Raw genomic sequence first — 57,406 nt, 5'->3', positions numbered from 1 at the left:
GCCGAGGCCGGCCTGCGCGCCGACCATGTCTGAAACCCCTGCAATCCAAGGAAATTCCATGTCCAATCCATTGCTTGTACGCAAGGCGGCCGTGCTGGGCGCCGGTGTCATGGGCGCGCAGATCGCCGCGCACCTGACCAACGCCGGCGTCGACACGGTGCTGTTCGACCTGCCCGCCAAGGACGGGCACCCGGACGGCATCGTGCAAAAAGCCATCGCCAACCTGGCCAAGCTCAGCCCCGCGCCGCTGGCGAGCAAGTCGCTGGCCGAGGCGATCACGCCGGCCAACTACGAAACCGGCCTGGAGCACCTGAAGGGCTGCGATCTGATCATCGAGGCCATCGCCGAACGGATGGACTGGAAGCAGGACCTGTACAAGAAGATCGCCCCGTTCGTGGCGCCGCACGCCGTGCTGGCGAGCAACACATCCGGCTTGGGAATCAACAAGTTGGCTGAAGTTCTTCCAGAAGAACTTCGCCATCGTTTTTCCGGCGTGCACTTCTTCAACCCGCCGCGCTACATGCACCTCGCGGAGCTCATTCCGGCCAAGTCCACGGACAAGGCCGTGCTCGAGGGCCTGGAGACCTTCCTGACGACGACGCTCGGCAAGGGCGTGGTGTATGCGAAGGACACGCCCAACTTCATCGGCAACCGCATCGGCGTCTTCTCGATCCTGGCCACCGCCCATCACACGGGCGAGTTCAAGCTGGGCTTCGACGAGGTGGACGCCATCACCGGCCCGCTGATCGGCCGTCCGAAGTCCGCCACCTACCGCACCTCCGATGTCGTCGGCCTGGACACCATGGCCCACGTCATCAAGACCATGGCCGACACCCTGCCGGATGATCCGTGGCACGCCTACTTCAAGTCGCCGAAGTGGCTGGAGGCCCTTATCGCCAAGGGCGCACTGGGCCAGAAGACGGGCGCCGGCATCTTCCGCAAGGTCGGCAAGGACATCGTGGTCCTCGATCTGGAGAAGCAGGACTACCGCGCTTCCGACCGCACTGCGGCACCCGAGGTGGTCGAGATCCTGAAGATCAGGAACCCCGCCGAGAAGTTCGCCAAGCTGCGTGAGAGCCAGCACCCGCAGGCGCAGTTCCTGTGGGCGGTGTTCCGCGATCTGTTCCATTACAGCGCCTACCACCTGGCCGACATCGCCGAGACCGCGCGCGACGTGGACCTGGCGATCCGCTGGGGTTACGGCTGGTCGCTGGGCCCGTTCGAGACCTGGCAGGCCGCCGGCTGGAAGCAGGTGGCGCAGTGGATCGCCGACGATATCGTCGCCGGCAAGGCCATGAGCAGCGCACCGCTGCCGAACTGGGTGTTCGACGGCCGCGAAGGCGTGCACAGCGCCGAGGGCAGCTACAGCCCCGCCCGCAACGCCAAGCTGCCGCGCTCCTCGCTGGATGTCTATGCGCGCCAGCGTTTCCCCGATCCGCTGCTGGGCGAAGCCTTCGCACCGGGCGAAACGGTGTTCGAGAACGATGGCGTCCGCCTGTGGACCGACGGCGACGGCATCGGCGTGATCAGCTTCAAGACCAAGATGCACACGGTGTCCGACGCGGTGCTCGCCGGCGTGCAGGAATCGGTCGCGATCGCCGAACAGCGCTTCAAGGGTCTGGTGATCTGGCAGCCCAAGGAACCCTTCTCCGCCGGTGCCGACCTGGCCGGTGCGCTGGGCGCGCTGCAGGCCGGCAAGATCGCCGAGTTCGAGGCGATGGTGGCCAACTTCCAGGCGACCAGCCAGGCCATCAAATATTCGCTGGTGCCGGTCGTGGCCGCAGTGCGTGGCCTCGCCCTCGGCGGTGGCTGCGAGTTCCAGATGCACAGTGCACGTACCGTCGCGCACCTGGAAAGCTACATCGGTCTCGTCGAAGCGGGCGTCGGCCTGCTGCCGGCCGGCGGCGGCCTGAAGGAGCTCGCGGTGCGCGCGTCGCAGGCCGCAGGCCCGGGGGGCGATGTGTTCGCTGAGCTGAAGAAGACCTTCGAGACGATCGCGATGGCCAAGGTCTCCGCTTCCGCCGTCGAAGCCAAGGAACTCGGCCTGATGCGCGCGGGCGACAAGGTCGCCTTCAACGCCTACGAGCTGCTGCACATCGCCAAGCAGGAAGCCCTGGCGCTGGCCGAGACGGGTTACCGCCCGCCCCTGCCTGCACGTCGCATCCAGGTCGCCGGCGATGTCGGCATCGCCACCTTCAAGATGATGCTGGTGAACATGCTGGAAGGCCGCTTCATCAGCCCGTACGACTACGAGATCGCGGTACGCATCGCCACTGTGCTGTGCGGCGGCGAAGTGGATCGCGGCGCGGTGGTCGACGAGGAATGGCTGCTCAAGCTGGAGCGCAAGCACTTCGTCGAACTGGCCCAGCAGGAAAAGACCCAGGCCCGCATCGCGCACATGCTGAAGACCGGCAAGCCGCTGCGTAACTGACCGACGACGACACAGGACACCGAGACATGAGCAAGCAAGTACAAGAAGCCTATATCGTCGCCGCCACCCGCACGCCGGTCGGCAAGGCGCCCAAGGGCGTGTTCCGTAACACCCGCCCGGACGACATGCTGGCGCACGTGCTGAAGTCGGTCGTGGCCCAGGCCCCGGGCATCGACGTCAACCGCATCGACGACGCCATCATCGGCTGTGCGATGCCGGAAGCCGAGCAAGGCATGAACGTGGCGCGCATCGGCCTGTTGTTGGCCGGCCTGCCGAACACCATCGCCGCGCAGACCATCAATCGCTTCTGCTCGTCTGGCCTGCAGGCCGTGGCGATGGCGGCGGACCAGATCCGGCTCGGCAACGCCGACCTGATGCTGGCCGGCGGCACCGAGAGCATGAGCATGGTGCCGATGATGGGCAACAAGATCGCGATGGCGCCCAGCGTGTTCGACAACGACCATGTGGCCATCGCCTACGGCATGGGTATCACCGCCGAAAAAGTCGCCGAGGAATGGAAGATCTCGCGCGAAGACCAGGACGCGTTCGCCGTCGCTTCGCACCAGAAGGCGTTGGCGGCGCAGGCGGCGGGCGAGTTCCGGGACGAGATCAGCGCGTACGAAGTGATCTCGCGCCAGCCCGACCTCGCCGGCAACACGGTGCGGTTGAAGAAGCTGCTGGTCGAACAGGACGAAGGCCCGCGCGCCGACACGTCGCTGGAAGGCCTGGCCAAGCTGCGCACGGTGTTCCGCAATCCGCAGTTCGGCGGCACCGTCACCGCGGGCACGTCCTCGCAGATGAGCGACGGCGCGGCGGGCGTTCTGCTGGCGTCGGAGCAGGCGATCAAGGATTACGGCCTGACCCCGCTGGCGCGCTTCGTCAGTTTCTCGGTGGCCGGCGTGCGCCCGGAAGTGATGGGCATTGGCCCGATCGCGGCGATTCCGAAGGCCCTGAAGCAGGCTGGCCTGACCAAGGACCAGCTGGACTGGATCGAGCTCAACGAAGCGTTCGCCGCGCAGGCACTCGCCGTGATCCGCGACAGCGAACTGGACGCATCGAAGATCAACCCGCTGGGCGGCGCCATCGCACTGGGCCATCCGCTGGGTGCGACCGGCGCGATCCGCACCGCCACCCTCGTGCACGGCATGCGCCGTCACCAGAAGAAGTACGGCATGGTGACCATGTGCATCGGCACCGGCATGGGTGCGGCGGGTATTTTCGAGTCGCTCTGACGCTCAGGAAGCTGCAAAGGACATGGCGCCGCGAGGCGCCATGTCCGTTTCCGGGAACCGAAACTCAGGCCAGGCGCGCGCCGTTGGGGACGGGCCGCTCCACCGCCGTCACCACGACCCCCGCATCGGTGTGGAAGCCGGTAAGCAGGAACTCCGACAGGAACGGCCCAACCTGCTTGGGCGGGAAATTGATGACGCCCACGACCTGCCGACCTACGAGGTCATCCACGCCGTAGAGCGCATGGATCTGCGCGCTGGTCTTCCTGATGCCATGCGGCCCGAAGTCCACCCAGACCTTCCACGCCGGCTTGCGTGCCTCCGGAAAGGGTTCTACGCGCACGACCGTGCCGGCGCACAAGTGCACCTTCTCGAAATCCGACCAACTGATCTCTCCGCTCTCCACGCTCATCCTCCCCTCGCCTGTTCCCGCCAGTCCTTCCAGGCATCCCTGGATTCCGCCCACCAGTAGCTCAGCTGCGCTCCCAGGAATCCCGCAGGTTTCAGCGCAGATACCAGGCCATAGTCGGCGAACTCCCGCCATCGGCCGTCGCCCTCTGCGATCGCGGCCGCCAGGACTTCACCCGCGAACGTGGTGGGCGCGACCCCATGTCCGCCGAACGCCTGCGCAAGCCACAAGCCGGGCTCGACCTGTCCGATCTGCGGCATCTGGTGGCGTGCGTAGCTCATCAGCCCCGACCATGCGTAGTCGACGCCGATACCCTCCAGTTGCGGAAACACCTTCAACATGTCCCGGTAAAGCAGCCGGCGCACCGCGGCCGGCGACCGGTCGAGCACGGAAATCCGCCCTCCCCAGAGGATGCGGGTATCCGGCAGCGGTCGGTAGTAATCGAAGGCGAAACGCGTGTCGTATATCGCGGCCCCCGTCTGCAGCACCTCGGACATGCGGGAACCCAACGGCGAGGTGACCATCACGTAGGTCGCGATGGGCAGGACGCCCGCATCGACGCGTGCACGCAGGCCTGCGAGATAACCACCGCACGCGAGCACGACCTGCGCAGCCTGGATCTCGCCTTCCGGTGTGCGGACATGCCACACGCCGCCGATGCGTTCCAGCGAAACCGCTGGCGAATCCGCATGCACGGCTACGCCCGCGTCGGCCGCGGCCCGCGCGAGTCCCGTCGCATAGTTCAGGGGATGGAAATGGAATCCCTGCGGTTCGAACAAACCGTCGTGATAACGGGCGGAGTGAACCCGGGTTCGCAGCTCTTCCCGAGACCACCAGGTCCAGTGCGTATCGTAGTGCCGCGCCAGCAGGCTCTGGCGTTCGCGCAGCACGCCGCCGTCCTTGAACCAGTTCGCCCAGATCACGCCCTGTTCGGTGGGTTCGCACTCGATCGCGTACCGCCTGATCCGTTCCCGGATCAACTCGACCGCCTGGACCGTGCCGCCGTACAGCGCGTTGGCACGGTCGGGTCCGAGTTCCCGGAACAACGCGTCTTCGCCGCGCGAGAAACCGCCGAAGACGAATCCTCCGTTGCGCCCGGAGGCCCCGAAACCGGGGGTCTTGGCCTCCAGCAGGACGACGTCGCCCACGCCACGCTCGGCCAGCCCAAGCGCCGTGTTCAACCCCGCGAAGCCCCCGCCGATCACGCAAACGGCTGCTTCACGGCGCCCTTTCAGCGGCGCATGCGCACGGGACGGCGCTGCCGTCGCAAGGTAGTAGCTGGAAACAGGTTCGGTCATGGCGCCGTCGTCGCGAGGATCGGGAAAGCTCCCCGAGCCCGCGACGGTGCCCTGCCCGATGACTTACTGCAAGTCCCGCACGCCCAGTTCGCTCAGTGCGTTCTGCATGGTGTCGCGCGCCGCATCGCTGAGCTTCTCGTGGTCCAGCGCGTAGCGGATCGTCGCCTCGATCAACCCGATATGCGTGCCGCAATCGAAGCGCGTGCCCTGGAACCGATAGGCATGCACGGGCTTTTCACGCAGCAACTGCGCGATGCCGTCGGTCAGCTGGATCTCGCCGCCGGCGCCGGGCGTCGTGTTCTCCAGCAACTCGAAAATGCGGCCATCCAGTACATAACGCCCCACCACGGCGAGCGTGCTGGGCGCGTCTTCCGGCTTCGGTTTCTCGACGATCGCGTCGATCCGGCCTTCGCGCCCATTGAAGGACTCGGTGGCGACGATGCCGTAACTGCCGGTCTGCTCGGGCGCAACGTCCTGCACGGCGATGACACTGGCACCCGATCGTTCGGCGGCATCCGCCATCTGCTTCAGCGCACCAGGCCCCCGGTTCCAGATAAGGTCATCGGGGAGCAGCACGGCGAACGGTTCGTTTCCGACGATGGGCTTGGCGCACAGCACCGCGTGTCCCAAGCCCAGGGCCTCGGCCTGGGTCACGAACACGGCACGTACGTGCGACGGCAGGACATTGCGGACGAGATCGAGCTGTTCCTGCTTGCCCGCCTGCTCGAGCTTCTGCTCCAGCTCGTAGGCCTTGTCGAAATAGTCCGCCACCGCGTGCTTGTAGCGATTGGTGACGAAGATCAGCGTGTCGCAACCCGCCTCGACCGCTTCATCGACGGCGTACTGGATCAGCGGCCGGTCGATGATCGGCAGCATTTCCTTGGGAACGGTCTTGGTCGCGGGCAGGAAGCGGGTGCCGAGTCCCGCGACGGGGAACACGGCCTTGCGAATACGGGGCGAAGTCATCGAGTCCTACGGGCATCTCGGCCAGGGAAGACCACGATATTAGCCGAAGCCTCGTCATGGGCATTTGACAGGGGCGAGAACTCCGGCACGGCGACACGCAGCACTTCACCCAGCTCGGTCGTGTCGTAGCGCGCATGCGCAGCACGCATGCGCTGCAGCGCAAGCTCGATGAACTCGGGCGACACATCGCGCGCGAAAGCCTTCATGATCTTGGAGTGCGAGGTCGGCTGATAGCGCTCGTCGGCATGGAACAGCGTCTCGTGCAGCTTTTCGCCGGGACGCAAGCCGGTGTACACGATGGCGATGTCGCGACCGGGCTGCTTGCCGGCCAGCCGTATCATCTGTTCGGCGAGCAGGCGGATCGGCACCGGGTCGCCCATGTCGAGCGTATAGATCGAAGCGTGCGCCGCGCCGGAAGCCGCCTGGAGGATCAGCTGGCAGGCTTCAGGGATGGTCATGAAATAACGGGTCACGTCCGGGTCGGTCACGGTCACCGGCCCGCCCTTGCGGATCTGCTCGCGGAACAGCGGTACCACGCTGCCGGCCGAGTCCAGCACATTGCCGAAACGCACGGTCACGTAGCGGGTGCTGGAACGGGCATCGTCCAGCGCCTGGCAGGCCATTTCCGCCAGGCGCTTTGTGGCGCCCAGCACATTGACCGGATCCACGGCCTTGTCGGTGGAGATCAAGACGAACGTCGAGACGCCCGCCTCACGGCAGGCACGCGCCACGGTCTCGGTCGCCAGGACATTGTTGCCTACCGCTTCACGCAGGTGGCTTTCCAGCAAAGGCACCTGCTTGTAGGCCGCCGCATGGAACACCGCATCCGGCTCGGCCACGAGCAGTGCATGCGCGATCACGGCGGGATCGCCGCAATTGCCCAGGACCGGCAACACCTCCAGATCCGGGAATGCTCGGCGCAGGTCGCCCTGGATGGTGATGAGGGCGAGTTCGTCGATCTCGACCAGGGCGATCCGCTGCGCGCCATGGCGTGCGCACTGGCGGCACAGCTCCGAACCGATGGATCCGCCAGCCCCGGTGACCATCACGGTGCGCCCGCCCAACCAACCACGGATCAATTTCCAGTCGGGAGTCACCGACTTGCGGCCCAGCAGATCCTCGATCGCGACCTCCTTGAGGTCGCCCGGCATCGACTGGCCTTCCAGCACGTTGACCAGGCGCGGCACCATGCGGAAAGGCAAGCCTGTGCTTTCGCAGATCGCGACGACACGCTGCATCGCCGGCGCATCCAGCGAGGGCATGGCGATGACCAGCATGCGGGCCGCCGTTTCGCGGGCGACGGCGGCGGCATCTTCCAACCCGCCCAGTACGGGCACGCCCTGGAGCTTGGAACCGTGCAGGCGCGCCGCGTCATCCAGAAAGGCGACGGGATGGTAGACCCCGGTCCGGCGCAGTTCGCGGACCAGTGCCTCGCCTGCGCGCCCTGCGCCCATGATCAGGACCCGCGAAGCGCTTTCATGGGTCCGCTGTACCTGGCTGTCTTTCCAGGCGCGGTACGCCAGCCGTGGAAAGCCCAGGAAGCCCACCAGCGCAAACGGATAGAAGCCCAGCACCGCGCGCGGCGTGGAGCCGAACCGGTTATAGAAGAACAGGCCGAGCACGACACCGAGGAACCCCAGCGCACAGGCCTTCACGATGTTCCAAAGATCCGGCAGGCTGGCGAATCGCCACAGGCCCCGATACAGCCCCATCCACCAGAACACGACGCCCTGCGCCACCAGTACGATGGCGATCTCGTTGGACCACAGGGGGAACTCGGGGCCGTGCGCCAGCATCGCGTACCGAAGTCGGTGCAACACCTGCCAACAGACCCAGACCATCGCCAGATCGTGAACGGCCACCAGCACGCGGGGCATCCAGCTACTTACTCGGTCCCGCCAGGAATCCATCAGGTCCATCTCCAGGTGCTAGTCGCGCCGTCCTCTGCGCAATAAAACCCACAACGCGCCGCCTACGCCGTATGTGCCTGCTACGCCCATCGCCGTCGTTTCCGGCGCCGTATTCGACAATGTGAAGGTTAACAATAAGGTAACGCTACCGAACACCGAATAAATCACGGTTACAGCACTGTGTCCCCATCGGCGTGCGGCCTGTTGGTAGAGATGGCTGACATGAGGGGTCCACCAGTGTTCGCGGCGCAGCATGCGCCACGCCAGTGTGAAGCCGGCGTCGACAAGGAAAGCACACAAGGGAAGCAGCACCAACGGCATGCCCTCCCGAGGAGAAGCCGCCATCGAGGTGGCTGCCAGTGCCGCCAGCGCATACCCCAGCGCCCCACTGCCCACGTCGCCAAGGAAGATGCGCGCCCTGGGAAAATTGAACGGCAGGAAGCCCGCGCAGGCGGCGAACAGACTCCAGGCCAACCATGGCAGGCCACCGCCTCCCGGCATGAGGGCCGCATAGGCCAGCGCGGCCAGCAACGCCTGGCTTGCGGCCAACCCGTTGATGCCATCCATGAAGTTCCAGACATTCACCAGCCCCATCGCCAGCAGGAAGGCGACCATCGCGTAGCCCGCCCCCCCGGTGGCCGACCAGATGCCGAGCGCGAGCAGCGCGGCCGCGATCGCATGTACCGCCAGCCGCACCCATGGCGAAAGGGGGCGGTGGTCGTCCCACCAGCCGATCCCCGCCACCATCAGCAACCCGGGGCCGAAACTCCACAGCAGCCAGCGATCGCCGGGGGACTGGAATCCGACAAGGGCGCCGGCCAGCAGCACCATGGCCACGATCGCAATACCACCTCCCCTTGGGGTGGGCACTACGTGGCTGCGTCGCTCGCCTGGCTGGTCCAGGAGATTGCTTTTCAGGGCGTACCGCCTCGCCAGCCAAGTGCCGATGGCCGCACCCGCGAAGTGCAGCAGCAGCCAAACGGGCAATGCCGGCATCAGACCACCGCGTAGTTGAGCAGCGGCTTGATGGTGCCCCACTCCTTGCAGCTTGGGCATTGCCAGTGGTGGGTCCGTGCGCCGAAACCGCAGCGGGTGCAGCGGTAGCTTGGATTGCGCACCAGCAGCTGGTCGGTGATGTGCTTCAGGTCGTTGAGCGTCGCGGAAGGATCGGCGCCCTCCGCCAGGGTCAGGTCGATCAGCGCAGCCTCGCCACGGACCGAAGGCCGGTCCTTGAGCTGCCGCGCAAGGTAGGCGCGCGCGGCTGCCACGCCATCCTGGCGTTCCACCAGCTTGGTCAGCGCAAGGACCGGCGCGATGCCGCGATAGTGCTCGCACATCTCCGAAAGGAATGCCCGCGCGCCCGAGAGATCGCCCGTCTGGTCGTAACTTGCGAGCAGGCTGGGCAGCACTTCCGGCAGGTAGTCCGGATCATGGCGGGCGGCGCGCTCGAAGGCACGGATCGCAGCCTCGGCATTGCCTGCATCCACCTCGATCCGGCCCTCGATGATGCCGGCACGCACGCTGCCCGCATCCGCTTCATAGGCACGTGTGACCGCAGCGCGGGCCGCATCGATGCTGTTCGCCGTGCGCTGGCGTTCCGCCAGTTCGCATTCGAACTGCGCGACCAACTTGCCCATCGGCTCGCCCGTCACCTCTTCGTAACGGCGCGCGTTGTCGATGGCTTTTTCCCAGTCACGCTCGGCCTGGTAGATGCCGATCAGGTGCTTGAGCGCCTGGGGTGCGCGCTGATCGATGCGTGCGAGGTCGCTGAAGACGGTCTCCGCTCGATCGAGCAAGCCGGAACGCATGTAATCTTCGCCGAGCGCGAGCAGGGCCTGCACTTTCTGCTGATCATTGAGGTCGGGGCGCTGCACCAGCCCCTGGTGCAATCGGATGGCACGATCCACCTCGCCCCGTCGGCGGAACAGGTGACCCAGCGCGACCTGCGTCTCGAACGTCTCCTTGTCGAGCTCCGCGATATGGAGGAACAGTTCGATCGCCTTGTCGGGCTGCTCGTTGAGCAGGTAGTTCAGGCCACGGAAGTAGGTACTCGAGAGACGGCTGACCTGGGTGTCGCCGTGTCGCTGCCCGCCGCGCCGGCCGATGATCCAGCCGCTCAACGCTGCCAGCGGCAGGAACAGGAAGAACCAGAACCACTCGGTCAGGAAAGCCATGGCTCAGGTACCCTCGTCCAGCGACGCCGGGGCGACGCTGCCTGGCGCCGCCTGGCGGTTCGCCTTGCGCAGCTTCGCATAGAGGGGCCACGCCACGGTCGCGACCACGATCAGACCGCCGATGACGACGCCCAGGAGAAGCGACAGCATGATCCCGACGCCGGATGACGTCTGGAACTCGGTGAAGACCAGCTTGAGGGTGATCGGCTGCGTATTGAGTACGCCGATGATGAGTCCGTAGGCCAGGAACAGCAGCGCGACGACCAGGCGGAAGGTATTCATCAGGCGACTCCGTGCAGGACGACGCCTAGCTTAACGGAGACGGCGCGGTACGACACGCGCCCGAGGGCGGCTTACTCGCCGGCTTCCTCGATCGGCGTGACGTCGCTGACGCGCTCGCGCAGCTCCTTGCCGGGCTTGAAATGCGGGACATGCTTCGCCGGCAGCGCAACGGACTCGCCGGTCTTGGGATTGCGGCCCATGCGGGGCGGACGATAGTGCAGCGAAAAACTGCCGAAACCCCGGATCTCGATCCGGTCGCCCTGCGACAGTGCGCCCCCCATCATTTCCAGCAGGGACTTCACGGCGAGGTCGACGTCCTCAGCCTTGAGGTGTGGCTGGCGACGGCTCAGGATTTCGATGAGTTCGGACTTGGTCATCGGCTATGCGTCAGAGCGGATGTACCCGCACCGGCCCGGGCGAACCCGGGCCGGTGGGGACGGTACTAACAGGGTCGAACAAACGGCAGCCGATTACTCGGACTTGCCGCCATCCAGCTGTGCACGCAGCAGCGCGCCCAGGCTGGTGGTGCCGGTAGCGGCTTCAGCGGCGGTCTTGTTGTACTCGGCCAGCGCTTCAGCGGTGTCGGCTTCGTCCTTGGCCTTGATCGACAGCTGCAGCGTGCGGCCCTTGCGGTCCATGCCGATGAACTTGGCTTCGACCTTGTCGCCGACCTTCAGATGCTGACTGGCATCGTCCACGCGGTCGTAGCTGATGTCGCGGGCCGAAACGTAGCCCTCGATGCCGTCGGCCAGTTCGATCGTGGCGCCCTTGGCGTCCACTTCCTTGACCGTGCCTTCGACCTTCGTGCCCTTCGGGTGCGACGCCATGTACTGGCCGAACGGATCCTGCTCCAGCTGCTTGACGCCCAGGCTGATGCGCTCGCGCTCCGGGTCGACGGCCAGCACAACGGCATCCAGGTTGTCGCCCTTCTTGAAGTTGCGCACGACGTCTTCGCCGGTGGTGTTCCAGCTGATGTCCGACAGGTGGATCAGGCCATCGATACCGCCGTCCAGGCCGATGAAGATGCCGAAGTCGGTGATCGACTTGATCTGGCCGGACACCTTGTCGCCCTTCTTGTGGGTGGCCGCGAAGGTTTCCCACGGATTGGCGGCGACCTGCTTCATGCCCAGCGAGATGCGGCGACGCTCTTCGTCCACGTCCAGCACCATGACTTCGACTTCATCACCAACCTGGACAACCTTGGACGGGTTGACGTTCTTGTTGGTCCAATCCATCTCGGACACGTGCACCAGGCCTTCGACGCCCGGCTCGATCTCGACGAACGCGCCGTAATCGGTGACGTTGGAGACCTTGCCGAACACGCGGCTGTTGGCCGGGTAACGGCGGGCGATGTTGTCCCACGGATCCTCGCCCAGCTGCTTCAGGCCCAGCGAGACGCGGTTGCGCTCACGGTCGTACTTCAGCACGCGGACGTCCAGCTCCTGGCCGACTTCCACGACTTCGGACGGATGGCGCACGCGCTTCCAGGCCATATCGGTGATGTGCAGCAGGCCGTCGATGCCGCCCAGGTCCACGAACGCGCCGTAGTCGGTGAGGTTCTTGACCACACCCTTCAGCACCACGCCTTCCTGCAGCTTGTCCATCAGCTGCTCGCGCTCTTCCGAATGCTCGCTCTCGACCACCGCACGGCGGGAGACCACCACATTATTGCGCTTGCGATCCAGCTTGATGAGCTTGAACTCAAGCTCCTTGCCTTCCAGGTAGCCCGGGTCGCGCACGGGGCGCACGTCGACCAGCGAGCCCGGCAGGAACGCGCGGACGTCCTTGATGTCGACGGTGAAACCACCCTTGACCTTGCCGCTGATGCGACCGGTGATGGTTTCGTTCTTCTCCAGCGCCTGCTCCAGCTCGTCCCACACCATGGCGCGCTTGGCCTTCTCGCGCGAGAGGACGGTTTCGCCGAAGCCGTTCTCGATCGAGTCGAGGGCCACCTTCACCTCGTCGCCCACGCCCACGTCGATTTCGCCGGCGTCGTTCCGGAACTGTTCGATCGGCACGATGCCTTCGGACTTCAGACCGGCGTTGATCACCACGACGTCGTTGCGGACTTCCACGACGACGCCGGTGACGATCGCGCCCGGCTTCAGCTTGGCCAGTTGGGTCTGGCTCTGTTCAAACAGTTCGGCAAATGATTCGGTCATTGTTGAATACTCAGTTGATGACACAGACCGGCACGCACGGAAAGCGCAACGGTCCACCCGTTGTCGGCCTGCGCGGGATGCGTATGGCCGTGAGTGTTGTGGTTTGAATACCGCGCGGAGGATTCCGCACGGGGCTTTCTGCGGCGCGGGAACTAGCCCGGGCGCACCGGCACCAGGGCCAGCACGCGTTCGACGACGGCGTTGATGCCGAGACCGGTGGTGTCGATGAGGACGGCGTCGTCGGCCGGCCGCAGGGGCGCCACCGTGCGCTGGGCGTCACGGGCGTCACGAGCGAGGATCTCGCGTAGCAGACCGTCGATTGTGACTGAAACCCCTTTGTCTTTCAACTGCTTATACCGCCTTTCAGCCCGCTCCTCAGCGCTGGCGGTCAGGAACACCTTATAGGAGGCGTCCGGGAAGATGACCGTTCCCATGTCCCGACCATCCGCCACCAATCCCGGCGCCTGGCGGAAAGCACGCTGCCGTTCCTTCAGGGCGGCACGAACCTCGGGGATGGCCGCGATGGCCGACGCCAGCGCCCCGGTCGTTTCCAGACGAAGCTCGTCGGTCGCATCCAGATCGTCGACGATCACGCGCAAACCCACGTCCGTATCGCGGAAGCTCACCCGGGTATCGAAGGCGCAGCGGACCAGGGCCGCAGGGTCGGACACGTCCAGATCCGCCCAACTGGCGGCCACGCCCACGGCGCGGTAGAGCGCCCCCGAGTCGAGGTAGTGCCAGCCCAGCCTCATGGCGACGATCCGACTGACGGTCCCCTTGCCGGCGCCCGATGGGCCATCGATGGTCAGGACGGGAACGAAGTCGGACATGCGGGCTTCCAGGGTTCGGATGCGCCATTATGAGGGCTCTCGGGACCGGCGCCGACGGGCACTCGAACGGGGTTCCCGGGCAGCGTCATGCAACCGCTTGATCCGGCTATGGAATTGCCGCTAGAATAGCGGGCTTCGCTTCACCCCATACATTTACGCCGAGGTTTCAACTCATGAAGGTCCTGTCCTCCCTGAAGTCGGCGAAGGCCCGTCACCGCGACTGCAAGGTGGTCCGCCGCCGCGGCAAGGTCTTCGTGATCTGCAAGTCCAACCCCCGCTTCAAGGCGCGTCAGCGCTAAGAACGGTCCGCCTGCCAGGCCGCTTCACGGCGTCCTAGGCAAAGCGCAAAAAGCCGCCTCTGGGCGGTTTTTTGTTTTACGGCTTTTGCTATAAAAGGCGGGTCACCTAGGGGAACCCAACCATGAGCCGTCGCGTCCTTGCCCTGCCCTTGATCGCCCTGCTCGGCCTGTCCGGCCCGGCGTTCGCCGACACCTTGCTGGTCGAGCGTGCGCAGGAAACCCCTGCCGCCGCGCCTGTCCGCGGCCAGACCGCGGCCGACGTGGAAGCCCGCTTCGGCGCCCCGCAGCAGAAGCTGGAACCGCGCGGTGGACAGAAGCGCCAGTGGCCCGTGATCCATCGCTGGGTGTATCCGGGTTTCACCGTATACTTCGAAAAGAGCCGCGTCATCGACGTGGTAATCAACAAGGCGAGTGCCGAAGAAGTCGGCCCCAAGCCCCCCATCCGCTGAGACCCGCGCGGCGCGGCCGCGACATTGATGCCATGACCGATGCCTTTCGCTTCCCCGCGGAGTGGGAACCCCAATCCGCGGTCCTGATCGCGTGGCCGCACGCCGATACCGACTGGGCCGACCGCCTGGCGGACGTGGAAGAGACCTACGTAGCGTTGGTCGCTGCCATCACCCGGTTCCAGCCGGCGGTGATCTGCGTCGCCGACGACGACCTCCAGACCTATGCCGAAGCCCGCCTGCGCTCCGCTCGGGTGGACATGGGCAAGGTGCGCTTCGTGCCGGCGGAGTACGACGACACCTGGCTGCGCGACTCCGGCCCGATCACGCTGCGCGACGGCCAACGCTTCAAGCTGCTGGATTTCCGCTTCACGGGCTGGGGCGGCAAGTACGAAGCCAGCCGCGATGACCGCCTGGTCGGCGAACTTTCCGGCATGCAGTTGTTTCATAACTATTTCGTCCAAAGCATTGATTTTGCTTTGGAAGGTGGGGCCATCGAAACCGATGGCGCCGGCACGCTGCTGACGACCTGGCAGTGCCTGCACGAGCGCCATCCCGACGCCGACCGTGAGGCCCTGACGGGCAAACTCGCGGGCTGGCTGAAACAGGACCGGGTGCTGTGGCTGGACCATGGCTACCTGGAAGGCGACGACACCGACGCCCACATCGACACTCTCGCCCGCTTCGCCCCGGACGACGCCATCGTCTACCAGGCCTGCGATGACGCTTCCGACGCACACCATGCGGAGCTTCAGGCGATGGCGGCGGACATCGCCGCGCTGCGCACGGCTGACGGCCGTCCGTACCGCGCGTTCCCGCTACCGTGGGCGCAGCCGGTGATCGACAACGGACGACGCCTGGCCGCGTCGTATGCGAATTACCTGATCATCAATGGTGCCGTGCTGATGCCGGCCTACGGCGACGCTGCGGACGATGCCGCCGCCGCCGTGCTGGCGCAGGCCTATCCGGACCGCGAGATCGTGCAGGTGCCCTGCCGCGCCCTGATCTGGCAGAACGGCAGCCTGCACTGCATCACCATGCAGTTGCCTGCCGGCCTGCTGGGCTGAGCCACGCTTCGGCGCCACGGCTCATGGCACCGTGACATCAGTTGGGCGCAGATTGAACGTTTCGTTTACACCCCGCGCCCGTTGATCCCCGATAACGACCGTTTCCCCGAAGGAGACGGCCGTGTACACGCGACGCAAGTTCCTGACCACCTCCGCGATCGCGGCCGCCGGCCTCGGCTTGGCCGCCTGCCGCGATGCCGCCCAGGCACAAGCGCCGAAGGCGAGCGCACGCACCGCTGCTTCCGGCCCCTTGAACACGCGCGCCATCCCATCGACCGGCGAAAAGATCCCGGTGATCGGGATGGGCACGTCCGGCAGCTTCCAGGTCGGCCAGAGCCCGGCCGAGTTGGATCCGTTGCGCGAAGTGCTGAAACGGTTCTTCGCTGCGGGCGCCACCTTGATCGATACCGCGCCTACTTACGGCGTGGCCGAAGACGTCATGGGCGTCCTGCTCGCCGAGCAGGGCCTGACCACGAAAGCCTGGTTGGCCACCAAGCTGTCCGGCGTGAACGGACGCGAGGCGGGCATCGCGCAGTTCGAGGACACCTTGCGCCGCCTGAAGACGGACAAGGTCGCGTTGCTGCAGATCCACAACCTGGGCGACCTGAAGGTCCAGATGGCCGTGGCGCGCGAGTTGAAGGCGCAGGGCAAAGTGAAGTACGTGGGCGTCACCCACTACGTCGAGCGCGCGCAGGACGAGCTGGCCGACGTGGTGCAGGCCGAAAAGCCCGATTTTCTGCAGATCAATTATTCGGTGGCGAGCCGCGGCGCCGAGAAGCGCGTGCTGCCACTGGCCCGGGATCTGGGCGTGGCCGTGCTGATCAATCGCGCGTTCGAGGACGGCAAGCTGTTCGCGCAGGTGAAAGACAAACCGGTTCCGACCGCCCTGACCGAGGCCGGGGTGACGTCATGGGCGCAGGCTTTCCTCAAATTCGCGCTCAGCCACCCCGCCGTGACGGCGGTGATCCCCGCTACGGGCAAGCCGGACCGGCAGACCGACAACCTCAGGGCCGGCATCGGTCCGGACCTGACCTCCGCCCAGCGCGATGCGCTGATCGCCGCCCTCGCCTGAGCCTTCCATGCCCTCCACCCCCGATGTCGCCCAGCGCAGCGCACTGACGCGCCTGCTGTCACGGCTGTTCAACGTCGCCCCGCATGAAGCGCCCGCGGTGGGCGCCGGCTTGTTGATGTTCTTCCTGCTGTTCGCCGGTTACTTCATGCTGCGACCGATCCGCGAAACGATGGGCGTCGCCGGTGGCGTCGACAACCTGCAGTGGCTGTTCACCGGCACGTTCGTGGCCACGCTGATCGTATTGCCGGTATTCGGCTGGATCGCGTCGAAGGTGTCGCGCCGGCGCATCCTGCCCTGGGTGTTCGGCGCAGTGGTCGCCAGCCTGCTGGCGTTCGGACTGGCGCTGCTGGCCAAGCCGGACGATGTCTGGCTGGCACGGGGTTTCTACATCTGGGTGTCGGTGATCAATCTGCTGCTGATCTCGCTCGCCTGGAGCGTGCTCGCCGACGTCCTGGCCAGCAGCGAGGCCAAACGCCTCTTTGCCCTGATCGCCAGCGGGGCGAGCCTGGGCGGGCTGGCGGGTCCGTTGCTGACCACCCTGTTGGTCGGCAGCCTCGGGCATGGCGGGCTGATGCTGCTGTCGGCGCTGCTGATGGGTGCGAGCGGCGCGACGGCGTTGTGGCTGCACCAGTGGCGCGACGCGCACCCCTTGCCACAGGGCACCAGTACCGCCGAGCAACGACGTGCACCACTGGGCGGGAACCCGTTCGCCGGCGCCACCGAAGTGTTCAAGTCGCCCTACCTCGCCGGCATCGCGCTGTTCGTGCTGCTGCTGGCGACGGTGACGACCTTCCTTTACTTCGAACAGGCCAAACTGGTGGAGCAGTTGTTCCCGGACAAGGAACAGCAGACGCGGGTCTTCGGCACGATCGATACGGTGGTGCAGGCGCTGGCCATCCTCAGCCAATTGTTCATCACGGGCCGCATCGCCCAGCGCCTGGGCGTGGGCGTGCTGCTGGTGGGGGTGCCGCTGGTGATGGCGGCTGGCTTCCTGTGGTTGGCGCTGGCGCCTGTCTTCGGCGTGTTCGTGGTGGTGATGGTGGTGCGTCGCGCGGGCGAATACGCCTTCGTCCGCCCCGGCCGCGAGATGCTCTACACCGTCGTCCCGCCAGGGCAGAAGTACAAGGCCAAGAACTTCATCGACACCGTGGTGTATCGCGGCGGCGACGCCTTCAGCGGCTGGGTCAAGCGCGCGCTGGACGTGCTCGCCGAGCATCCTTCCGTGGCCATGCTGATCGGCACCATCGTGGCGCTGGCATGGGCCGCGACGGGACTGGCGCTCGGCCGCCAACATCGCCGCCGCGAACGGGCCGCGACGTCCTGAGCGTGGTACGGCGTGTTCACGCCGCGTGCGCCTGCGTGAGGGGTGGACGCGGTACCATGCGTCCCCTTCCCCGCCGCTGCCCGATCGCGCCCCGATGAACCGCACCACCCTGCCCGTCGCCCTGATCCAGGAACGCAACCACGGCGATGCCGACGCCAACCTGTCGGTCATCGAAGCGCGCGTGGCCGAGGCCGCCAGGCGCGGCGCCCGGCTCGTGCTGCTGCAGGAATTGCACAACGGCGCCTACTTCTGCCAGCACGAATCGGTGCAGGAATTCGACCTGGCCGAGCCGATCCCGGGCCCCAGCACGGAGCGCCTGGGCAAGCTCGCCAAGCAACACGGCGTGGTGCTGGTGTCCTCGCTGTTCGAGCGCCGCGCCGCAGGGCTGTACCACAACACCGCCGTCGTCTACGAAAAGGACGGCAGCATCGCGGGCAAGTACCGCAAGATGCACATCCCGGACGATCCGGGGTTCTACGAGAAGTTCTACTTCACCCCCGGCGACATCGGCTTCACGCCGATCGACACCTCCGTCGGCCGCCTGGGCGTGCTGGTGTGCTGGGACCAGTGGTATCCGGAAGCCGCGCGCCTGATGGCGCTGGCCGGCGCGGATCTGCTGCTCTATCCGACCGCGATCGGTTGGGACCCCTCTGACGAACAGGCCGAGAAGAACCGCCAGCGCGATGCGTGGGTGTTGAGCCATCGCGGCCATGCGGTCGCCAATGGCCTGCCGGTGCTGAGCTGCAACCGTGTGGGCCACGAGCCGTCGCCGCTCGGTGCCTCGGGCATCCAGTTCTGGGGCAACAGCCACGTGCTCGGCCCGCAGGGCGAGTTCATCGCCGAAGCCGGTGGCGACGAGACCATCCTGATGGCCGACGTCGACCTGCAGCGCAGCGAGCATGTGCGCCGCATCTGGCCGTTCCTGCGCGACCGTCGCATCGACGCCTACGGCGACCTGCTCAAGCGTTACATCGACTGAGGCCCACCCGTGCCGTTGATCGTCCGTGATGCCACGCCGGCCGATGTGCCGGCGATCTCCGATCTCTACGCCACGGAAGTCCGCGAGCACGTCAACACCTACGAGTACGACGTGCCGGACGAAGCCGAGATGGCGCAGCGCATGCGCACTGTGCTCGATGGCGGCTATCCGTATCTCGTCGCCGAACTGGACGGGCAGTTCGCCGGCTATGCCTATGCCAACAGCTATCGCGCCCGCATCGGCTACCGCAAGACGGTCGAGAATTCCGTCTACGTGGTGCCCGGCCTGAAGGGCCGCGGTATCGGCGGCGCGCTGATGCAGGCGCTGATCGACGCCTGCGAGGCCCGCGGCTACCGGCAGATGATCGCCGTGATCGGCGAGCCTACCAACAGCGCCTCCATCCGCCTGCACGAGAAGTTCGGCTTCACCCTGGTCGGCATCTTCCGCGGCATCGCCTGGAAGCACGGCCGCTGGCTGGATACCGTGCAGATGCAACGCACCCTCGGCGCCGGCACCGACGCGCCTCCGCAAGACGAATGACACGATGACCGACACGAATACCGTTGCCACCGACCCGCTGCAGGGCCAACCCCACGAGATCGTCGAACGCGACGGCGTCCGCTTCACCCTGCTGGGTACGGCGCACGTCTCCCGCGCCAGCGTGGACGCCGTGCGCGCCGCCGTGGCCAGCGGTGACTACGACAGCGTCGCGGTCGAGCTGGATGCCGGCCGCCTGCAGTCGCTGACCGATCCCGACACGCTCGCGCGGCTGGACCTGGTCAAGGTGATCCGAGAAGGCAAGACGCACCTGTTCGCCGCCAACCTGGCACTGGCCGCCTACCAGCGGCGACTGGCCGAACAACTGGGCGTCGAACCCGGCGAAGAACTGAAGGCCGGCGCGCTGGACGCGCAGGCACGTGGGCTGCCGGTGCACCTGATCGATCGCGAAGTCGGCCTGACCTTCAAGCGCGCCCTGCAGTCGCTGGGCTGGTGGCAACGCACCAAGGTGGGGGCCGGCATCCTCGCCAGCATGTTCGCCGACGAGGAAGTGGGCGACGACGAGATCGAGAAGCTCAAGCAGGGCGACATGCTGGAATCGAGCTTCGGCGAGTTCGCGACGGAAAGCCCACAGCTGTACAGCACGATCATCGCCGAACGCGACCAGTACATGGCCTCCGCATTGCGCCAGGTCGCCGCCGGTGCGCCTAACGGGAAGGCGTCGCCTTATCGCGTGCTGGCGGTGGTTGGCGCAGGCCACCTGCCCGGCCTCGTCCGCCATCTCAGGGACGACGCGGAAGACCCCGCGCAGCTCCGTCGCTCGCTGGAAACCGTGAAGCCCAAGTCGCGCATGCCGTGGATGGAGCTGATCATCGGCGCGTTCCTGGTCGGTGGTTTCGCCTGGGGCTTCTGGCAGGGCGGCGTGGACGTAGGCTCCGACCTGCTCGTGCAATGGGTGCTGGCCACGGGCCTGCTGGGCGCCCTGGGGTGCGCGATCGCAGGCGGCCATCCGCTGAGCGTCCTCGCCGCCTTCATCGCATCGCCGCTGACGCCGCTGCATCCCGCGCTGGCCTCCGGCACCGTCAGCGCCTTCGTGGAAGCGACGTTGCGCAAGCCGACCTATGCGGACTTCATGGCGCTTCGCGACGATGTGCAGACCACGCGCGGCTGGTGGAAGAACCGCGTCGCGCGCGTGCTGTTGAATTTCTTCCTGACCAGCCTGGGCACCGCCATCGGTGTATGGACCGGCGGATTGAGGATGCTGGGCAAGCTGGTCGGCTGATCCCGGTTCCAGGAAGCAAAAAAAGAGCCGGGCATTGCCCGGCTCTTTTCATTCCAAGGCCTGCATCACTCGACGTGCAGGGCTGCGACGCTCGCCGCCGCCGGTGCCTCTCCGCGCCCGCCACGGGCCCGCTTGATCGCCCGTGCGGTACCGCTGCGCAGGTCGTCCAGGATCGCGTAGATGGTCGGCAGGAACAGCAGGCTGACCACCGTCGAGAATGCCAGGCCGCCGGCGATGGCACGGGCCATCGGCGCATAAGCCGGACCATCGCCCGCCATCTGCGTGTTGGCCATCGCGATCGGCACCATCGCCAGGATCGCCGTGCCCATCGTCATCAGGATCGGGCGCAGGCGCTCACGACTGCCTTCAACCAGCGCATCCGTCCGCGACATGCCGCGCCGTCGCAGGTTGTTGATGTGCTCGACCATGACGATGCCGTTGTTCACCACCACGCCCATCAGCACCAGGATGCCGATGAAGGACATGATGCCGAACGTCGTGCCGGTCAGCGCGAACAGCCAGAACACGCCGAACACCGAGAACAGCACGCCGCTCATGATCGCCGCCGGGAACAACAGCGACTCGAACACCGCGGCCATGACGATATAGATCATCACCAGGGCGATCAGCAGGTTGAACATCATCTGCCCCATCGCCTCGTCGTCTTCCTGGAAGGCACTGCCGTCGAACGAGTAGCTGTAGCCTGCCGGGAACGACATGCCCCTCAGCGTCTCTTCCATCGCCTTGCGCGCATCCGGCACGGTGACCTTTTCGGCCAGGTTCGCCTGCACGGTCAACGTGGTCTGGCGGTTGGTGCGCTGGATCTGCGTGGCCGACGGCGTGATGCCGACATCCACCAGGCTCAGCAACGGCACCGTGCGGCCATCCGGCGCGCGCACCATGAAGCCGGCCAGGTCTTCGGTGCCGTAATCCTCGGCACCCGCGAAGCGTACCCACACCGGCACTTCGGTCTCGCCACGGCGGAACTCGCGCAACGGGGCACCACGCAGCGCCACGCCAACGAAGCTGGCCACCTGTTGCGAACTGAAGCCGAAGGCCGCCGCACGTTCACGGTCGACACGCACGTTGAGCTCGCTGTTCTGGTCGCCGACATCGACGCGGACGTCGCGCAGCTCCTTGCGCTTGCCGAGGATCGGCACGAGCTCGGCCGCGATCTCACCCAGCGTCTGGGTGGAGTCGCCCACCAGCTGGAACGACACGCTCTGGCCGGGCTGGCCGCCGCCGCCCTGGTTGCCGCCATCGCCACCGATGCCGATGTTGGCACGTGCCGACTTCGGCAACTCCTTGCGCAGTTGTTCGACGATCGGCTTGGTCTCGCTGGACTTCTCCGTGTCGAACTTGATCTGCGTACCGCCCCAGCCCTGTTCGCTGAAGTACGAGTACACCTGGGTGATCCGGTACTTCTTGCGATTGGCATCCAGGAACTGCTCGACCTTGAGGATCTCGGCCGACATCTGCTCCTTGGTATAGGCGCCCTTCCACTGGTAGTACAACTCCGCTTCGCCACCACCATCGTTGCCGAACATGTCGAACTTGGTGAGTTTGATCGGCACGAAGCTGACCACGATGATCAGCAGGATGCCGAGCACGCTCCAGCCCCGGTGTTCCAACGTCCAGCGCAGCAGGCCAGCGTAGCGGTTCTGCATGCGCGGGATGATGCCCTTCTCCGTCTTCACCAGCGGCGGCGTCTTCAGCCGCGCCGAGATCATCGGGATCAGGCTCACCGCGACCAGCCACGAGGCCAACAGCGACACCGAGATGGTGATCGCGATCTGCCCCAGGTAGATGCTGAGGAAGTTGCGCTCGCCGAACAGGTTGGGCACGAACACGATGCAATGGCATAGCGTGCCCGCCGACAGTGCGATGGCGACGTGGCGCGTACCGACGATCGAGGCCCAGATGGGATTGTCCGGGTACTTCTCGCGCTCCTGGTAGATGCTCTCCACGACCACCACGGCGTTGTCCACCAGCATGCCGATGGCCAGCAGCAGGCCCATCATCGACAGGATGTTCAGGGTGACGCCAGCGAAGTACATGAAGCCCAGCGTCATCACGAAGCAGATCGGGATGGCCAGCGTCACCATCGACACCGACGGCCAATGGCGCAGGAAGAACCACAGCACGACGATCGACAGGACCAGGCCGATCACGCCGGCTTCCGCCAGTTCGATCAGCGAGGACGTGACGTTGTCGCCCTGGTTCTCGATGATCTTGACCTGGATATCGCTCATCTCGGGCTCGGCCCGGATGGCCTCGACCTCGGCCAGCGCCTTGCTGGACACGTCCACCAGGTTGGCGTTGCGCTCCTTGAAGATGTCCAGGCCGACGGCTGGCTGACCGTCCAGGCGGCGACCGTAATCCATCCGCGCCGGCTTCAGGCGCACGTCGGCGATGTCGCCCAACCGCACGTTGCCGCTGCCGACCACCAGATCACGCAGCTGTTGCAGGTCGGTCAATTCGCCCACCGGCTGCACGCGCAACCGCTGCGGGCCATCGCTGATCACGCCGGCGGAGATCGAGAAGTTGACCGCCTGGAGCCGCGCGGTCAGGTCGTTGAGGCTGAGGTTGTGCGCGGTCAACCGGTCCTGGTTGATCGCGATCTCGACTTCATTCGGCGGCGCGCCTGACACGTCCACGCGCGCGACGCCCGGGATGCGCTCGATGCGACGCTTGAACTCGCGCTCGATCATGTCGTACGCGCCGGTCAGGTCGGTCTTGCTGGCCAGGCGTACCCGCAACACGGGCTGGTCGGTGGTGGAGAACTTGAAGACGAAGTAGCGCTGCAGGTCGTCAGGCAGGTCGTCGCGGATCGCATCCAGGCGCTCGCGCGCCTCGGAGGCGGCGATCGCTACGTCGCGGTCCCAGTCCGAGAACTGGATGAAGATCTGGGCGCCCTCGGCCTTGGCGTTGGACTCCATGCGCTTGATGCCGGCCATCGTCGAGAGCGCTTCCTCCGCCGGCCGCAGCACCGTGCGCTCCACTTCCTCCGGCGTCGAGCCCGTGTAAGGCAGCGACACGAAGATGAAGGGGGGCGACACCTCGGGGAAGGCTTCCAGCGGCAGGCGGATCGCCGCGATCAGGCCGATCACGAACAGCGAGATGAAGAACATCACCGCCGTGACGGGTCGCTTGATGCTGAACTCCGCGACGCTCATGCGGGCTCACCCTCCCCGTCGGGCTGCAGGGCCTGCAGGCGGCGCGCGCGACGGCCACGCTCCAGGTAGTAGTCGTCCGCACGACGGTCCAGCAGGTCGTAGACCACCGGGATGACCAGCAGCGTCAGCAGGGTCGACACCAGCAGACCGCCAATCACGGTGATCGCCATCGGCGAGCGCACTTCCGCACCCGGGCTGCCGAACAGCGGCGCGATGGCCAGCGGCAGGAAGCCGAACAGCGTGCACAGCGTGGTCATGATGATCGGGCGCAGGCGCGAACGTGCACCTTCCACCAGTGCCTCGCGCTTGGCCACACCGGCCTCGCGCAGCTGGTTGACCTTGTCGATCAGGATGATGGCGTTCTTCGTCACCAGGCCGACCAGCAGGATCAGGCCGATGAACACCACCACCGAAACCGGCGAGTTGGTCAGGAACAGCGCACCGACCGCGCCCACCAGCGCCAGCGGGATGGTGAACAGGATGACGAACGGATGCAGCAGCGATTCGAACTGCGACGCCATCACCAGGTACACCAGGAACACGGCCAGGCCGAACGCGAACAGCAGCGAATTGACGGATTCCTGCAGTTCCTCGCCCTGGCCGCCGATGTGCATGCCCACGCCGGCACCCAGCGGGTTCTCCGCCACGAGCTTCTGCACTTCCTGCACCGCACTGCCGAGGTCGGTGTCGCGCAGGTTGGCCGACACGATGGCCACGCGCACCTGGTCGGCACGGTGGATCTCGCTGGGGCCGCTGGTGGACACCACGTCGGCGACCGCGGACAGCGTTACCGGGCGGGCGCTGCCGGGGTTGACGATCAGGCGGCGGATGCTCTCCACCGACGCGCGATCGTTCTCCTGCGCACGCACCAGCACGTCGATCTTGCGGTCACGGAAGCTGTAGCGCGTGGCGACTTCGCCGCGCACCTTCTTCACCACCACATCGGCGATCTGGCGCGTCGTCAGGCCCAATGCACCGGCGCGTTCCTGGTCGAAGCGGATCTGGATCTCGGGGAAGCCCTGCTCCACCGTCGACTTGACGTCGGCGTAGTGCGGGTTGGCGCGCAGCAGGGCCGCCAGTTTCTGGCCCGCGTGCTCGATGCTCGCCAGATCCTGGCCGCGCAGTTCGACTTCCAGCGGTGCGGAGAAGCTGAAGAGCTCCGGACGGCTGAAGTCGACCTGGGCACCAGGATGGTTCTTCATCGTCGAGCGCAGCGCTTCGGTTTCGCGGGCCTCGATGGTTTCGTTGCCGCCGTTCGCCATCACCACGGTGAGCTTGCCGATGTTCTCGCCGCTCTCGGTGGGGTTGGCGTCCAGGCGCGTGCCGCTACCGCTCACGCCGTACAGCGCATGGATGCCCTCGGCCTTGGCGTGCTTGTTCTGCAACTCGCGCACCAGCGCGTCGGTCTTCGCCAGGGGCGTGCCGGGCGGGAGCTTGACCGTCATTTCGAACCGGTCCTGCGCCAACTGCGGGATCAGGTCCGCACCCAGCAACGGCATCATCGCCAGCGAAGCCACGAACGCGGCAGCCGCGAAACCCAGCACCAGCCACGGGCGATGCAGCGACGCCGGCAGCAGGCGCATGTAGCCGGACTCGGCGCGGTGGTACGGCGCCATCGTCAGGTCGGAGGCCTTGCGCATCACCGGCCCGACCACGGCCACCACGCCGCGCCAGACGCGCACGACCAGCCAGGCGACGCCGAAGAACGCGTAACGGAAGGTCGCACCGATGCCATGACCGCTCGCGGCGATCGGCTTCTGCCAGCGCGAGGCGGGCTTCCATTGCGGATGCGGGGCTTCGTCGGGAAATGCGAGCGGCGGACGACCCTTCAGCGAGCTCAGCATCGGGATCAGCGTCATCGACACGATCAGCGAGATGCCGATGGCGATGGCCACCGTCAACGCCTGGTCGCGGAACAATTGGCCCGCGATGCCCTGCACGAACACCAGCGGCAGGAACACGGCGATGGTCGTCAACGTCGACGCCACCACGGCCATGCTCACTTCGCGCGTGCCGACCATGGCCGCCTCGAGGATGCCCAGCCCGCGTTCGCGCGCCTTGGCGATGCTCTCCAGCACCACGATGGAGTCGTCCACCACCAGGCCCGTCGCCAACGCCAGGCCGCCCAGCGACATGACGTTGAGGCTCAGGCCCAGTTCGCCCATGAAGAAGAACGTGGTGACGATCGACACCGGCAGCGACAGGCTGATGACGAAGGTGCTCCAGCCATCGCGCAGGAACAGGAAGATGATCAGGATGGCCAGCGCGCCACCGATCACCGCGTCCTTCTTGACGTCGCTGATGGCGTGCTCGATGAACAGCGACTGGTCATCGATGATGGTCAGTTCGACGTCCGGCGGCACCTGCTGCTTGAGCTGCTCCAGCTTGGCCTTCAGCGCTTCGGCAGTGGAGACGGTATTCGCGTCGCCTTCCTTGTAGATGGCGAGCTCGACCGCTTCCTTGCCCGCCAGGCGGATGATCGCCTCGCGTTCCTTGAAGCCCTGCTTCACGTCAGCGACATCCTTCAGGCGCACCGGCATGCCGCCGGCGACGACGCTGCCACTCCCGCCGGATGCGCTCTGCACCGACGCGGCCGCCGCCATCGCCTCGGCCGAGCCGGTCGAGGCCGCAATCGCCGCCATCTGGGCCGCCGCGGACGCCGCGGCGTTGTCGCCGCCGCTCTGCGTGGTCACCAGCATTTCGCGGATCTCGTTGACCGTCGCGAACTGGTTGACCGTACGCACCAGGTAACGCTGCGAGCCTTCTTCCAGACGGCCGCCGGAGATGTTGATGTTCTCCTGCTGCAGGCGCTGGATGACGGTATCGATCGGCAGGTTCAGCTGCGCCAGCTTCTGCTGGTCGATATCGACCTGGATCTCGTCTTCCAGGCCACCGCCGACCTTGACCGCGGCCACGCCGGTGACCGGCTCCAGCTTCTTCTTCAGGTCGTCATCGGCGTAACGGCGCAATTCGGTCAGCAGGCGGATCGAATCGGCGTCGTTCTTCGGGTCCTGCTTGTTCGACAGCACCAGGCGCAGGATCGGCTCGGTGGACGGATTGAAGCGCAGCAGCACCGGCGCCTTCGCCTCGAGCGGCAGCGACAGCACTTCCATCTTGTCGCGGACTTCCAGGCTGGCCTGGTCCATGTCCGTGCCCCAGGCGAACTCGAGCACGACGTCGCTCTGGCCGGTGCGCGAGACCGACTTCAGCTTGCGCAGGTTCTTCACGACGCCGACGGCTTCTTCCACCGGCTCGCTGATGAGGGTTTCGATTTCCGAAGGTGCCGCGCCGGTGTACTCGGTGCGCACCGTGAGCGTGGGGTAGCTCAGGTCGGGGAGCAGATTGACCTTCAGCGAGCCCAGCGCGATCACGCCGAACAGGAACATCGTGATCCAGAACATCGCGATGGTGACGCGACGGCGGGTGGAGAACTCGACGAGTCCCCCGCCCAGCGTGCCACCACTCCCTGCGTGGGGATCCTGGTCCCCGGGTGCGTGGCCGGGCGCGCTCATTGCTTGGTTCCGGCGGTCTTGTCGGCGTCGGCCTTGGCAGCCACCTTGGCCGGTTCGGCACCGATCACCTGCACCGTGCTGCCTTCACGCAGCGCGACCTTGCCGGCGGTCACGACCTGGTCGCCGGCCTTCAGGCCTTCGCGCACCTCGATCCACTCACCGTCCACATAACCCAGCTTGACCGGCAGGCGCGTCGCCTTGCCGTTGCGCACGGCGTAGACCGCCGGGTCGCCATCGTCGAGCAGCGCGACGCGCGGCACCACGAGGGCGTCGGCGCGCTGGTCGTAATCGATCTTGATGCGGCCGAACATGCCCGGCTGCAGCACGCCGTCGCTGGCGAACGAGCACACCACGCGGAACGTGCCGCTGCCCGCGTCCACGACCGGCGCAATGCGGTCCACGGTGCCCTGGAACACCTTGCCGCGCAGCGCATCGACCGCCAGCGCCACCGGCTGGCCGGCCTTCAGCGTGGACAGCTCGCGCTCCGGTACGTTGAGCGTGGCTTCGAGGCGCGACTGGTCGACGACACGGATGATCGGCGTGTTGATCTGGACGAAGTTGCCCGTCTTGATCGAGCGCGAGGCGACCACGCCCGAGATCGGCGCGGTGACCGTGGTGTAGGACAGTTCCAGCGCGGCGGCGCGGTAGACGGCGCGCGCGTTCTCTAGGTCGTACTTGATCTGGTCGACGTCGTTGGCGCTGATCATCTGCTGCTCGACCAGCTGCTGCGCACGGCGGTAGTTGTTCTCCAGCTTGCGCATCTGGGCCTCGGCCTGCGCGACCTGCAGGCGCAGGCGGTCGGGGTCCAGCCGGACCAGGGCCTGGCCGGCACGGACCACCTGCCCTTCTTCCACCAGGACGGCCAGCGCGACGCCCGACGTCTTGGCGACCACCTGCGATTCGCCCAGGGCCTCCAGGGCCGCCGTGCCGCTGTAGCTGGCGGCGACCGGCCGGTGGGTGGCCTTGGCGACCTCGACCGGCACCGCGTCGGGTTCCTTCGGGGCTTCGCCGTTCTTGGCCTGGGCCTCCGGGGTCGGGCCGCCGCCCTTGCAGGCGGTCAGGACCAGCAGGCTGAACAGGACGGGCACCAGGGCCAGGCGCAGGTAAGGACGGCCGGAATGGAGGCTGGGTCGGGACATGGGACGGTACCGTGGTGGTGTTGTGGTGGTGTTGTATGAAGGTATATCACCCCTGAACAACTTCCATGCGCCGAAGGTCATGGTGACTTGCGTCGGGCGTCGTGCTCGGGGCTCCCGCTTGCGATGCGCGGGAACGATGGAAGGTTGCTTCGCTGACGGCGCGCGATGCCGGACAACGCATCGCTTCATTCTCCCTCTGCAACGCTCGCCACGTGTCCGCGACGGAAACCGTCCGGCGGTCGGCGCGCGCTTCACGGACATGCGGTGGCATGCGGCGCCTGTGCGCGACATTCGGTCGCAGGCTATACTTGCGTTCAGCCAAGCGCCGCGGTGGTACGTGGCGCGCGCAACCTGAGAGTTTCCCGAGAATGATGCGACTGCTGCCGCTCGCCGCTTGCCTTGCCTTGGCCGCCCTCCCGCTGGCCGCCCTGACCGCCCAACAGGAAACCCCGGCCACGCCGGCCCCGGTCGAAGCCGCGGCGCCTGCCGCTGCTCCCGCTGCCGCGCCGAAGCCGCTGGTCGGCAACCCGGAGACCGGCCGCACCCTGACGTACACCTGCCAGGGTTGCCATGGCATCGAGGGTTACAAGAACGCCTACCCGAATTTCCATGTGCCGCGCATCGGCGGCCAGTCGGCCGATTACCTGGCCAACGCGCTGACCGAGTACCGCAACGGCAACCGCAAGCACCCCACGATGCAGGCCCAGTCGCAGAGCTTCAGCGACCAGGACATCGCCGACATCGCCGCTTTCCTTTCCACCGTCAAGTAAGCCCACCATGCCCAACGCCAAGCACGCCCAGCGTCTAGCCATCGCCCTGCTCGCTGCCCTCGCCCTGGTGGCATGTTCGAAGGTGGAAAACACGGAGGTCTCGGCCGGGAACCCCGGCCATGCCAGCGGTGAACATGGTTCCAGTTCGTCCGCCGGCCTGCCCAAGGGCCACATCGCCAAGGGCGAGGAACTCGCCAAGGCCAAGGGCCAGGCCACCGGCCAGAGCTGCGTGGACTGCCACGGCGCCGAAGGCAATGCGCCCATCGACGACACGTATCCGAAGCTGGGTGGCCAGTACGGCGACTACCTGGCGCACGCACTGCAGGCCTACCGCAGCGGCGACCGCCAGCATGCGCTGATGGGGCCGCAGGCGGCCACGCTCAGCGACCAGGACATCTCCGACCTGGCGGCGTACTTCGGTTCGCGTCCGTCGCAGCTGCGCGATCTGCACGGCGTGCACAAGTAATCCTTACGCCCTTCACCGGGGACAAAAAAACGGAGCCGCAAGGCTCCGTTTTTCGTTTCAGCACCCTTACCGCGCAAACCCTCAGCTGTCGGTCGGGATCGGCTTGCGCTTCACCGGGATCTCCGGCGGCGGCCGTGCGACCGGCGGATCCGGGAAGAAGTTGCCCAGGCCGCAACCGCCGCCCAACTGCAACACGGAAATCGTGCACTTCAGCTTGAGGTTGGTGCCGGGGATCGAGATCTCCATTTCCTTCACGTTGCGACGCACCCACTCCGCCAGCAACGATTCGCTCGGCACCCAGTACTTGTCGAAGCTGGTGGGCTCGTAGTCGTACGGCGGCCGCTGCAGCCACGTACCCGATTCTTCCAGGCGCTCGCGGGTCCAATGGTCGTTGTCGCCACCGGGCGCGCCGCGCTGGGCCGTGTTCTCGCCGGCATCGCCCGGTACGCGCAGGCTGCCGTCGGCGTTGTAGAGGCCGGCCTTGCCCTGTCCGTCCGCCGCGCTGTCGCCGGCGATGTTGCGCCTCGCGTTGCCCCAATCGTCGGCACGATTCGGCGTCGTCCAGCCACCCGGTTTGGCCGTCGGCGCGACCGCCGGTGCGCCGGCTATCGGCGCCGTGCCGCGAGGCGCAGTCGAAGGCGATGGGGACGGCGCGTTCGAGCGGGCGGTCGTTTGCGAAGGCGTCGATGCAGGCGCATTCGCGACTGAAGACGCAGACGGTGTGGGGGACGGTGGGGCCGGCGACGGTTCACGCACCTGCGCCTGCCTGACATCGCGTTGCGGCGTACTGACGGCACGAGGCGCGACCTCACGCGTCGGCACGGCCACGGTACGCGGTTGTGGCGCCGGCGCCAGCACTTCGCGCTCGCGCACATCCGCCGGCCGCGCCGCGACTGGCGCGACGTCGACGACGCGCGTGGGCGTCGCATGCCGCAGCACGGGCGCCTCGACCGGCGCTGCGACTTCGCGCGCACGCACGCTGGCCTCGCGTGGCGCGGGCTGCCGGAGCTCAGGTTCGCGCGGTGTCGTCGGCGGCAGCACGTAAGCGCGGGTGGGCTCGGGCACTTCCGTTACCCGGATGGGCTGCTGGGCCAGCGCAGGTGGCGCCAGTTCGCGCGCCTGCACATCCGGCTGCCTCAGCATGACCTCGGGCGCTGCCGCCGCGGTCTCTTCGGTGGGGACGGGCGCCGGAGGTTCCGCCGAGGGGGGGGGCGCGGTCTCGGTTGCGGTCGTGGCGGCGGAAGCCGGGCGCTCGGAAGGCGATGGCGCCGCCGTCGTCGGCTCACCGGCCTGCGGAGCGCCCCCCACCTCGTCCGGCGAGCCCTGGCCGATCATTTCGAGGCGGACGCGGCTGCTGTCGTCGCCGGTGTCCGGCTCGGGCGGAGGAATGTTCACCAACGCCACCCACAGCAGGAACATGAAGAACGCCACATGCATCAGCGTGCTGGTGAAGCCTGCCGTCCAGCGCATCCAGCGCTCTTCGCGCGACGGCGGTCCCCAGCCCTGGTAAAGCAATGAGCGCAGCGCCTTGATGCGGCCCGGGACCGGCGGCACCGGATCGGCCGGCCGTGGCGCACGCGCGGCGAACAGCGCGACAACGGAATCCGCGCGTTCGCGGGTGATGCGCCCCAATCGCTCGGGCAACGCGCGCAGCCACAGCCCCCAACCGAAGGGCAGGCCCGTGTGACGCTCGACGATGGTCGCTGCCTTGCGTGGCAGCAGGTGCGCGATGACGTCGGTGGCGTTCGTCACCGGCGCTGGCGTCCGTCAGGCCGCGTTGCCACGCGGGATGTACGGGGCGTCCCCGGTCCCGTGGTCGGTGGCGTCCCGCACGGCGGTGACGCCGGGCACGCGCCCCATCAGCGTCTTCTCGATGCCCTGCTTGAGGGTCACGTCGGCCATGCCGCAGCCATGGCAGCCGCCGCCGAAGCGCAGCCAGACCACGCCGTCGCCGCCGACCTCTTCCACCGCCACCCGGCCCTTGTGGGCGGCGAGCTGCGGATTGATCTCGTTGTCGACCACCCAGCGCACGCGTTCGACCAGCGACGCGCTGTCGCCGGGCGCTTCGCCCTTGATGCGCGGCGCCTTGATGGTCAGCTGGGTACCGGCGCCCTTGACCACGTAGTCGATCTCGGCGCCATCCAGCCAATGCACGCTGCCGGCGTCGATGTAAAGCGTGAAACCGTCGCAGTCCACCGCCCATTCGTCGCCTGCCAGGTCCCGCGGCTCGGCGAACTCCAACCGCGCATCCGCCTGTGCGGTGCCGGGGTGCACGGCGCTCAGGCGGACACCCAACCCTGCCAGCGACTCGCGTTCGATCAGCTTGCGGAAGTGCGCCTGTGCGCTGTCGGAAATCTGGATCATGCGGGTATTCTAGCCCCCTGCCCCAGGGGCATTCACATCCACAGGCCCGTCGTCGGTCTTCGTTCAGACTGGCCGCCCCGCAGGAGACGCCGATGTCCGATCTGATTCCGCTTGCGCAGGCCCACTGCGTCCCCCTGCGAGGCAGCGAGCATCGCCTCTCTCCCGCCCGCATCGCCGAATTGCTGCCGCAGGTCCCCGGCTGGGAGTTGGCCGAGGAAGGCCACGCGCTGCTTCGCACGTTTCCGTTCGAGAACTACTACGAAACGATGGCCTTCGTGAATGCGCTCGCCTTCGTCGCTCATGCGGAAGACCACCATCCCGACCTGGGCGTGCACTACAACCGCGCCGTCGTGCGTTACTCCACGCACGACGTGGGCGGCCTGAGCGAGAACGACTTCATCTGCGCGGCGAAAGCCGGCGCCCTGTTGGGAGAAGCCTGATGGATATGTTGCGTGCCGTACGCCCGGCGCTGGTGCCGGCCCTCGTCGTCGTGCTCGTCGCCTGCGGCAAGACCGAGGCGCCCGCGACCCCGGCCGTCCCGCCCACCGAACTCGCCGCAGTCAGTACACCGCCGCCGGCCTATCCACCCGAAGCCGAGTGCAGCAGCGACGGCGGTACCACGGTGCTGCGGGTGACGATCGAGAAAGATGGCGTTCCTTCACAGGTCGCTCAGGCACAGGGCAGCGGCAACGATGCGCTGGACAAGGCCGCGCTGGAGGCGGTGCGTACCTGGACGTTCCGCGCTGCGACCCGCAACGGCCAGCCGGTTACCCACACGATCACCGTGCCGGTGACCTTCCCGCCCGTGCTGGAAAAACCGACCCGCTGTTTCGCGCAGGGCAGCGGCACCTGATCGATCGCCAGCGAGGGGACGACGATGGACGGAATCAATCTGTGGGCGGTGCTGGTCGCGGCCGTTTCGAGTTTCCTGTTGGGCGGCGTCTGGTACGGCCCGCTGTTCGGCAAGGCGTGGAACTCGGCGGCCGGCATGGACCCGCAGAAGCAGGGGCACCCGGCGAAGATCTTCGGCGGCGCGTTCGTGTTCTCGCTGCTGGCGGCGGCGGTGTTCGCCTGGTTCCTCGGCCCGCAACCACCGCTGTCGTTCGCGCTGTGCCGGGGCGTACTGGTCGGGTTCGGCCTGGTCGCGGCCAGCTTCGGCATCAACTATCTGTTCGCCCAGCGCGGCGTGCGCCTGTGGCTGATCGACGGCGGTTACCACACCGTGCAGTTCGCCCTGTTCGGGCTCGTGCTCGGCCTCTGGCACTGACGTCGAGGCGACGTCAGCGCAAGCTGTCGAGCGCCTCGGCGAGTTCTTCCGCCAGCGGCGCGTTCAGCACATAAGGCGTCTTGCCGCCGTCCAGCGCGAAGCGCAATGAAGCGGCGTGCAGGAACAAGCGCTTCAGCCCGGCCTGTTCGCGCAGGCGCTTGTTGACGGCGGGATCGCCGTACTTGTCGTCGCCCGCGACGGGATGGCCGATGTGCTGGGCATGCACGCGGATCTGGTGGGTGCGGCCGGTCTCGATCCGCACTTCGCAATAGGAATGTCCGCCGCGCCGTTCCAGGACGCGGAAATGGCTGAGCGAGGCCTTGCCGTCGCGATGCACCTGTACGTGGCGCTCGCCGCCCTGGCGCAGGCCGATGTGCAGCGGCGCCTCCACGCTCATCACGCCATCGGGCATGCGCCCGACGAGCAGCGTGAGGTAGCGCTTCTCGATGCCCCGTGCCCCGCCCTCGCTGTCCTCGCGCAACAGCGCCTGCAGCTCGGACAGCGCAGAGCGTTTCTTGGCCATCACCAGCAGGCCCGAGGTATCGCGGTCCAGCCGGTGCACCAGTTCCAGCGTCTGGTTGGGGCGCAGCACGCGCATGGTCTCGATGGCGCCGTGGCTGATGCCGCTGCCGCCATGGCTGGCGACCCCGGACGGCTTGTTGATCACCAGCAGGCGCTCATCCTCGAAGACGATGGCGGCCTCCATGCGCTTCAGGAAGCCCGTCGGCGGCCCGACCTTTTCTCCCACCTCACTGAGATTGACCGGCGGGATGCGGACCTCGTCGCCCCCCTCCAGCTTCCGTTCGGCCTTCGCCCGACCGCCGTTCACCCGCACCTGGCCGCTGCGGACGAGCTTGTAGACCAGACTCCGCGGGGCGCCCTTCAGCTGGCCCAGCAGGAAGTTGTCCAACCGCTGCCCACCCCGGTCTTCGGGCACGGTGACGGTGCGCACGGCGGTCTTGGGCGTGGCCGCCGGCTTGTCTGACGGGGGGCTAGGGGTCATGAACGGTAATCTGTTAGACTCGGCGGGCGAGATAAAGGTTTGATTTCGCAGGGAGTTGCAGTTGGGCCAGAAGCCCGTCTCCCCGCGATTCCGGCAAGTGCGCGGCCACCGCCCCAGGGGCGGCCATGTTAGCGGCTGATCGGCAGGCCCGGATACCGCCGGGTGCGTGACGGCACCCGTGCTGAACATGTCCCGCGCGGCGCGACCTCTCGAGGGAAGCTGCCGCCGGCCCGCAACACCCATTAGAACAAGCGCTCCCGCGGCCTGCCGTGGTGTCGTAGCGCTGGAAGCCCGACCTGCCCCGCTGCGCCTGCGCAAGGGGTGGTGCAACATTCCAGAGGCGAAACGCCATGGCGTTCCGCGCGGTAGCAGCGCGCGAGGAACGCACAATGAAACGTATGTTGATCAATGCCACGCAGGCCGAAGAGCTGCGCGTGGCCATCGTCGACGGCCAGACCCTGTACGACATCGATATCGAACAGCCGTCGAAGGAACAGAAGAAGTCCAACATCTACAAGGGCCGCATCACCCGGCTCGAGCCCTCCCTGGAAGCCGCCTTCGTCGATTACGGCGGCGAGCGCCATGGCTTCCTTCCGCTGAAGGAAATCTCCCGCGACTATTTCCAGGCGGGCGTGGACCACAACAAAGCGGGCATCCGCGAACTGTTGAAGGAAGGCCAGGAAGTCGTCGTCCAGGTCGACAAGGACGAGCGTGGCAACAAGGGCGCCGCCCTGACCACGTTCATCTCGCTGGCCGGCCGCTACATGGTGCTGATGCCCAACTCGCCCACCGCCGGCGGCGTTTCCCGCCGGATCGAGGGCGACGACCGCGCCGCCCTGAAAGAGGCGATGGACAAGCTGAACATCCCCGACGACATGGGGGTGATCATCCGCACCGCCGGCGTCGGCCGCGATGCCGAAGAGCTGCAGTGGGACCTGGACTATCTGCTCAGCGTCTGGCGCGCGATCGCCGAAGCCGCGCTGACCAAGCCCGCGCCGTTCCTGATCTACCAGGAAAGCCGCCTGATCGTGCGCGCCCTGCGCGACTACCTGCGCAACGACGTGGGCGAGATCCTGGTCGACACCGAGGAACTGCGCGAGACCGCGCGCGAGTTCATGCAGCAGGTGATGCCGCACAACCTGCGCAAGCTGAAGCATTACAAGGACGACATCCCGCTCTTCAACCGCTTCCAGATCGAATCGCAGATCGAAGGCGCCTATGAGCGCAACGTCCGCCTTCCCTCCGGCGGCTCGATCGTGGTCGATCAGACCGAGGCGCTGACCGCCATCGACGTCAACTCGGCGCGCGCCACCAAGGGCGGCGACATCGAGGAGACCGCATTCCACACCAACTTGGAAGCGGCCGAGGAAGTGGCCCGCCAGCTGCGCCTGCGCGATCTGGGTGGCCTGGTGGTGATCGACTTCATCGACATGTCGTCGAACAAGCACCAGCGCGAAGTCGAGAACAAGCTGCAGAACGCGCTGAAGTACGACCGTGCCCGCGTCCAGATCGGTCGCATCTCGCGCTTCGGCCTGCTGGAGATGAGCCGCCAGCGCCTGCGCCCGAGCCTGGGCGAGTCCAGCCAGATCGTGTGCCCGCGTTGCGATGGCCATGGCCGCATGCGCAGCGTCGAATCGCTGTCGTTGTCGATCATCCGCGTGGCCGAAGAGCACGCGATGAAGGACAACACCGGGCAGGTGCTGATCCAGGCGCCGCTCGAGATCGCCAACTTCCTGCTCAACGAGAAGCGCGGTGCGCTGCGCGAGATCGAGCAGCGCCACGATGCGCCCATCATCATCGTCGCGGACGAAGCGCTGCACACGCCGCATTACGAAGTCACTCGCATCCGCGAGAACGAACTGGGCGAAGAGTCCAGCAAGCCCAGCTACCAGCGCGGCACGCCGCGCAAGCTGCCGGTGCATGCGCTGACCAAGTCGCAACTCAACATCCCGCCGGCGCCGGCGGTCACGCACGTCAAGCATGCGCAACCCGCACCGGTGCGCGAGGAACGCGATGAGCGCGAGCCGTCCGCTCCGGTCGCCGCGCCTGTCGCAGCCGTGGCGGCCGCTCCGGTGGCCGCGCCCGCCTCCGGCGGCGTGATCGGCTGGTTCAAGCGCCTGCTCGGCGGTGACGCCGCAGTGGCCGCGCCTGTGCCGCAGGCCCGTCCGCAGCAGGACAACCGCCAGCGCAACGACCGCAACAACGGACGCCGCGAGAATCGCGACAACCGCGAGGGTCGTGACAATCGCGGCCAGCAGAACCAGGGTCGCGGTGGCAAGCAGGACGGTCAGCGCCGGGACGAACGCAGCAAGGGCCAGAACCCGCAGGGCGGCAACGCCCAGCAGCAGAAGCCGCGCAATGAGCAGCAGGGCCAGAAGGCCAACAAGCCCAAGGCCGAAGGCCAGCAGAACCCGCCGCAGCAGAAGGCGCCCAAGCCGCAGCAGCCGGCTGGCAACAAGCCGCAGGAAGGCCAGCGCCAGCAGTCCCCGCGTGCGACGCTGCCGGACCAGACCGCCAAGCCCGTCGCACCGGTGGTCGTCGCCGACGTCGACGCCGTGACGATCGCCGCCGCGGCCAGCGTCGTGGCGACAGAGGCCGTGCAGGTCCAGGCTGTGCCCGCCCCCGCGCCGACGGCGCCTGTCGAGGCAGCCGACGCCGAGAGCGGTCTCGTCGCCGTCGAAGGCGATGCCGCGCCCGCAGACGGCGAAGCCGGTGACGGCGGCAGCCGTCGCCGTCGCGGTCGTCGTGGTGGACGGCGTCGCCGTCGTGGCAATGGTGAAGCCGCGCAGGGCGAGGATGGCCTGTCGATCGACGAACTGGGCAGCGATGAAGACGCCGCACCGGTGGCCGATCGCTCGCAGCCCGAGTTCGACTTCGACGATGAAGAACCCGCACCGGCCCGCACGAACGTTCCTGTCGCTGCCGCCCCCATCGCTGCCGTCGTGGCACCCGTGGTGGTCGCTGCCGACGTGGCCGAACCGGTTTCGCCGGCGCCCGTCGTCGACACGGTCGCCAGCGTCCCGGCACCGGTCGATGCCGCCGCCGTGATCGAAGAGGTCAAGGCGGAAGCCGACGTCGTGCAGCCGGTGGTCGCCGCCGCCGTGCAGCAGGAAGCCCCCGTAGCCGTCGCCATCGTCGAGACCGTGAAAGCGGAAATCGCCGAAGCGCCCGTCATCGTGACCGCCGATGTGGTCGAGGTTCCGGTCGAAACCGCGCAGGTCAGCGAGACGATCGCCGACGTGCGCAACGCGCCCGTGCAGATCGACCTGGTGGATGCGGTGAACGAAGCGACGGCGGAAGTTCCGACGCCCGTCGAGATCGCGGAAGCACCGACGCCCGCGCCTGCGCCGCAGCCGGTGCCGAAGCCTGCCGCTGCACCGGCGACGGGTTCGCTGTTCTTCGTCGCCGATGCCGACACACCGCCGTCGGTGACGCGCAGCCTGTTCGAGCCGGTGACCCCGGCCAAGCCGGCTGACGCGCCCGCGGACGACAAGCAGGACGACACCACCTCCGAGGAACGCAGCGCCTGACGCGCTGCGCCCTCCTCCGGACGCTCCACAGCACACTGGCCGCGCAAGCGGCCAGTGTCGTTTCAGCGGTCGGGGACGCGCGAAGGGGTCAGAGCGCGCGGGTCGGATCCATCAGGCCCCATTGGGCGGCGAGCCGCGCGAGCGCGATGTTGTCCTGCACGCCGGTCTTCTCGAACAACCGCGTCTTGTGCGTGTTCACCGTCTTGGCGCTGAGGCTGAGCCGGCGCGCGATCTCTTCCTGGCGCAGGCCCTGGGTCAGCAGCATCGCCACTTCCAGTTCGCGCGGCGACAGCGCATCGAACGGCGACGCATCGCCGCCTACCGTGTGCAGCGCCAGGTTCTGCGCCACGTTGCTGCCCAGATAACGCTTGCCACGCGCGACATCGCGCACGGCGCGGATCAGTTCGGCCGCATCGCCCGCCTTGCCCAGGTACCCGGACGCGCCCGCTTCCAGCAAGCGCTTCGGCAGCGGTCCGTCTTCCAGCACCGACACGATGATGACGCGCACGCCGAGGTCGGCCCGCACGATGCGCTCGGTGACTTCCAGGCCGCTGTAGCCCGGCAGGTGGAGGTCGCACAGCACCACGTCGGGCTTCAGCTGGCGCACCAGTGGCAGCGCGGCCTCGCCGGTCTCGCTCTCGCCGACGACTTCGATGTCGGATTCGGTGCCCAGGATCAGGCGCATGCCGGTGCGCACGAGGGCGTGGTCGTCAATCAGGAAAACGCGGATGGTCATGGGGAACGATGCCTGGAGTCTCGGGTCGAGCGTAGGTGGCTGTCCCTCGCCGCGCAATTAACATTCTATCGGCGCGGCCCAGGTACATGCATTCCGCCCTATCGAGCCGCCACCTGCGCTACGGCATACTCGGGCTTTCCACCGGCGATTCCCAATGTCGAACGTCCTTCACCGCCTGCGTCCCGCGCTGCTGCTCGCCCTGCTCGCCACCGGCCCGGCCTGGGCAGACACCGTATCGGAGCGCTGGCAGACCCAGGTCGGCCACATCAGCGCGCATGCCGACACCACCGCGCGCGGCGATGCCATCGGCAAGCGCCTCGATGCGCTCGGCATCGCGTGGAAGCGCGAAGCGTTCGAACAGAACGGACAGGCGGGCCAGAACCTCGTGGCCGATCTCGGAGGTCCCGCCGGTGCGCCGCTGCTGCTGATCGGCGCGCACTACGACCAGGTCGACGTCGGCCACGGCGCCACCGACAACGCATCCGGCGTCGCCGCCGTGCTGGAACTGGCGGCCGCGCTGAAAGCCACGCCGCTGGCGCACCATCGTGTGCAGGTGGTGTTCTGGGACCTGGAGGAAAAAGGCCTGCTGGGTTCGCGTGCCTGGGTCGCCAGCGCCGGCCGCGAAAAGCCCGCGCTGTACGTCAACTTCGACGTGTTCGGCTGGGGCGACACGCTGTGGATGATGACGCCGGAAGCCGACAGCCTGCTGGTCGCCTCGCTGCGGGCGTCGAGCCAGCACGAAAAACTCGGCTTCCAGCCCGGCGACAAGTATCCGCCCACCGATCACCTCGCGTTCCTCAAGGCGGGCTGGCCGGCGGTGTCGTTCTCGCTGGTCGGTGGCGATGAGATCGGCCCGATCCTGGAGGTGTTCGGCGGCGGCAAGCCGGCGCAGGTGCCGAAGGTGATGCAGGTGATCCACAGCCCGCGCGACACCACCACCGAACTCGACAGCCAGCGTGTCGACGATGCCCTGCGCGTGGTCGAACAAGGCCTGCGTGCATGGGACCACGGCGGCGCCACGAAGCACTGACCCCCTCCTTCGTCGCATCGGCACCTCACGGCACGGGGACTAGAATGGGCATGCCGCATCGCGCGCATGCCCATTCCCCTGCGTGAATCCCCTCGTTTCGCCGCCGCCGATCCCGCCTTCGCTCCGGCAGTCCCTGGCGGGCCTGCTGAAGGTCCGTCGTGGCCCACCCGGTCGTTGGCGGTTCGCCCTGCGCGCAGCCGCCTGCATGGGCGTGCCGGTGCTCGTGGGCTGGCTGTCGGGACATACCGCCGCAGGGCTGATGGCGGCGACGGGCGGTTTCACCGCCGTCTACGGCAGTGGCCGTCCCTACCTGAGCCGCGCGCGCGAACTGGCACTGATCGCCCTCGCCTTCGCGGCGGTCACGGCGCTCGGCCTGGCGGTCGCGCCATTCGGCTGGCCGGTCGTCGTACCCGTCGTCGCGCTGCTGGCGATGCTGGCCGCCTGGTTCTGCAATGCGCTGCAGGTCGGGCCGCCGGGCGGGTACCTGTTCCTGATGGCGTGCGCGGCCGCGGCATCGATGCTGAAGCCGCCATTCGATCCGTGGCACGCCGGTCTGCTCGTGCTCGCGGGCGGTGCCTTCGCCTGGTGCGTGCACATGGCGGGCGCGCTGGCGTGGCCGCGTGGACCGGAGAAGGCCGCGGTCGCCCACGCCGCGCGCGCCGTACTCACCTATCTCGACACCACCGGCACCCCGTTGCAGGCCGCCGCGCGGCATGAGGCCGCGCTCGCGCTGCACCAGGCGTGGTCCACCCTGGTGACCTACCAACCCGTCGCGGCACGCCCTGGCGGACGGCTGGCGACCCTTCGCGCCCTCAACCGCCAGCTGCATCTCGTGTTCGCGCGCGCACTGGGAAGCGACGACCGCGCATCGCCCGCGTTGTTCGAGGACGCACGCCGTGTCGAAGCGCAAGCGCTGGCCCTGCCACGCCGCCGTTCACCCGATGCGATGCCGGCGCCGACCGGCGTGCCCGTCGGGCATCCCGGCGCATGGCATGCATTGAAAGGCGCCTGGGTGGAACCCGCCTCACGGCAGGTCATCGTCCGCGTGGGCGTGGCGGCATCGCTGGCCGGCGGACTGGGCGCACTCTTCCACCTGGAACGCGCGTACTGGGCGGTCGCGGCGGCCATGCTGATGCTGCACCAGGGCTTCGACTGGACGCGCACCGTGCTGCGCGCGCTCGAACGCCTGCTCGGCACGTGGGCAGGCCTGCTGATCGCGGGCGCCATCCTGCTCTGGCATCCGCAGGGCCTGTGGTTGGTGTTGACGATCATGCTGCTGCAGTTCGTCGTCGAGATGCTGGTCGTGCGTCATTACGCGCTGGCAGTGGTGTTCATCACCGGCGCGGCGCTGACGCTCGCCAGCGGCGGGCATCCCGTCGATGCGCCCGGCGACTACCTGCTCGCGCGTGGGCTGGACACGCTGGTGGGCTGTGCCGTGGCCCTGCTGGTCCATCGCGCCCTGCCCGTGCGCGACGATGGACAGGGCCTCGCGCCACCGATGGCGCGCGTGCTTCGCGGCGTGGCGACGTTGGCGCCGATGCTTGGGGCCGGCAACGTGGACGATGTGGCCGCACGCATCGCGCGCCGCGACCTGCAGCGCATGACGTTCGGGCTGGAACAGGCGTATGGATCGGCGGTCGTCGCCTCGCCCCGGCAACGGGCAGCGGCCGAGGACCAATGGCCACTGGTGGCGGCGATCCAGCAACTCGCCTACCGGATGCTGTCCGCCTGCTGGCAGCGCAGCCACGACACGGGCGAATCCACCCAGGCCTTCACGCCAGCGGATGCCCAGGCGCTGCAGCGGGCGCTGCACGCTCTCGAGCATCATCTTGCCGGCGCACCGCTGGCGGAACGTGGGGAAGCGACGGTGCCGCTGTTCACGGGCGAACTGCAGGCCGTGCGCGCGTGCATGAAAGAAAAGCCCCCGAAGGGGCTCTAGTTCGAGAACACGCCTGGCTCTCCGGGCGGCGACGGTGTCGGACTCGCGGTCCACCGCCAGGCGCAGCATGGGAACAGGGGGTGTCCGATGCGCTGCGTTCGGTTCTCTCGTGGGGCCCTGGGTGTCAGTCTGGCGACTCGGTAGCAGGGTTGTCCGGGAGACAGAGGGGGTGATTCCGTCGGCCCGACCACTTCGCGTGTTGTACGGCGCCGGATGCGAAGACGGCGTGTAGACCGTTCAGCTGCACTGCACGGATTCCCAACATCTGCTGCACATCGCTTAACCCTGGCGAACAGGCGTTCCGGGATTCGCGCCGACGTCACGGACGACGGCCTACCGTTCGTGGCAGGTAAACGAAACCCGCACCGCCATGATGACGTTCGACCTCTACAACGCGCCCACCGAGGACGGCACGTACGAGCTCTCCATCAACGAGTCCCCGCCGCTCCGCTTCGCGAGCCCGGGCGCGGCATTGGGCTACGCCGTGAAGCTGGCCAACCAGCGCCACCAGCAGGGGCTGGACTACGCGATCAACATCGAAGGCGGCGACGGCCGCTGGCGCCTGTTCAACGGTTGGCGCATATGCGCCTGAACCGCGGGCGCGCTGCCGGGGTTCCTGTCCGCAAACGGTGAGTCGGCGCAACGCCGCCGTGGCACGCTGTCGGCCCCTGTCACGGATGCCCACCATGCCTGCCCTCCCCGCTGCGGTCGCCCGCTTCCGCCATCTGCACCAACAAGGCCTGCTGCGCCTGGCCAACGCGTGGGATGCCGGTACGGCACGACTCGCCGAACACCACGGCGCACCCGCCGTGGCTACCACCAGCGCCGGCCTGGCGTGGTCGCAGGGTTACCCGGATGGCGACCAGCTCGCGGTGGATGCGCTGCTGCATGCGGTCGCCGGCATCGTGCGTGTCGTCCGCGTCCCACTGACGGTCGATGTCGAAGGCGGCTACGACGATGATCCCGCGCGCGTGGCGGACACGGTGCTGCGCGTCGTGCAGGCGGGTGCGGCCGGCATCAACCTGGAAGACGGCAGCGGCGATCCTGCCCTGCTCGCCGACAAGATCCGCGCGATCCGGCAGGCATGCGCCACGCACGGCGTGGACGTCTTCATCAATGCGCGCACCGATGTCTACCTGCGTGGACTGGCTGGGGAATCGGCGCGCGTGGACGAAACGCTCGCGCGTGCCGCGCGCTATCGCGAGGCCGGCGCGGATGGCCTGTTCGTCCCCGGCGTGGTGGTGGAGGCCGATATCCGTGCGCTCGCGCGCGATGCCGGGCTACCGCTCAACGTGATGCTGCGTCCGCAGCTGCGCGACTTCGATGCGCTGACCGCGTGGGGCGTGCGCCGCGTCAGTGCGGGTTCCGCGCTGGCCGAGTCCGCGTTCGGACACGTCGGCCGGCAGATGGACGATTTCCTGCACGGCACGCACACCGCGTTACCCGACCCGCAGGCGATGGGCTACGGCGCGATCAACACCCTGTTCGGATGACGTGGACCAGGGTAGGACTTTCCCTACACGGCATCGGGGTTACACCCGACTGCGCATGTGGTTCACATTCGCGACGATAGCCCTGTCCCCGGCAGCACGCCCTGCGCAGGCCATGAAAGGCCGCTCTGCAATGGAAACGGGCGCTGCCTTGAGCAAGCAGCACTGCCGGAGCCGGGGACTCCCCCTTCAGACCCGACCCTCATTGGTCGGGTTTTCTTTTGTCCGCGCGATGCGGATCAGGGACCGCCGGCCCACAGTTCGGGCACCTGCGCCAGTCCGAGCAGCATCAGGGCGGTGGCCGCGATCAGCAGCCATCCCATGCTCCGTATCAGCAAGCTGCGCATGTGGGGTTCCTTTGTTCCTGTGTTTCTGTGTTCTTGTGATGTGACTATCGCGACACCGGCATCACGTGTCAAAGGTAAATGCATTCACGCCGCGATCGCCGCGTGCTTCGTTGCATTTACCTCGATCACTTCGCCGCGCGATGCCTGCACCGCATCGAGGAACTCGCGCCCCCATCGCGACAGATCGTGATGACGGACGATGCCGTACAGGCGCCGCTGCCGGTCTTCGCGCTCGGCCGGCACCATCGCCAGCGCCTGTCGAAGCGTGCGCGCGAGGTCGGCCGGGTCGTGCGGATTGGTCAACACCGCGCCTTTCAATTCCGCCGCCGCGCCGGCGAACTCCGACAGCACCAGCACGCCGTCGCCACCCACCAGGCCCTGCACCGCGACGAACTCCTTCGCCACCAGGTTCAGGCCATCGCGCAGCGGCGTGATCCACATGACGTCCGCCGCCGCGTAATGCGCCACCACGCTGGCGAACGGCAGCACGCGGGCGAAGAAGCGCACCGGTGTCCAGTCCAGCCGCGAAAGCCGGCCGTTGATGCGGCCCACCGCCTGTTCGATCTGCTGCTGCAGTGGGCGGTAGATCGTCATCTCCTTGGCGGCCGGCACGCAGACCAATACCAGCGTCACTTCGCCCTGCAGTTCCGGCGCCTCGTCCAGCAAGCGCTCGAAGGCCTGCAGTTTCTGCAGAATCCCCTTGGTGTAGTCCAGTCGCTCGATCGACAACACCAGCCGGCGCCCGCCGATCTCGTCACGGATGCGGGCGATGTCCGCGGCCACCTCGCCGGTCTCCAGGCAGGCACGAATGCGTGCCACGTCAGTGCCGATCGGGTGCGCGCCGATGCGCACCGTGCGCCCGTCGATGCGCAGTTCGGTGGCCATGTCCTCCACGCCGACCGCACAGCCGAACGTCAGGAAGCGTGGCGCGCAGGCCGCGCGCGCCACCACCTCCACCGGGAAGGTGCTGCGCACCGCATCGGTGAAGTTCTCCGCATGCCGCGGGATATGGAAGCCCACGTAATCGCAGGCCAGCAGGCTGCCGAGGATCTCGCGACGCCACGGCAGGATCGCGAAGATGTCCGCCGACGGGAACTGCGTGTGGTGGAAGAAGGCGATCTTAACGTCCGGGCGCAGCTCGCGCAGCACCGAGGGCACCATCCACAGGTTGTAGTCGTGCAGCCATACGGTCGCGCCGGGCGCGGCTTCGGCGGCGGCGGCTTCGGCAAAGCGGCGGTTGACGCGCTTGAACAGCGCCCAGTCCTCCTCGCTGAAACGCGCGCGCTCCCAGAAACTGTTGATCACCGGCCAGAACGCTTCCTTCGAGAAGCGCTTGTAGAACACGTCCACCTCGTGCTTCGTCAGCGGCACGTGGGTGGCGGTCAGGCCCGGATAGGCGGCGCGGTCCACTACGGCATGCGTGGGCGATGGCTGCGCCTTCGCGTCCTCCACCGTCCATGCGACCCACGAACCGGGGCGCCCGTCGGCGAAGAAACTGAGCAGGCTGGGAATGATGCCGTTGGGCGAACTGTGCGGTTTGCGCACGCGTTCGCCGTCGACGATGTGTTCCTCGTACGGCAGGCGGTGGTAGACCATCACCAGTTCGGCCTTGCCGGGCTGGTGCGACGGCGGCGCGTAGTCGTCGGCCTGCAGCAGGTCGAAGTGCGCCATCGCCTGCAGGATGCCGCCGCAGCCGGCGGCATCGGCATGCAGCACGCCATCCATGCCGGTCGTCGCCGCCAGCAGCGCGGGCTCGGAATCGCCCACGCACACGCCGGGGAATCCTTCCCCGTACATCGACAGGTCGTTGAGCGTGTCGCCCGCCACCAGCACGCGTGCGGGTTCCAGCGCCAGTTCGTCCACCAACGCGGACAGCGTGCTGCCCTTGCGCACGCCACGCGGCAGGATGTCCAGGTAGCGGCCGGCCGAATACAGGACTTCGCAACCCAACGAGGAGGCGACGGCATCCAGTTCGTCGCGCAACGTCGACAACTGCTCCGGGTGGCAGTAGTACGAGCAGCGGCGTTCCTGCGGCACTTCCTGGCGGACCAGCATCGGGAAGCCGCGCATCGCCTCGGCGACGGCATGCTCACCGGGCCAGCAGGCCTCGATACGCGACTGCAGCGGCTGGATCGGCTGCATGTCGGCCGTGCGCAGCACGGTGGCGCCGACATCGCAGATCACGTAGTCCGGCGTCGGCAACCCGGGATCGGCCAGCAGCGGCAGGATCGCCTCGCGGCCGCGGCCCGTGACCCACGCCAGCTTCACGTCCGGGTGCGCATCGACGAGGTGGTACAGGCGCTTGCGCGCATCGGCATCGCCGGCGAGGAAGGTGCCATCCAGATCGGTGGCCAGCAGCACGGGGTGCGAAGGCAACGGTTGAGAAGAAGGTTCCAACAGGCTCATGCAGATGCACTCCAGTGGGTGGTGTGCCGCGCACGAGGCACGACGCGAGGCGTCAAGGGACGCAGGCGGGGAGTCATCGCATCAAAGGCACCGCGAAGGCCGATGCAAGGAGGAATGCCGCGTGCGAGGCACGCTGCGCGCAGGGCGCTGCAGATGCGCGTCCATCCCCAGATGCAGACGCAGGCATCGACTGATGCGATGCAGCATTGTAGTCCGCATCGTCATCGCGGAAGTCAACGCGACGTTAAGAACGTTAAGTGGAAGCGGGAAAAGCGCTGTTTTTCCGCCATTTCCGCGCGCACGCATGTCACGGCGCGCGTGCAGCCCCTTCCACGAGCGCATCGATCAACGCGCGCGATGCCGCAGAAAGACGACGATGCGGCGCGTAGATCAGCGAGAACGGACGCGCACGTCCACCGAACTGCGGCAGCACGCGCACGAGTTCCGCACCACGTCGCGTGCACGCATCGATGATGAAGTCGTAGGTCTGGCAGAGCCCCACGCCCGCCTGCGCCAACGACACCACGCCAAGCACATCGTCCGACACCGCGATGCGCGAGGCCGGCATCCATTCGATGTCCCCACCCTCTGCGCGGAACAGCCACGGCGCCACGCGCCCGCTGCTCGGCAGCACGAACGGCAGGCAGGTGTGCGCCGCGAGATCGTCGAGCGTCTGCGGCGTACCGTGCAGGGCGAGGTAAGCCGGCGACGCCACGACACTCAACGTCGCGTCTTCCAGCGTGCGCCCCACGAGACCGCTGTCCGGCAATGCACCAAGCCGGATCGCCAGGTCGAAGCCCTCGGCCACCAGATCGACATTGCGGTTGGCGATGTTCACTTCCACCCGCACCTGCGGATGCCGCTGCAGGAAATCGCCCAGCAGCCACGGCAACCGATAGTGCCCGTAAGTGGTCGGCACGCTGATCCGCACCTGCCCGGTCAGGGTGCCGGCTTCGCCCTGCACCGCGCGCTCGGCATCGTCGATCAGATGGAAGGCGGTGCGCGCCTGCTCCACGTACAGGCGCCCGGCTTCGGTCAGGCCGATCCGGCGCGTCGTCCTCCGCAACAGCTGGCTGCCCAGCCGCGTTTCCAGCCGCGCGATCGCCCGGCTGATCACCGACGGCGTGGTGGACAGCGCCACCGCCGCGGCAGTCAGCGAGCCCTGGTCCACCACGGCCACCAGCGCTTCCACGTCGGCCAAGTGATCGAATCGGCGCCCCATTATTGCCTCCTGAGAACAGATGACTTCCTGACACCCCAATTTATCGCCCTGGTTGCCGGGAATAAAGTGCGCGCCATCCGGGCACCCCGCCCCACAGGAGATCGCCATGAAGCGCTTCGCCCCCCTCGCCACCGCCCTGCTGCTGGCCCTGGGCTCCACCCAGGCCCACGCCGCCCATGTGCTGGTGGTGCTGTCCGACGCAGACCACCTCGACCTGCGCGACGGCCAGGTCTATCCGACCGGCTTCTACCTCAACGAGTTGATGCAACCGGTCAAGGCACTGCGCGACGCCGGCCACGAGATCACCTTCGCCACCCCGCTGGGCCGCGCACCCACCGCCGATCGCAGCTCCCTCGACAAGGCCTACTTCGGCAACGACGCCGCCGCACTGAAAGCGCACCAAGACCTGCTCGCACAGCTGAAGCTGACCTCCAGCGCGCAGTCGCCCGTACTCAGCCTCGCCCGCGTCGAACAGATCGGCTACGCCGCGTTCGACGCCGTCTACGTACCGGGCGGCCACGCACCGATGCAGGACCTGCTGGCCAGTCCTGCGCTGGGCCGTCTGCTGAGCGACTTCCACGCGCATGGCAAACCCACTGCGCTGGTCTGCCATGGTCCCATCGCACTGCTGTCCACGCTGCCGGACAACCCTGCCTTCCTGCGCCAGATGGAGCGCGACCACCACGCGGCGCCCGCACCGCAGTGGATCTATGCCGGCTACCGCGTGACCGTGATCAGCAACGACGAGGAAGAACAGGCGAAGGGACTGCTCAACGGCGGCACGATGAAGTTCTACCCGCAGACCGCGTTGCAGGCGGCCGGCGTGCAGTACCGCAGCAATACGCAGCCGTGGCAGTCGAACGTGGTGGTCGATCGCGAACTGATCACGGGCCAGAACCCCGCCTCCGCCGTCGATGTGGCGAAAGTGCTGCTGGAACGCCTGGACTGACCGTCAGGGGCGTCGGCGCCCGCGCCGCAGCCACCGTCCGAGGCGCTGCCAGCGCGACGGCCGCTGCGGCGCAGCGCGATAGGCCACGCTGGCAGGCACGCGCAACGACACCGTCGTGCCCTTGCCTTCGGCGGACGTGACCGCCAGCGCGCCGCCGATGCGCTGGGCGCGCTCGCGCATGCCATACAGGCCCCAGTGGCCCTGGCGACCGCCGGCGCGCAAGACGGCCTCCGGGACGCCGACGCCATCGTCGCGCACGTGCAGGTGCAGGGCATCGGGCTGGTAGTCGAGGTCCACTTCCACGTGCCCGGCTTGCGCGTGCTGGAATGCGTTGAACACGGCTTCGCGCGCGATGCGGTAGAGCTCGTCGCGCACCAGCGCATCCAGCGCGCGCGGCTCGCCCTCCACCTCCAGGCGGAACTCGGTCGGGTGCTCCGGCACGAGGTCCTCGCCGAGCGCCGCCAGCGCATCGGGCAGCTCCCCCGACATGCGCGCGCGACGCAGGTCCAGCACGCGGTCGCGCGCCTCGGCCAGCACGTCGTCGGCCCGCTGCAGCACGCGCTCCATCGCTGCATGCCCCGGCGCCTCGCGACCGAGCGACTGCGACACCGCATGGAAGCGCAGGATCAGCCCCTGCACGCTCTGCAACAGGGTGTCGTGCAGTTCCCGCGCGATGCGCTCGCGTTCGTGGTGGCGCTCGTGCAAGCGCTCGCGGATCTGCGCAGACAGATGGCGCAAGCGCAGCAGGTAGGCGATCCACAACAGGGCGGCGCCGAGCAGCACGCACAACACGACGAACCAGGTGGTCTGGTAGTAGCGCGGTGCGATCACCACCGGCAGCGCGGCACCCACCTCGTTCCACACGCCGTCGTTGTTGGCGGCGATCACCCGGAACGTATACGTGCCCGGCCCCGGATCGTTGTAGAACGCCGTGCGGCGCGTGCCGGCGTCCTGCCATGCCGTGTCGTAGCCGTCGAGCTTGTAGCGGAACCGCACGCGTTCGGGGATCGACAGGCTCAGCGCGGTGTAGGCGATCTGCAGGTTGCGCGTGCCCGGCGGCAGCTGCATCGTCCCGGCCGTGACGCGATGGGCCTGGCCATCGGCGGCCAGCGACAGGAGGGTCACCGGCGGCGCCAGCGGATTGCGGCGGATCGCCGCCGGATCGATAGACACCACGCCGCTGGTCGTTGCGAACCACAGGCGACCGTCGCCACCCTCGGCCGCAGTCGGGATGGGCCGGAACTGCGCCGGTACGCCCGGCATGCCGTCGAGGAAGTCGAACTGCTCGTATCGCGGTGCTGCCGTTTCGAAGAGCGTCGCCACGTCGGCGGCCTTCACGTGCAGCACGCCGCGCGCGCCGTTCAACCACAGGTCGCCCGCCCGCGTTTCGATGATGCCGGTGATGCCACGGAACGGACTGTCCGCCGGCAGATGCAGGCTGCGCACACGACCCTGGGCGAACCGCGCCAGCCCACGCTCGCCACCGATCCACACCCCGTCGCGGCTTTCCAGTAGCGCGGTGACGTTGCCCACCGCCAGCCCATCCTCGCGCCCGAGGGCGCGGATGTCGTCGCCACGCAGGATCGCGATCTCATCGCGCGCGTAGCCCATCCACACCGCGCCGTCGCGGGTCGGCAACATCACCAGGGGCGATGAGCCGGGCGGCAGCCCCTTGCGACCGCGCAACTGCTGCCAGCGCCCGTTCGCGAGGCGGTGGATGCCGGGCGTGTTCAACGACACCCACAGCACGCCCTCGCCGTCGTGCGCGATCGCCTGCACACCGGAATAGCCGGACACCGGCAGCGGCGTCACCGGCGCCAGCCGGCCGTCGCGCAGCGTCCACAGGCCGCCCGGCCCCCCCAGCCACACGGTGCCATCGCGATCGCGATGGGCCGCCGTGATCGGCGGCGGCAAGTCGAGTTCGCGCAGCGGTCCGCGGTCGAGGACCATCAGCGGGCGGTTGCGACTGCCGGCCAGCAGCGCCCCGTCGGCACCGGCGACGATGGCGAAATCCTGCGCACCGTCGGGCAACATCGCAGGGATGACGTTGGTATGGCGGAAGCGGTCCAGTCCGCGGCTGCTACCCACCCAGACATTGCCTTCGCGATCTTCCAGCACCGGCAGCAGGTAGTCCGCGCTCAGGCCGTCGTCCTGGCGGAAGTGTTCGACGGACTTGCCGTCGCGCAGCGGATGCGCCAATCGCTGTACGCCCTCGCCCATGGTGCTGGCCCAGAGCGTCCCGTCACGGTCGAACAGCACACCCGCCGATGGCGCCGCGATCACTGGCGCGCTGGCCGTGCCGTCGAGCGGCAAGCGGCGCACGCCGCCTTCGTTCTCGGCGATCCACAGGCTGCCGTCGGCCGCCTGCGCCATCTGGCTGATGCGGCCCACCGGGATGTCCAGCGTCTCGAAGCTGCGCGCGCCTTTCTTCAGGCGGGCCAGCGCGCCCTCGGTCGCCAGCCACAGGGTGCCGTCGCGGTCGGTGAACACCGAGCGCGCCTGCGTACCCGGCGCGCGCCATTCGGCTTCGACCCGGTGCCAGCGACCCGCGCGCAGGTACACCAGTCCACTGAAGGTCGCCGCCCACAGGCGACCGTCCGGGGTTTCGGCGAAACGGAACACGGTGCTGGTCGGCAGCCCTTGCGCTTCGCCGTAGTGGGTGACGTGCTGGTCGCGCAGGAAACTCACCGCGCCATAGCGGAAGCCGATCCACAGCCCGCCGTCCGCCGTGGGATACAAGGTGGAGATGCTGGTGGCGGGAAACGCCTGGTCGTCCGGCGGGTCGTAGCGTTCGAACTCCACGCCGTCGAAGCGGTACAGCCCGACCTGCGTGGCCAGCCACAGGTATCCGTCGGTGGTCTGCGCCAGGGCGGTGATCTGTCCGGGCGCGCCCTCGCGCACCGTCCAGGCCGTGTGATGGAACTGGGCGATCTGCCGCTGCGGGTCCAACGCCTGCGCCAGTGGCGCCAGCAACAGGCAGGCGCAGGCCAGCAGCACGCGCCACGCACGCATGCGCACGCGGTGCGGCCCTGCGGCCCGCCCGATCTGTCTGTCTGCCACGCTGGCCAACCTGCCCCCTTCGACACCGCCGACACGATGGAAGAACGCCTCGCCTGCCCTCCCCCAGGGCGCCGTTTCCTCGTGGGGAAACAACGCGGCGATTCGGTGCGCACTTTACCCGAGCCGCGGGGGGTTCCGCTTCACCGACGACGCACGCCCGTCTTTCAGGGAACGAACGGCTTGTTGCCGTATTCCCACGTCCAAGGGACACCGGTTTCGCCCAGCACGAAGGCGACCAGCCGCGGAAAGGCGCGTTCGGCGCGCACGTCGTTGCCCAGGATCACCACGCAGCGCTTGCGCTGCTGCACGCAGACCCAGGTATTGCCGGTGGAGTCGCTGTGGCCGCCCTTGTAGAAGCCCGCACCCTGCGGGCCGTCGAACACCACCACGCCCAGGCCCGCGGCCAGGTCCTTGCGGCGCTGCGCCGGTGGTAGTTCGTCCTGCAGCGTGGGGAACTGCGAGGCGGTGGTGATCGGCAACTGCGCGGTGACCATCGCCGCGGCACTGGCCGGCGACAGGCCTTCGCCGCGGATGAGCGCCGCAGCGAAGTTCGCCAGGTCGGCGATGGTGGTGTCCATCGAACCGGCGGCACGCACACGGCCGCGCTCGTCGTGCGGTTCGACGGTGCCGTCTTCCTTCCAGCCATCGGCGAGATTGGCGGCGAAGTCCGGACGCCAGATCATGCCGGTGTTCGGCATACCGAAGCGGTCGAACACACGACGCTGCATTTCCGCGCCCAGGTCCAGCCCCAACCCGCGCTCGATCGCGTACTGCAGCAGGATCAGCCCTTCGCCCGAATAGGCGTAGCGCGTGCCGGGGGTGAAGTGGATGCGCAGCTTTTCGTCGGGTTCGAGGAAAGCGAAGTTGGCGAAGCCGCTGCTGTGGGTCAGCAGCATGCGGGCGGTGATCGTCTTCCAGCGCGGATCGCCGGCCAGGTCCGGCCAGGGACCGTAGCCCTCCTCGGCGGGATAGTCGGTCAGCGGCTTGTCGAAGTACTCGCCGATGGGCCGATCGAGGTCGAGCTTGCCCTCGTCCACCCACTGCAGGGCGGTGTAAGCGAACACGGCCTTGGTCAGCGAAGCGCCGTACATGACGGTCGCCGTCTCCAGCGGATCGCCCTTGGCGTTGCGCTGACCGTAGGCAGCCACGTGTACCACCTTGCCGGCGTCGATCACGGCAATGGCCAGGCCGTTGGCTTGCGCGGCCGTCATCGCGGCGGCAACCTCGGCGTCCAGCGCGGCGCGGGCGGGAATGGGATGGCCGCTGTCCGTCGCAACCGCGGCGAACGGCAGCAGGGCGAGCAGGCAAACTCCGAGCAATCGATGCATGACCCCTCCTGTATGAGGCGGATCATACGGGCCGGGCATGACGGCTTAAGCGCCGGAAGTCATGGACCGGGAATGCCGACGCGGATGCAGGAGGATCGGCACGCACCCCACCTCATCCCAGTGCCGTATCCAGCACCATCATCATCACGAAGCCGATCATCAGGCCAGTGGTGGCGAAGCTCTCGTGGCCCTTGCGGTGGGACTCGGGGATGATCTCGTGGCTGATGACGAACAGCATGGCGCCGGCAGCGAAGCCGAGGCCCCACGGCAGCATGACCTGCGAATGCGCGGCCACCGAGGCGCCGAGCACCGCACCCAGTGGCTCGACCAGGCCGCTCGCCGCGCCGATGAACACCGACAGCCAGCGGCGGTAGCCAGCCGACAGCAACGCGACCGCCACTACCAACCCTTCCGGCACGTCCTGCAACGCGATGCCGATGGCCAGTGCATTCGCGCGCGCCACGCCTTCGTTGCCGGCGTAGCCCACGCCGATGGCCAGGCCTTCGGGCAGGTTGTGCAGCGCGATCGCGAACACGAACAGCCAGGTACGCCGCAGCTTCTCCGAGGTCTGCCCTTCGCGTCCCTTGATGAAGTGCTCGTGCGGCAGCAGGCGGTCGAGCGCCATCATCACGCCGCCGCCCAGCAGCAGCGCCAATCCGATCACCCCGCTGGCCGCGGCCTCCCCACCGCCGAACATCGGCATGCCCTGCGCGGCCGCCAGTCCGGGGATGATCAGGGAGAAGGCACACGCGGCCAGCATCACGCCGGCACCGAAGCCGAGCAGGGTGTCCTGCGTGCGATCGGACAGGCGCTGGGAGAACAGCACGGGCATCGCGCCCAATGCCGTGGCCACCGCCGCGACCGAGCCGCCCATGAAGGCATCGCGGATCACCGGCGAGCTGTCGACGAACTGCCAGAAGTTCCAGCCCAGCGCCACGACGCCGAGCATGAGGATGGCCAGGCCGAACGCGCGCCGCAGGTCGCGTGCGCGCAGCGGCAGCGGCGCTTTGATGCCGCCCAGCGGCGCGCCCGTATCAGCGTCCGGCTTCGGCATGACGCCTCGCCACTTCGTCCCAGCGCACCACGTTGTAGAACGCGGCGATGTAGTCGGGGCGACGGTTCTGGTACTTCAGGTAGTAGGCGTGTTCCCACACGTCCAGGCCAAGGATCGGCGTGCCGCCCGAACCGATGCCGGCCATCAGCGGGCTGTCCTGGTTGCCGCTGCTCTCCACCGACAGGCGACCGTCGCTGCCTACCACCAGCCACGCCCAGCCGCTGCCGAAGCGCGTCAGTGCGGCCTTGGTGAAGGCCTCCTTGAAGGCGTCGAGGCCGCCGAGGTCCTTGTCGATCGCCTCGGCCAATGCGCCCGTCGGCGCACCGCCACCGCCCTCGCCGGCCGGCGCCATCACCGTCCAGAACAGGCTGTGGTTGGCATGTCCGCCGCCGTTGTTGCGCACCGGCAATTGCAGGGCGGCGGGCAACCTGGACAGGTCGGCGATCAGGTCTTCGACCGGCGTCCCGTCGTACGGCGTGTCCTTGACCGCGGCGTTGAGGTTGTTGATGTAGGTCTGGTGGTGCTTGCCGTGGTGGATCTCCATGGTCTGCGCATCGATGTGCGGTTCCAGCGCGTCGTAGGCATACGGGAGGGAGGGCAGCGTGTACGGCATGGTCGGGTCTCCGGGGGATAGGCAGGCGTCAGTGGCGGGCGCCGTCGAACGGCGGGAAGGCGACGGTCGCGCTCGCGCGCAGCGAAGCCGCGGTGCGCGCGCAGGCGCCATGCACGGCCTGCCAGCGCAGCAGGGCGATACGGGCTTCGGTCAGGTGGCGGACGGCGTGCAGGCGGATGTCGTCGCGCGTGCCGGCCTCGCTGGCGATGCGCATCAGGGCATCGTGCGCATCGCACAGGTGGTCGAGTGCGGCGGCGTCATCGCCACGGCGTTCGTAGGTATCGGACAGGTTGTGGTGGGCCACCACGAGCGCGGCGAGGCAGTCGTCGGCCGAGGCGGCCAGTGCGGGGCCGGCCACCAGGGCGGTGGCCAGTTGCAGGGCGCGGGCGTAATCGCGGGTGGCCAGGTCCAGCCGGTCGGCGGCGAAGGCGGCGTTGCCCCGCCGGGTCAGCCTGCGCCAATGCACGAGGCCGTCGGCGCTCTGCGGCGCCGGGTGTGTCGAAACGGGGGTGTGCCCACGCATGGCCGGCTCCTCGAGTGCAAGGGGCCCTTTGCGTATGCGTGCGTAATCAGGCGGAAGGATGATAGGCAGACACGCAGCCCATCGTCCAGTCGGGGGGTGGGTTCGCCGTCAGGACGCTGCGTGCCGTCGGCGCGCGATCCGCGCGCGGTGCTGTCAGGTCGCGACGATCTTCATCAGTGCGACGGCGGCGATGCCGGCAGCAAGCCAGATGGCCACGCGCTTGAGCACGGCGGCGTCGATGCCTCCCCTGCCCGCCGCATCGCGGGTCGGGCTGATGCCCACGACCAGCACGTGCATCGGCAGCGCGATCACCAGCAGGAACGCGAACACCCAGTACATCGTCTCGTCGCCCAGCTTCGGCCAGATCAATGGCATCACGATGCCGGCAAACAGGCCGGCGATGGCGGCGGTGACGGGTGTGGGGGTCAGCTTCATGCGCAGCGGCATCCGGTCAGGCGATGCCGCAGTCTAGCGGGCGGCTGCGGTGGCAGGCGTTAGCGGATGGTCGTAAGGATCGAACGCCGGACAAGGCCGCGCCGAACGGCGAGCCGCTCCATCCATCTTCCACCCGCCAAGCCCGAGGCAAGGCACGCCCGGGAATGCGCGTCGGGCGACACGCGACGCGCCCTCGGGGTGGCGTTGACCGTACTCGCTACGCAGCTTTCCTCGATCAGCGAGATTCGGAGATGCTCAGGATCTTGCCGTTGGTATCGATGGTGAAGACGAGGGTCTTGCCGTCGCGGAAGTAGGTCCAGGTTTCACCTTCACGGGCGCCGTACCGGTTCTCCCGCGGCGTCACGATGTCGGGCCTGCCGGCGATCTCGACAAGCCTGCCGATGCTGTCGCCGCTGCTGACAACGCGATTGCCGAAGGCGTAGGTATCTGCGAAGGCAGTACCGGCGGTGAGCATCAATGCCAGGAACAGTGCGGTCTTGCGCATGGAATTCCCCTTTCCGTTGAGTGAGCTGAGCATACGCTAGTCCGGAGGCGGCAGCATGTAGCGGCGCAGGAGGGGGTAGGATGGGTTGAGCGAAACCGTTTCAACGGCGAAACCGGTCTCACCATCGACTCAATGTCAGAGGCCAACGGTGACCCATCACCGCCGTATCTCCGTCCCCGGCGGCGCCTGCTTCTTCACCGTCAATCTCGCCGAGCCGCAGCACGCCGCAGGGGCTGCGGTGACCCGCGCGCGTCTATCACCTCGAACGGGCGAACAATGTTCGCCGGGCTGGATGAAGTGGGTTGTGGCACCACCAGCCGCGGCGGCAAGGGCGAGCTCATGATCCGCGGTCTTGGACAATTGCCCGCGAACAGTACGAGGCTGTATTCGCTCGCAACCGCGGCATCCTTGCAGCCATCGCCCGTGAAGTCGCCGGCAGCCAGACTACGCGGGCCTCCCGAGTGCACGCCGGTGAGCGGAAACTCCAGCTCCGGCTCCAGGCTTCCATCCCCGCGTTGACGCATGTAGCTCAGGGTCGCCGTTCGGTCCAGGGGCGTCCGCACGCTGAGCAAGTCCTGGCGACCATCGCCATCCATGTCCACGCCCATCACGGCACTCGCATGGTAGTGCGCTCCCCAACGTGGTGCCGGCACCATGGCGTTGTTCTGATGGTGGTACATCGCAAACTTGGCCGTTGCCGTTGACCGCGGCAAGCCGGCCGTCATGATGAGCAGGTCATCGTCATCGTCCTGGTGGATGTCGATGGCCGTGAGGGCGGAGAAACGCTGGTGGGGATAGGCCGGAAGGGAGCTGTGCCACAGGGCGAAGGATCCGGTTTCGATCAACTTGTACACCGATACGATGTCGTAACCGTTGTACAGCGCGATGTCGGTCAACCCATCGCCGTTGTAGTCTCCCGCCGCCATGTCGGCGATCGGCCCAGGCCCGGCGACCACACTATCAATGGTCGTCAGCAGTTCCAGTCCGCCCCGCCCATCGCCCAAGTACGTCCTGATCTTGGTGCCATCGAACGTGGCTAGATCCTTGTACTCATCGCGATCGAGATCCAGTGCGACCATCACCGTCACGTCCTCCGCGACGACCGTCAGGCCGCGCTGGACGAGCTGACCCGAGGCGGCTCCCTCGAAGACCGATATCCCGTACCCCGCGGAGGAACCGTGCCCGAGCATGACCTCACGCACACCATCGAGATCCAGGTCGACCAGAGCAAGGCTCCTAGACGCCGTGTCGTAGATCGTCTGGCCAGGGATGGGATGCCGCAAAGGTGCAGCCAGCGTGCCGTCCGCTTGCTGCACGATGACCCATAGCGTGAAATCGTCCGAGCTCGGACGCGCATTGGGCGTGTAACCCGTGGTGGCCACGATGTCGTCGCGCCCGTCGCCGGTCACATCGCCGACGGCCACCGTTTCCAGGAGCGTACCGAAACGCAGTGCTGCGAGTTGGCTAACCAGTGCGGTCGAATCGGCCTGGGCGACTGCCTGCGATATCGCCCTGGAGGCACTGTGGCCGAGAGTGCCGCTGTTCCGCGACGTGGCGATTCTCGTCGTCGCGGAGACCAGGTGCGTGCGCTCCCCCCCGTAGGGCGAGCCTTGATCTATCAACCTCCACACGAAAACGGACGCGAGGAGCCCCGCTGCAGCCCACACGGCATTCTTCATATGGTCCAGTCCTTGGTTCCCCTGCACGGACGATAACGATGGGCGACGCGAGGGTCAACGATCAGTGCCGCCGCCACCCTGTGGTACGCCCCCGATTCCGTAGACACCTGATAGTGTCTTTTGAGGATCGGAGGATCTATGGCGAGCAAGCGATTCACAGACGAGTTCAAGGCCGAGGCGGTCAAGCAGGTCAGCGAGCGTGGTT

49 protein-coding genes (1 of these 49 cut by a window edge) are annotated in these 57,406 nt (G+C 67.5%); 22 read left to right on the top strand and 27 right to left on the bottom strand.

The features are described from left to right. The 3 genes in view from ASD72_RS03845 to ASD72_RS03835 are tightly spaced (at most 26 nt apart) and all read left to right on the top strand, a layout consistent with a single transcriptional unit that may run on beyond the window. Nucleotides 1-33, top strand: the end of a protein-coding gene (locus tag ASD72_RS03845) for a TetR family transcriptional regulator (RefSeq protein WP_056878666.1). It extends 597 nt beyond the left edge of the window; only the last 33 of its 630 coding nucleotides appear in the window; its start codon lies off the left edge, out of view; it ends in the stop codon at nt 31-33. A 25-nt stretch (nt 34-58) separates the two neighbouring features. Further along, nucleotides 59-2,431 (top strand): 3-hydroxyacyl-CoA dehydrogenase/enoyl-CoA hydratase family protein, encoded by a 2,373-nt coding sequence (locus ASD72_RS03840; RefSeq protein WP_056878665.1) that lies wholly within the window; start codon nt 59-61, stop codon nt 2,429-2,431. A gap of 26 nt (nt 2,432-2,457) precedes the next feature. Beyond that, entirely contained in the window at nt 2,458-3,663 is a 1,206-nt protein-coding gene (locus tag ASD72_RS03835) for an acetyl-CoA C-acyltransferase (RefSeq protein ID WP_056878664.1), read from the top strand. Nucleotides 3,664-3,727: 64 nt separating this feature from the next. Here the strand turns inward: ASD72_RS03835 and ASD72_RS03830 are convergent, their stop codons facing one another. The 10 genes from ASD72_RS03830 to cmk all read right to left on the bottom strand — a co-directional run bounded on the left by ASD72_RS03830 (nt 3,728) and on the right by cmk (nt 13,691). Continuing rightward, the gene (locus tag ASD72_RS03830; protein ID WP_056878663.1) at nt 3,728-4,072 is read right to left on the bottom strand and encodes a tRNA-binding protein; all 345 of its coding nucleotides are present in this window, start codon (nt 4,070-4,072) and stop codon (nt 3,728-3,730) included. Then, nucleotides 4,069-5,367 (bottom strand): FAD-binding oxidoreductase, encoded by a 1,299-nt coding sequence (locus tag ASD72_RS03825; protein ID WP_056878662.1) that lies wholly within the window; start codon nt 5,365-5,367, stop codon nt 4,069-4,071. Before ASD72_RS03825 ends, ASD72_RS03830 begins: the two co-directional genes overlap by 4 nt. A 63-nt stretch (nt 5,368-5,430) precedes the next feature. Beyond that, nucleotides 5,431-6,333, bottom strand: a complete 903-nt coding sequence (gene galU, locus ASD72_RS03820) for a UTP--glucose-1-phosphate uridylyltransferase GalU (protein WP_056878661.1) — start codon at nt 6,331-6,333, stop codon at nt 5,431-5,433. Further along, complete coding sequence (locus ASD72_RS03815; protein WP_056878730.1) at nt 6,330-8,243, bottom strand: nucleoside-diphosphate sugar epimerase/dehydratase; 1,914 nt, start codon at nt 8,241-8,243, stop codon at nt 6,330-6,332. Before ASD72_RS03815 ends, galU begins: the two co-directional genes overlap by 4 nt. A gap of 18 nt (nt 8,244-8,261) precedes the next feature. Continuing rightward, nucleotides 8,262-9,239, bottom strand: a complete 978-nt coding sequence (locus tag ASD72_RS03810) for a hypothetical protein (RefSeq protein ID WP_081420123.1) — start codon at nt 9,237-9,239, stop codon at nt 8,262-8,264. Then, nucleotides 9,239-10,417, bottom strand: a complete 1,179-nt coding sequence (gene lapB / locus ASD72_RS03805) for a lipopolysaccharide assembly protein LapB (protein WP_056878660.1) — start codon at nt 10,415-10,417, stop codon at nt 9,239-9,241. Before lapB ends, ASD72_RS03810 begins: the two co-directional genes overlap by 1 nt. A 3-nt stretch (nt 10,418-10,420) precedes the next feature. Then, the gene (locus tag ASD72_RS03800) at nt 10,421-10,699 is read right to left on the bottom strand and encodes a LapA family protein (protein WP_056878659.1); all 279 of its coding nucleotides are present in this window, start codon (nt 10,697-10,699) and stop codon (nt 10,421-10,423) included. A 71-nt stretch (nt 10,700-10,770) separates the two neighbouring features. Beyond that, on the bottom strand, nt 10,771-11,076 hold the full coding sequence (locus ASD72_RS03795) for an integration host factor subunit beta (RefSeq protein WP_056878658.1): 306 nt from the start codon (nt 11,074-11,076) through the stop codon (nt 10,771-10,773). A gap of 93 nt (nt 11,077-11,169) precedes the next feature. Continuing rightward, on the bottom strand, nt 11,170-12,861 hold the full coding sequence (gene rpsA, locus ASD72_RS03790; RefSeq protein ID WP_056878657.1) for a 30S ribosomal protein S1: 1,692 nt from the start codon (nt 12,859-12,861) through the stop codon (nt 11,170-11,172). 152 nt (nt 12,862-13,013) lie between these two features. Continuing rightward, entirely contained in the window at nt 13,014-13,691 is a 678-nt protein-coding gene (gene cmk, locus ASD72_RS03785; RefSeq protein ID WP_056878656.1) for a (d)CMP kinase, read from the bottom strand. A gap of 173 nt (nt 13,692-13,864) precedes the next feature. Here cmk and ykgO point away from each other — a divergent pair, with 173 nt between their 5' ends. From ykgO to ASD72_RS03745, 8 genes are all read left to right on the top strand, one after another. Next, the gene (ykgO, locus tag ASD72_RS03780; protein ID WP_010342887.1) at nt 13,865-13,990 is read left to right on the top strand and encodes a type B 50S ribosomal protein L36; all 126 of its coding nucleotides are present in this window, start codon (nt 13,865-13,867) and stop codon (nt 13,988-13,990) included. A gap of 122 nt (nt 13,991-14,112) precedes the next feature. Next, nucleotides 14,113-14,439, top strand: a complete 327-nt coding sequence (locus ASD72_RS03775) for a hypothetical protein (protein WP_056878655.1) — start codon at nt 14,113-14,115, stop codon at nt 14,437-14,439. A gap of 32 nt (nt 14,440-14,471) precedes the next feature. Next, nucleotides 14,472-15,503, top strand: a complete 1,032-nt coding sequence (locus ASD72_RS03770) for an agmatine deiminase family protein (protein ID WP_056878654.1) — start codon at nt 14,472-14,474, stop codon at nt 15,501-15,503. A 121-nt stretch (nt 15,504-15,624) separates the two neighbouring features. Further along, a complete protein-coding gene (locus tag ASD72_RS03765; protein ID WP_056878653.1) occupies nt 15,625-16,575 on the top strand; it encodes an aldo/keto reductase in 951 nt (316 codons plus the stop codon). Nucleotides 16,576-16,582: 7 nt separating this feature from the next. Continuing rightward, a complete protein-coding gene (locus ASD72_RS03760; protein WP_056878652.1) occupies nt 16,583-17,899 on the top strand; it encodes an MFS transporter in 1,317 nt (438 codons plus the stop codon). Between the two features lie 94 nt (nt 17,900-17,993). Then, nucleotides 17,994-18,878 carry a carbon-nitrogen hydrolase gene (locus ASD72_RS03755; protein ID WP_056878651.1) on the top strand — a complete coding sequence of 295 codons (885 nt, stop codon included), beginning with the start codon at nt 17,994-17,996 and terminating at the stop codon, nt 18,876-18,878. 9 nt (nt 18,879-18,887) lie between these two features. Beyond that, nucleotides 18,888-19,418, top strand: a complete 531-nt coding sequence (locus tag ASD72_RS03750) for a GNAT family N-acetyltransferase (RefSeq protein ID WP_056878650.1) — start codon at nt 18,888-18,890, stop codon at nt 19,416-19,418. Nucleotides 19,419-19,422: 4 nt separating this feature from the next. After that, the gene (locus ASD72_RS03745) at nt 19,423-20,658 is read left to right on the top strand and encodes a TraB/GumN family protein (RefSeq protein ID WP_056878649.1); all 1,236 of its coding nucleotides are present in this window, start codon (nt 19,423-19,425) and stop codon (nt 20,656-20,658) included. Nucleotides 20,659-20,723: 65 nt separating this feature from the next. Here ASD72_RS03745 and ASD72_RS03740 read toward each other — a convergent pair whose 3' ends face one another. Genes ASD72_RS03740 through ASD72_RS03730 form a run of 3 tightly spaced genes read right to left on the bottom strand, consistent with a single transcriptional unit; the run spans nt 20,724 to nt 28,485 of the window. Beyond that, nucleotides 20,724-23,834, bottom strand: coding sequence for an efflux RND transporter permease subunit (locus tag ASD72_RS03740; RefSeq protein ID WP_056878648.1), 3,111 nt, complete (start codon nt 23,832-23,834; stop codon nt 20,724-20,726). Further along, a complete protein-coding gene (locus tag ASD72_RS03735; protein ID WP_056878647.1) occupies nt 23,831-27,346 on the bottom strand; it encodes an efflux RND transporter permease subunit in 3,516 nt (1,171 codons plus the stop codon). The genes ASD72_RS03740 and ASD72_RS03735 overlap by 4 nt, the downstream gene beginning before the upstream one ends. Then, on the bottom strand, nt 27,343-28,485 hold the full coding sequence (locus tag ASD72_RS03730; protein WP_056878646.1) for an efflux RND transporter periplasmic adaptor subunit: 1,143 nt from the start codon (nt 28,483-28,485) through the stop codon (nt 27,343-27,345). Before ASD72_RS03730 ends, ASD72_RS03735 begins: the two co-directional genes overlap by 4 nt. Before the next feature lie 371 nt (nt 28,486-28,856). On the opposite strand from ASD72_RS03730, the gene ASD72_RS03725 reads away from it, so the two are divergent. After that, nucleotides 28,857-29,255 (top strand): cytochrome c, encoded by a 399-nt coding sequence (locus ASD72_RS03725; protein WP_056878728.1) that lies wholly within the window; start codon nt 28,857-28,859, stop codon nt 29,253-29,255. A gap of 7 nt (nt 29,256-29,262) precedes the next feature. Further along, nucleotides 29,263-29,721, top strand: coding sequence for a cytochrome c (locus ASD72_RS03720; RefSeq protein WP_056878645.1), 459 nt, complete (start codon nt 29,263-29,265; stop codon nt 29,719-29,721). Nucleotides 29,722-29,802: 81 nt separating this feature from the next. Here the strand turns inward: ASD72_RS03720 and ASD72_RS03715 are convergent, their stop codons facing one another. After that, the gene (locus ASD72_RS03715) at nt 29,803-31,473 is read right to left on the bottom strand and encodes a hypothetical protein (protein ID WP_056878644.1); all 1,671 of its coding nucleotides are present in this window, start codon (nt 31,471-31,473) and stop codon (nt 29,803-29,805) included. Between the two features lie 15 nt (nt 31,474-31,488). Next, the gene (locus ASD72_RS03710) at nt 31,489-32,085 is read right to left on the bottom strand and encodes an NfuA family Fe-S biogenesis protein (protein WP_056878643.1); all 597 of its coding nucleotides are present in this window, start codon (nt 32,083-32,085) and stop codon (nt 31,489-31,491) included. A 92-nt stretch (nt 32,086-32,177) separates the two neighbouring features. Here ASD72_RS03710 and ASD72_RS03705 point away from each other — a divergent pair, with 92 nt between their 5' ends. Genes ASD72_RS03705 through ASD72_RS03695 form a run of 3 tightly spaced genes read left to right on the top strand, consistent with a single transcriptional unit; the run spans nt 32,178 to nt 33,352 of the window. Further along, on the top strand, nt 32,178-32,525 hold the full coding sequence (locus tag ASD72_RS03705; protein WP_056878642.1) for a 4a-hydroxytetrahydrobiopterin dehydratase: 348 nt from the start codon (nt 32,178-32,180) through the stop codon (nt 32,523-32,525). After that, complete coding sequence (locus ASD72_RS03700; protein ID WP_056878641.1) at nt 32,525-32,938, top strand: energy transducer TonB; 414 nt, start codon at nt 32,525-32,527, stop codon at nt 32,936-32,938. Before ASD72_RS03705 ends, ASD72_RS03700 begins: the two co-directional genes overlap by 1 nt. 24 nt (nt 32,939-32,962) lie before the next feature. After that, nucleotides 32,963-33,352, top strand: a complete 390-nt coding sequence (locus ASD72_RS03695) for a DUF1761 domain-containing protein (protein ID WP_056878640.1) — start codon at nt 32,963-32,965, stop codon at nt 33,350-33,352. Between the two features lie 13 nt (nt 33,353-33,365). Here ASD72_RS03695 and ASD72_RS03690 read toward each other — a convergent pair whose 3' ends face one another. Continuing rightward, nucleotides 33,366-34,355: an RluA family pseudouridine synthase gene (locus tag ASD72_RS03690; RefSeq protein WP_056878639.1), complete on the bottom strand. Its 990-nt coding sequence runs from the start codon at nt 34,353-34,355 to the stop codon at nt 33,366-33,368. Nucleotides 34,356-34,744: 389 nt separating this feature from the next. Here ASD72_RS03690 and rne point away from each other — a divergent pair, with 389 nt between their 5' ends. Further along, a complete protein-coding gene (rne, locus tag ASD72_RS03685) occupies nt 34,745-37,885 on the top strand; it encodes a ribonuclease E (protein ID WP_056878638.1) in 3,141 nt (1,046 codons plus the stop codon). Nucleotides 37,886-37,973: 88 nt separating this feature from the next. On the opposite strand, the gene ASD72_RS03680 is transcribed toward rne, so the two are convergent. Continuing rightward, the gene (locus ASD72_RS03680) at nt 37,974-38,621 is read right to left on the bottom strand and encodes a response regulator (protein WP_056878637.1); all 648 of its coding nucleotides are present in this window, start codon (nt 38,619-38,621) and stop codon (nt 37,974-37,976) included. 154 nt (nt 38,622-38,775) lie between these two features. On the opposite strand from ASD72_RS03680, the gene ASD72_RS03675 reads away from it, so the two are divergent. The 4 genes from ASD72_RS03675 to ASD72_RS03660 all read left to right on the top strand — a co-directional run bounded on the left by ASD72_RS03675 (nt 38,776) and on the right by ASD72_RS03660 (nt 43,083). Continuing rightward, nucleotides 38,776-39,651 carry a M20/M25/M40 family metallo-hydrolase gene (locus ASD72_RS03675; RefSeq protein WP_056878636.1) on the top strand — a complete coding sequence of 292 codons (876 nt, stop codon included), beginning with the start codon at nt 38,776-38,778 and terminating at the stop codon, nt 39,649-39,651. An 82-nt stretch (nt 39,652-39,733) separates the two neighbouring features. After that, nucleotides 39,734-41,590 (top strand): FUSC family protein, encoded by a 1,857-nt coding sequence (locus tag ASD72_RS03670; RefSeq protein WP_200948823.1) that lies wholly within the window; start codon nt 39,734-39,736, stop codon nt 41,588-41,590. A gap of 370 nt (nt 41,591-41,960) precedes the next feature. Then, nucleotides 41,961-42,182, top strand: coding sequence for a hypothetical protein (locus ASD72_RS03665; RefSeq protein ID WP_056878635.1), 222 nt, complete (start codon nt 41,961-41,963; stop codon nt 42,180-42,182). Nucleotides 42,183-42,276: 94 nt separating this feature from the next. Then, complete coding sequence (locus ASD72_RS03660; protein ID WP_056878634.1) at nt 42,277-43,083, top strand: isocitrate lyase/phosphoenolpyruvate mutase family protein; 807 nt, start codon at nt 42,277-42,279, stop codon at nt 43,081-43,083. 428 nt (nt 43,084-43,511) lie between these two features. Here the strand turns inward: ASD72_RS03660 and ggpS are convergent, their stop codons facing one another. Together ggpS and ASD72_RS03650 are read right to left on the bottom strand one after the other, a co-directional pair. Further along, a complete protein-coding gene (gene ggpS / locus ASD72_RS03655; RefSeq protein WP_235577926.1) occupies nt 43,512-45,833 on the bottom strand; it encodes a glucosylglycerol-phosphate synthase in 2,322 nt (773 codons plus the stop codon). 307 nt (nt 45,834-46,140) lie between these two features. Then, nucleotides 46,141-47,055, bottom strand: a complete 915-nt coding sequence (locus ASD72_RS03650; protein ID WP_056878633.1) for a LysR family transcriptional regulator — start codon at nt 47,053-47,055, stop codon at nt 46,141-46,143. 106 nt (nt 47,056-47,161) lie between these two features. Between ASD72_RS03650 and ASD72_RS03645 the strand changes: the two genes are divergently transcribed. Then, nucleotides 47,162-48,004, top strand: a complete 843-nt coding sequence (locus tag ASD72_RS03645; RefSeq protein ID WP_056878632.1) for a type 1 glutamine amidotransferase domain-containing protein — start codon at nt 47,162-47,164, stop codon at nt 48,002-48,004. A gap of 3 nt (nt 48,005-48,007) precedes the next feature. On the opposite strand, the gene ASD72_RS03640 is transcribed toward ASD72_RS03645, so the two are convergent. From ASD72_RS03640 to ASD72_RS03605, 8 genes are all read right to left on the bottom strand, one after another. Beyond that, nucleotides 48,008-51,064, bottom strand: a complete 3,057-nt coding sequence (locus ASD72_RS03640; RefSeq protein WP_155944454.1) for a sensor histidine kinase — start codon at nt 51,062-51,064, stop codon at nt 48,008-48,010. Nucleotides 51,065-51,228: 164 nt separating this feature from the next. Continuing rightward, nucleotides 51,229-52,392 (bottom strand): serine hydrolase domain-containing protein, encoded by a 1,164-nt coding sequence (locus tag ASD72_RS03635; protein ID WP_056878630.1) that lies wholly within the window; start codon nt 52,390-52,392, stop codon nt 51,229-51,231. 112 nt (nt 52,393-52,504) lie between these two features. Next, a complete protein-coding gene (locus ASD72_RS03630; RefSeq protein WP_081420120.1) occupies nt 52,505-53,446 on the bottom strand; it encodes a ZIP family metal transporter in 942 nt (313 codons plus the stop codon). Then, on the bottom strand, nt 53,427-54,059 hold the full coding sequence (locus tag ASD72_RS03625; RefSeq protein WP_056878629.1) for a superoxide dismutase: 633 nt from the start codon (nt 54,057-54,059) through the stop codon (nt 53,427-53,429). The genes ASD72_RS03630 and ASD72_RS03625 overlap by 20 nt, the downstream gene beginning before the upstream one ends. 28 nt (nt 54,060-54,087) lie before the next feature. Next, on the bottom strand, nt 54,088-54,582 hold the full coding sequence (locus ASD72_RS03620; protein ID WP_056878628.1) for a hypothetical protein: 495 nt from the start codon (nt 54,580-54,582) through the stop codon (nt 54,088-54,090). 153 nt (nt 54,583-54,735) lie between these two features. After that, nucleotides 54,736-55,017, bottom strand: coding sequence for a hypothetical protein (locus tag ASD72_RS03615; RefSeq protein ID WP_056878725.1), 282 nt, complete (start codon nt 55,015-55,017; stop codon nt 54,736-54,738). 235 nt (nt 55,018-55,252) lie between these two features. Continuing rightward, nucleotides 55,253-55,522, bottom strand: a complete 270-nt coding sequence (locus ASD72_RS03610) for a hypothetical protein (RefSeq protein ID WP_056878627.1) — start codon at nt 55,520-55,522, stop codon at nt 55,253-55,255. A 200-nt stretch (nt 55,523-55,722) separates the two neighbouring features. Continuing rightward, nucleotides 55,723-57,201, bottom strand: a complete 1,479-nt coding sequence (locus ASD72_RS03605) for a VCBS repeat-containing protein (protein ID WP_056878626.1) — start codon at nt 57,199-57,201, stop codon at nt 55,723-55,725. Between the last annotated feature and the right edge of the window lie 205 nt (nt 57,202-57,406).

Source organism: Pseudoxanthomonas sp. Root630 (genome assembly GCF_001427585.1).
Lineage (GTDB): Bacteria > Pseudomonadota > Gammaproteobacteria > Xanthomonadales > Xanthomonadaceae > Pseudoxanthomonas_A.
Note: the sequence above shows the minus strand (reverse complement) of the source record. Positions and strands in the feature narration are given on the sequence as shown.

Excerpts from the sequence above, each read along its gene's own strand:
- ASD72_RS03840 (WP_056878665.1), top strand. The coding sequence starts at position 59 with ATGTCCAATCCATTGCTTGTACGCAAGGCGGCCGTGCTGGGCGCCGGT.
- ASD72_RS03835 (WP_056878664.1), top strand. The coding sequence starts at position 2,458 with ATGAGCAAGCAAGTACAAGAAGCCTATATCGTCGCCGCCACCCGCACG.
- ASD72_RS03830 (WP_056878663.1), bottom strand. The coding sequence starts at position 4,072 with ATGAGCGTGGAGAGCGGAGAGATCAGTTGGTCGGATTTCGAGAAGGTG.
- ASD72_RS03825 (WP_056878662.1), bottom strand. The coding sequence starts at position 5,367 with ATGACCGAACCTGTTTCCAGCTACTACCTTGCGACGGCAGCGCCGTCC.
- galU (WP_056878661.1), bottom strand. The coding sequence starts at position 6,333 with ATGACTTCGCCCCGTATTCGCAAGGCCGTGTTCCCCGTCGCGGGACTC.
- ASD72_RS03815 (WP_056878730.1), bottom strand. The coding sequence starts at position 8,243 with ATGGATTCCTGGCGGGACCGAGTAAGTAGCTGGATGCCCCGCGTGCTG.
- ASD72_RS03810 (WP_081420123.1), bottom strand. The coding sequence starts at position 9,239 with ATGCCGGCATTGCCCGTTTGGCTGCTGCTGCACTTCGCGGGTGCGGCC.
- lapB (WP_056878660.1), bottom strand. The coding sequence starts at position 10,417 with ATGGCTTTCCTGACCGAGTGGTTCTGGTTCTTCCTGTTCCTGCCGCTG.
- ASD72_RS03800 (WP_056878659.1), bottom strand. The coding sequence starts at position 10,699 with ATGAATACCTTCCGCCTGGTCGTCGCGCTGCTGTTCCTGGCCTACGGA.
- ASD72_RS03795 (WP_056878658.1), bottom strand. The coding sequence starts at position 11,076 with ATGACCAAGTCCGAACTCATCGAAATCCTGAGCCGTCGCCAGCCACAC.
- rpsA (WP_056878657.1), bottom strand. The coding sequence starts at position 12,861 with ATGACCGAATCATTTGCCGAACTGTTTGAACAGAGCCAGACCCAACTG.
- cmk (WP_056878656.1), bottom strand. The coding sequence starts at position 13,691 with ATGTCCGACTTCGTTCCCGTCCTGACCATCGATGGCCCATCGGGCGCC.
- ykgO (WP_010342887.1), top strand. The coding sequence starts at position 13,865 with ATGAAGGTCCTGTCCTCCCTGAAGTCGGCGAAGGCCCGTCACCGCGAC.
- ASD72_RS03775 (WP_056878655.1), top strand. The coding sequence starts at position 14,113 with ATGAGCCGTCGCGTCCTTGCCCTGCCCTTGATCGCCCTGCTCGGCCTG.
- ASD72_RS03770 (WP_056878654.1), top strand. The coding sequence starts at position 14,472 with ATGACCGATGCCTTTCGCTTCCCCGCGGAGTGGGAACCCCAATCCGCG.
- ASD72_RS03760 (WP_056878652.1), top strand. The coding sequence starts at position 16,583 with ATGCCCTCCACCCCCGATGTCGCCCAGCGCAGCGCACTGACGCGCCTG.
- ASD72_RS03755 (WP_056878651.1), top strand. The coding sequence starts at position 17,994 with ATGAACCGCACCACCCTGCCCGTCGCCCTGATCCAGGAACGCAACCAC.
- ASD72_RS03745 (WP_056878649.1), top strand. The coding sequence starts at position 19,423 with ATGACCGACACGAATACCGTTGCCACCGACCCGCTGCAGGGCCAACCC.
- ASD72_RS03740 (WP_056878648.1), bottom strand. The coding sequence starts at position 23,834 with ATGAGCGTCGCGGAGTTCAGCATCAAGCGACCCGTCACGGCGGTGATG.
- ASD72_RS03735 (WP_056878647.1), bottom strand. The coding sequence starts at position 27,346 with ATGAGCGCGCCCGGCCACGCACCCGGGGACCAGGATCCCCACGCAGGG.
- ASD72_RS03730 (WP_056878646.1), bottom strand. The coding sequence starts at position 28,485 with ATGTCCCGACCCAGCCTCCATTCCGGCCGTCCTTACCTGCGCCTGGCC.
- ASD72_RS03725 (WP_056878728.1), top strand. The coding sequence starts at position 28,857 with ATGCGACTGCTGCCGCTCGCCGCTTGCCTTGCCTTGGCCGCCCTCCCG.
- ASD72_RS03720 (WP_056878645.1), top strand. The coding sequence starts at position 29,263 with ATGCCCAACGCCAAGCACGCCCAGCGTCTAGCCATCGCCCTGCTCGCT.
- ASD72_RS03710 (WP_056878643.1), bottom strand. The coding sequence starts at position 32,085 with ATGATCCAGATTTCCGACAGCGCACAGGCGCACTTCCGCAAGCTGATC.
- ASD72_RS03705 (WP_056878642.1), top strand. The coding sequence starts at position 32,178 with ATGTCCGATCTGATTCCGCTTGCGCAGGCCCACTGCGTCCCCCTGCGA.
- ASD72_RS03700 (WP_056878641.1), top strand. The coding sequence starts at position 32,525 with ATGGATATGTTGCGTGCCGTACGCCCGGCGCTGGTGCCGGCCCTCGTC.
- ASD72_RS03695 (WP_056878640.1), top strand. The coding sequence starts at position 32,963 with ATGGACGGAATCAATCTGTGGGCGGTGCTGGTCGCGGCCGTTTCGAGT.
- ASD72_RS03690 (WP_056878639.1), bottom strand. The coding sequence starts at position 34,355 with ATGACCCCTAGCCCCCCGTCAGACAAGCCGGCGGCCACGCCCAAGACC.
- rne (WP_056878638.1), top strand. The coding sequence starts at position 34,745 with ATGAAACGTATGTTGATCAATGCCACGCAGGCCGAAGAGCTGCGCGTG.
- ASD72_RS03680 (WP_056878637.1), bottom strand. The coding sequence starts at position 38,621 with ATGACCATCCGCGTTTTCCTGATTGACGACCACGCCCTCGTGCGCACC.
- ASD72_RS03675 (WP_056878636.1), top strand. The coding sequence starts at position 38,776 with ATGTCGAACGTCCTTCACCGCCTGCGTCCCGCGCTGCTGCTCGCCCTG.
- ASD72_RS03665 (WP_056878635.1), top strand. The coding sequence starts at position 41,961 with ATGATGACGTTCGACCTCTACAACGCGCCCACCGAGGACGGCACGTAC.
- ASD72_RS03660 (WP_056878634.1), top strand. The coding sequence starts at position 42,277 with ATGCCTGCCCTCCCCGCTGCGGTCGCCCGCTTCCGCCATCTGCACCAA.
- ggpS (WP_235577926.1), bottom strand. The coding sequence starts at position 45,833 with ATGAGCCTGTTGGAACCTTCTTCTCAACCGTTGCCTTCGCACCCCGTG.
- ASD72_RS03650 (WP_056878633.1), bottom strand. The coding sequence starts at position 47,055 with ATGGGGCGCCGATTCGATCACTTGGCCGACGTGGAAGCGCTGGTGGCC.
- ASD72_RS03645 (WP_056878632.1), top strand. The coding sequence starts at position 47,162 with ATGAAGCGCTTCGCCCCCCTCGCCACCGCCCTGCTGCTGGCCCTGGGC.
- ASD72_RS03635 (WP_056878630.1), bottom strand. The coding sequence starts at position 52,392 with ATGCATCGATTGCTCGGAGTTTGCCTGCTCGCCCTGCTGCCGTTCGCC.
- ASD72_RS03630 (WP_081420120.1), bottom strand. The coding sequence starts at position 53,446 with ATGCCGAAGCCGGACGCTGATACGGGCGCGCCGCTGGGCGGCATCAAA.
- ASD72_RS03625 (WP_056878629.1), bottom strand. The coding sequence starts at position 54,059 with ATGCCGTACACGCTGCCCTCCCTCCCGTATGCCTACGACGCGCTGGAA.
- ASD72_RS03620 (WP_056878628.1), bottom strand. The coding sequence starts at position 54,582 with ATGCGTGGGCACACCCCCGTTTCGACACACCCGGCGCCGCAGAGCGCC.
- ASD72_RS03615 (WP_056878725.1), bottom strand. The coding sequence starts at position 55,017 with ATGAAGCTGACCCCCACACCCGTCACCGCCGCCATCGCCGGCCTGTTT.
- ASD72_RS03610 (WP_056878627.1), bottom strand. The coding sequence starts at position 55,522 with ATGCGCAAGACCGCACTGTTCCTGGCATTGATGCTCACCGCCGGTACT.
- ASD72_RS03605 (WP_056878626.1), bottom strand. The coding sequence starts at position 57,201 with ATGAAGAATGCCGTGTGGGCTGCAGCGGGGCTCCTCGCGTCCGTTTTC.